Genomic DNA, 56,668 nt, shown 5'->3' on the forward strand with positions numbered 1-56,668 from the left:
CCTGCTGCACCAGCTCAAATATCAGGGCCAGCGTGAAGTGGGACAGGTGCTGGGCCGCTGGTATGGCACTGAGCTTACCCAACAGGGAATCAACCAGGATTTCGACCTGATTGTGCCCGTGCCGCTGCACCCGCGTAAGCTGGCCAAGCGCGGCTTCAACCAGTCCGACTCCTTCGCCGAAGGTTTGGCGGCCGGCCTAAGCGTGCCCTGGAGCCCCACCGCGTTGCGTCGCACCGAGCACACCGATTCCCAAACCCAGAAAAACCGCACCCAGCGCTGGCACAATGTAGCCACCGTGTTTGAAGTAGCCGACTCGGCCGCCGTGGCTGGCAAGCGTGTACTCGTAGTCGATGATGTACTGACCACCGGTGCCACGCTCGAAGCCTGTGTCGCCGCGCTAATAGCGGCTGGTTGCCCCCAGGTGAGCATTGCCACCATTGCCTGCGCCGAGCAGTAGGCCTGAACTACTGATTGAGGTAGATTTTCGAACTCCCTGGGTGTCGTGGCTGGTGTCGGTCAACCTGCATAAAAGAAAAAAGGCCACCCGGTTGGGTAGCCTTTTTTCTTTTATCGATCCACAAAATCTGCGGAATCGATAGGGTTACTTGTTCGAACCAGCGTTGATCATGGCGCAACGGAAGCCGATAGCAGCCGTAGCCGAATCTTCAGCCATGAAACGGCGCGTACCGGGCGACAGCCAGTAGGCTACGTCTTTCCACGAGCCACCTTTGTAGACGCGTACGTGGTCATCGATGAGCGACTGGTAGTTCTTCTTGTCGTACTTCTCCGAAGGGTCAAGGAAGCCGTTGCGACGGAAGGGGTTCAGATCTTCCACGTCTTCAAACGACAGGGGACGGTATATGTCCTGTACCCACTCGTTTACGTTGCCCGACATGTTATACAGGCCGTAGTCATTTGGTGGATAGGCGTATACGTACTCCGTAATCATAGCGCCGTCGTTCAGGCTGCCGGCAATACCGGCATAGTCACCGCGGCCACGCTTGAAGTTGGCCAAGAAAGAGCCCATGCTCTTGCCATACGGGTTCCGCACCTGACGACCATCCCAAGGATAGATGCGCTTGTTTTCCTGGTTCTCGTTACCTACTTCCTGGGTACCGATCAAAGCCTGAGCGGCGTATTCCCATTCAGCCTCGGTGGGCAGACGGTAGTTGGGCAGCGTGTTGCCGTTTTCGATGGAGATTTTTACGCCGCTGGCGGTTTCAGTGCCTTCGGCTGCGTCGCCGGCGCCGGCATCCTTGTTTTTGCGGCCAAACAGACCACCTTTTTTCTTCGGAGCGCTTTCGCCTTCGTCACCCTCGCCTGCCAGACGCTCGTTCACCTTGGCAGTACGCCAAGTGCAGTAGTCGTTGGCCTGTAGCCAGCTTACGCCCACTACAGGGAAGTAGCGGAAGCCGGGGTAGCGGAGATAGTAGTCAACGTAAGGGTCGTTAAACGACAGCTCGCGGGCCCACACGGTCGTGTCGGGCAGGGCGCGCTGATAGATTTCCTCCGACGAGTCCTTACGTACGAAGTGCAGATACTCAAGCCAGTGAATGTTAGCTACTTCGGCTTCATCCATGTAGAAAGAGGCGATGGTAACGGTACGCTCGATGTTATCGTGCGACATGGTTACGTCCTCTTCCTGCGAGCCAAGCACCGTACGGCCGCCCTCAATGAAGACCAGACCGGGGCCTTCGGGAATGCCTTTATAATCGGCCACTCGCATGCCTTCCTCAGTGTTGTACTCAATGCCCGTGGTCGAGCTGTACTTACCGGGCTTGGTAGCAGTGGGCGGCCCACCCTTACAGGAAGCCAGCGCGCAGGCTCCTACGACCGCGAAACGCAGGTACTTAGAAAATTTCATGATCAAGTTGAAACTACCTGAGAGAAAATGATTTATGAAAGGCAATTTGGATGCAATAATACGAAAAATTAGAACGCCGGGCAAGGAATTGACGGGTAATTACGGCGTTTCAACCGGCGCCAGGCCGCTTCCAGCGAATCGAACTGCCGCAGGCTAAGCGAAATCTCGTGGGCGCCACCCAAGTCGGCACTCAGCGCGCTGAGGCTGGCATCGTAGCTATAACCGAGCCGAAATGCTCCTACACTCACCCCGGCAATGGCCGTCAGGAGCTGCTGGGGGCGCTGGGAGCCCGGCAACGGAACACCCCGGTAGACAATCCCCAGCGTAATGGGTGTGACTACCACGTAGAGTCCCGCCTCGGCCCGCTGGCTACCGCCCTGCCGGGTGTAGCTGAGGGTAGGTGACAGGCTGATTTCTCGGTACTGCTGCTTCACATTGGTGCGCACGAAGTAATGTTTGTAGCCCCCATTTAAGTTCAATCGGAGCGGGAGCTGGGTTTGGCTGCGGAAGCCCAGGTCGGGCTGGTTGAGGTGGTGCCCGGCCAGGCCAAACCAGAACCGGTCGGAATACACCAGAATGCCGGTCCCCAGCGTGAGGTAGCTGACGGGGTTGAAGTCGAGCGTTTCGCGGGTGCCACCCTGCACGCTGCCGTTGGCGTCGAGCTGGTCGCCAAACACCAGATTGCCGTAGCTGATGCGCTGGTTGCCATAGCTCACCTGCGCCCCACCGCTGAAGCTAAACTGGGGCGTAAGGCGGGCGTGGTAGGCGTAGGTGCCGCCCACTTCGATGCGGGTGTAGCCGATTTCGCCGGTCCGGTCCACGTTCAGCAGCAGCCCAACGGCGCTGGTCTGGTCCTTAAAGCGGTAATCGGCGGCCAGCTGGCTGGTTTGGAACGTGCCGGCCAGGGTGGGGAACTGGTTGCGGTAGTTGAGCGTGAGGCTATAGTCGTCGAGCAGGCCGGTGAAAGCCGGGTTGGTATGCAGGCGGGTGGCGTAGGGCTGGGCGAAGTACAAATCCTGCCCGTGCGCTACGCTGCTACCAGCCAGGCCCAGGCCGAAGGCCAGTGCTGCCCGGGCCGGCAACTGCCAGCGGGAACGGTAAGGCGTAGAAGAAACAAAGTCGCAGGTCCGCATAAGCAACTTCTCTAACGCACTCAGGATCTGCTTTGGTACGTGGCTTGCGTGGTGTTGCGGAACTAAAATGCCAAAATCATCCATCTTCTAGGCGTGGTAGCTGGTTCTGCCTTATTTAGGGCTCGCACTAGCGGCTTTTTCCAAATCAAATCTACTTTTACCCGGCGGCCCGTCCGCTCCGCCTTTCCCGGCCGCTGCACGGCTCCGGCTGGGCTGCTACTACTTCCCGACTCCTTACTCTTACTCGTATGCGCAAATTCTTTTTAGGCTTACTGATCTTTCTGGTGGTACTGGTGGCGGCTGTGGCCCTCACGCCCATCCTGTTTAAAGACAAAATCAAGCAGGCCCTCGACCAGCAGCTAGCCCAGCGCGTGAATGCCAAGGTAGAGTATGACCCGGGCAATGTGAGCCTGAGCTTGTTCCGGACTTTTCCCGACCTGGCCCTGAGCATCGACCAGCTGCGCGTGATTGGTAAAGACTCATTTGCCCGCGACACGCTGGCTTACCTGCCCGCGTTTCGAGTGGGTATGGATTTGATGAGCGTGGTGCGCGGGGAGCAAATTAAGATTAAATCCATTGAGCTCGACCAGCCCGATATCAGCGCCAAAGTACTGAAAAGCGGCCGGGCCAACTGGGACATTATGATTTCGGACTCGGCTGCCGCCGCCCAGGGCCAGGATACGAGCCAAGTGAGCCTCGCCATCAAAGGCTGGAAGGTGAACAACGGCCACCTGCGCTACGAGGATCGTACCATCCCGTTCAGCATGGAAATGCGCGGACTGAACCACTCGGGTTCGGGCGACTTTGCCCAGAACATCTTCGACATGGTGAGCCAAACCACGGCCGAGCAGATGTCGATGACCTACGCCGGCACTGAGTATATCTCGAAGAAGAAGCTGACGGCCGACGTGACCATGGCTATGGACCTAGACAAGATGCTGTTCACCTTCAAAGACAACAAGGTGCAGCTCAACGATTTCCCGGCTTCGTTCCAGGGCAGCATTGGGCTGCCCAACGCTACCGACATTACCTACGACCTGACCTTCAAGGCGCTGGAAACCGACTTCAAGAACATTCTGAGTCTGGTGCCGGGCGTATACACCGCGCAGTTTAAGGACGTGGAAGCCAGCGGCAAAGTGGCTTTCGACGGCTACTTCAAGGGTGTGCAGAATGAGGTGAAGATGCCCGGCTACGGTGTGAATCTGCAGATCAAGAACGGCATGTTTCACTACCCGCAGCTGCCCCAGGCGGCCCGCAATATCAACGTGGACATGAACGTGGACAACCCCTCGGGCTTCACCAACAACGTGAAAGTCAACGTGAAGCAGTTTCACCTGGACCTGGGTAAAAACCCAGTGGATGGCAACGTCATCGTGGACGGCCTGGAGCCGATGAAGATTGACGGCCGCGTGAAAGCCAACGTGGATCTGGCCGAGATGATGAAGGTGTACCCGGTGCAGGATTTGGTGCTGCGCGGGCAGCTGTTTGTGGACGCTACTGGTAAAGGCATCTATTCCAAAACCCAAATGCCGGTGGTGAATGCCAAGATGAATCTGACGAATGGCTACGTGAAGTCGAAGCAGTTTCCGGCCCCGATTGAAAACCTGACCCTGAACGGCACGGTGATGAACAGCACCGGGCAGGTAAACGACACGCGCATTGATATTCTCCGCTTCCGGATGCTGCTGGATGGGGAGCCGCTGGAAGGCCGCGTGGCCGCTCAGAATATCGACAAGCCCATTTTCGACGCCGACATTAAAGGCGTGGTAGACCTGACCAAGCTCACCAAGATTTTCCCTCTGGAAGGCATGACCGTGACGGGCCGCCTGAACGGCAACGTGGCCGCCAAGGGCAAAATGGCCGATATCGAAGCCGGCCGCTACCAGAGTGTGGTGGCCTCGGGCACGGTGAATGCCCAGAACGTGACGTATAAGAGCAAGGACCTGCCCCAGGGCGTAAAGGTGACCAAAGCCACGGCCACGTTCAACAACGACCAGATTGTGCTGCGCGATATGACGGGCTTCGTGGGCTCGTCGGACATTGCCGCTTCGGGCACGATTTCCAATTATATGGGCTACCTCTTCACGCCTGGCCAGAGCCTGCGCGGTACCCTGAACGTGGATTCGCGCCGCTTCAACGTGAACGAGTGGATGGTGGATAACGTGAGCGGCAAGCCCAGCGCCGGCGCCGCCACGGCTGCCAAAGCCCCGGCCACCGCCACTAAGGCCGACGGCGTGCTGGAAATTCCGCAGTTCTTCGACCTGACCCTGAACGCCAATGTAGGCCAAGTGGTGTACGACAACCTGAAGCTCGACAACATGAAAGGCGCGGTAGTGGTGCGCGACCAGGCCGTGAACCTCAACGGGCTGACCTTTAACACGCTCGGTGCCAACTTCGCCACCACCGGCGGCTACAATAGCAAGGATTTGGCGCACCCCAAATTCAACCTGGGCCTGAACATCAAGAACCTCGATTTCCAGAACGCCTTTGCTGCCTTCAACTCGGTGAAAAAGCTGGTGCCGCTGGCCTCACAGGTGGAAGGTATCTTCTCGACCAACTTCAACGTGAGCGGCGAAATGGGCCAGGATATGATGCCGGTATATAGCACGCTTACTGGCAAGGGCCTGTTTGAGATAATTCGGGCGGCGGTGGGCGCCTCGCCGGTACTCAGCAAAATCAGCTCCCTGACCCAGCTGCAAGAGCTCAAGAGCTTCGCGGTGAACAACAAGGACGTGGCCGCGGAGCTTATCAACGGCAATTTCATCGTGAAACCGTTCGACTTCACCGTCGGCCAGATTAAGAGCACCCTGGGCGGCTCGTCCAACATCGGCGGGGGGCTGGAGTACGTTATGGCCCTCGACGTGCCGACGGGTAAAGTTGGTAATGCCCTGAATGCCAAGCTCACGCAGCTTACGGGCGTGCAGGACATCAAAGGCACGGAGCGCGTGACGCTGGGCCTCAAGATAGGGGGTATGGTAACTTCCCCGCAGGTAGCCCTGACCACGGGCGGCGTGAAAAGCCAGGCCAAGGATGTGGCTAAAAACCTAGTGCAGAGTGTGGTGCAAAGCAAGGTAAACGACGCCAAGCTCAAGCTGGCGGCCAACACTCAAGTAGCTCAAGACAGTGCCCGCAAGGAACTGGACCGCAAGCGGGCCGAGTTGGAGGAAAAAGCCCGGCTGGAAATTGAGAAGAAGCGCCTCGAAGCCCAGGCTAAGCTCAAGAACCAGGCTACCCAGACACTGGGTAACCTATTTGGCAAGCCCAAAAAGCCGGCTCCCAAAAACCCTGACCCCACGCCAACTGATACCGCCAAGGCCAGCGGGCAATAGCAGGAAAGAAAGAGCGTTAGTGTAAAACCGGACTGATTATTGTCTGAAACGAAGAAACGGGTAATGCGTACAAGACCCGCACTACCCGCTCTTTTTCCCACCTCACCTCTTCCCGTATGAAGTTTTCAACCCTTTTCTCTCTCTCTCTCCTGGCCGGACTGGGCTTGGCTGGCTGCTCCAAAGACAACTCCTCCGATAACTCAGGCAATGCCAAACTCGAAGTGCGGCTGACCGATGCACCCGGCGACTTTAGTCGGGTAAGCCTGGATGTGCAGCAGATAGAAGTACACCTGAAGGACGCAAACGACCCCACGGGCTGGCAGTTCCTACCCTTCACGCCGCAGGCCATCAATGTGCTCGACTATGTGAATGGACGCTCGGCGCTGCTGGTTAGCACCGATTTCGCGGCCGGCGACTTAAAGGAGATTCGCCTGATTCTGGGCCCGAACAACACCGTAACAACCCGTGACGGCGAAGTCTATACGCTCAAAACGCCCAGCGGCCAAACCTCGGGCGTGAAGCTGAAACTAGACAAAGTGACCCTTCGGCAGGGGGAGGCGTTCCAACTGCTGCTCGACTTTGACGTAGCCAAATCTATTGTGGAACGTGGCAACTGGAAGGCCGGCAACGACAAGAAGGAGCGGTTTCTGCTGAAGCCCGTTATTCGTCTAGTAGCCCAGGATGTAGCTGGTGGCCTTTATGGGCAGGTTACTCCAGCGGCAGCACTTCCCCAGATTCTGGCTATCCGCTCGTCGCTCACCGTTGCCGATACTTTCAGCACTTCGGCCGATGCTACTGGTGCGTTTAAGCTGCAGGCCTTGCCCGCCGGCACCTACCGCGTCGAGCTGTATCCCACCACGACTGCCCCGGCCAACGAGTCGGCTTACAAGCCCGTGACGGTTAATGGAGTAGTAGTAACCAACAACCGGGCTACCGACTTAGGTGCACTTAAGCTTAATTAAGGCGGCTACCGTAGCTGCAAAAGCCCGGCTGCTTACAGCCGGGCTTTTTTGTGCCCGCATACGCACCCTAAAGGCAATAGCGTAGAAAAAGCACTGTCAATGAGCAACAGCGGAGAATAAAAAGCGCAATAAAACATAGTGAAAATTATATGTTTTTCTCAGTATGAGAAATGTACAGGTTGATATTCTGTTAGTGTTATAAGGTTAAGAAACAGGTCGATACAAAAATATTTATCTGCCTATATGGTTGGATATTGGAGGTGTTTTTCTACGTTTGATTCGGCAATTCTTCAGTCTTTCTGTTCCACCACCGTTTGTATGAAAACTCAACTACTTTTTTCCGGACTGCTCGCGGCCGGCTTTGCATTTACTAGCTGCGAAGATGCTCTCCAAGACGTAGCAACTCCCACGGCTGCCACTGCCACGCAGGCCGCCAAAAAAGAGAAAGAGCCTGTTGTATCGTATCAGGCCATCAACATCGACCTGCAGCGGGTAGAAGTTAGCCAGGATGCGGCTGAGAGCACTGGCAACTGGACTACGCTCACGGATGTGCAGCCGGGAAGCCGCAACCTGCTGAATGCCGCCACTGTGGCTGCACCGCTGTTTACCACCTCAGGCTTTCAGACGGGCACTGTAAAGCAGATTCGTTTGGTACTGGGTGCCAACAGCACCATTACTCTCAGCAACGGCCGCGTGGTGGCCCTGGATACTCCCAGCGGCCAGACTTCGGGCCTGAAGGTGAAAGTAGATGCCCGCGTGTCGGGCGGGCGGCCCTACGCCGTGCTCATCAGCATTGATCCAGACTGGCAGGTAGTGGCGAAGGGCAACGGCTCTTATGGCCTTAAGCCAGTGCTGCAAGGCTACGTAGCCCCGGCTAGCAGCGACAATGGCGGCGGTGGCGAGTCGGAAGCCCGCGCGCAACGCTAAGCAAAGCGCAGTAAATAGAAAAGCCTCTCTTCCGTCAGGAAGAGAGGCTTTTCTGCTTTTAGAAGTAGTCTATTGCAAGGTGTGCAGCAACTCAACTAGCTCTCGTTGTGTGCTCTGAGTTTTGTCTTTGGCATACCAGCCGTGCAGCTGGGTGCTGAATTCCTCAAATGGCAGGTTCTGGCTTTTCAGGTTCAGAAACATGGCTTGGGCCGGTGCCGGGCGCGGGCCCCACTGCGCTGCTTCCGCCAGGGTATCGACGGCCAGCACCACGAGTTTGGGAATGGAGCGGCCACCCGCCGTTAGGTACTGGTCTATCAAATCCAGGTTTTCGTCGCGCAGTACGTAGTGGGTCGTAATCTTGCCCGCCGAGGCTTTGGCCACGGCTTCCAGCACCGGCACAATCTGGGCCGCGTCGCCGCACCAGCCTTCGGTGATGATAAGCCAGATGTAGGGCTTGGTCAGCCGGGCCAGCGCCTCTTGCAGCTCGGGCAGCAGCTGCACCGTTTTGTCGAGCCGCTGCATGCGCTGCACGTTCAGGCGGGTGTAGTTGGTGAGCAGCTCCGACTGCTGCGGACCGGTGGTCTTGCCTTCGGCCTGCAAAGCGTCAATCAGCTGGCGGTAAGCGGCGTAGGAATAGCTGGCGGCCAGGCGCTCAGCACTCAGAACGGGAGTGGACATACAAGGAAAATCCGGGGATAGAGGATGCTTTATAACCAGCAAAAAGCCCTTCGGTTCAGAAACCAAAGGGCCATAGCAGTTGTGCCGCTAGTGATAGGCTACAGGCTCACCGTTTCCTTGCCCGCCGCCGACAGTTCGCGGCAGTAGGTAATGAAGTCGGTGTTGATGGGCTCGAGGCCATTCTCGCGCAGGCGGGTAGCCACCTGGGCGCGGTGGTAGTTGGCGTGCACCGGCACGTGGGTAAAGATATCCGACACCTGACTCGTGTAGGAATCACCCACGGAGTTGGTGTAGGAAATCTGGCGGTTCAGCTCGGCCTCATCGGCGCTAATGATGAGCTGGTGCAGGTGTTCGGAAGTTTGGTGGTGCAGCTGGTGCAAACCGGCCAGATCATGCTCCTGCCACACTTTTACCGGACTTTTGGTGCCGGAAAGGCGGGCAATCCAGATGGCTTGGGCATTGAGCACGTGGCTGAACAGGCGCAGGCACACGGCCGGTATTTCCTGGCCCGCAGCTACCAGGCCGTCGAGGTGGCGCAGCAGGGTTTCGTTGGCCCACACGTTGTAGGCCCCCAGCTTTTCGTTGGTGTTAATCATGGTCGTAAAAAAAGGAATGCAAAGGCGGAAGAAAGCGGGCCGCCGGCTGTCGTTGTTGCTTACCGCGGGTCCCGCCAAACCAGCATCTCGCCGGTTTTGTTTTTGTCGAAATCGGGGCATTGCCCGTCGCCCCGGCCGGTGAGGCCGCCTTCCGGGTGGCAGATGATATTGCCCTTGGCGTTGTAGAGGTTCGAGAACTGGTCGCAGCAGCCCACACTTTCGTAGTACACCGTCTGGCCTTTGTAGGTGTAGCGCGAAATCTGGACGATGGGGTTTTGCTTGGCCTCGGCCAGGTGCTTCTGAATTCGGTCTTCCAGCCAGCGGGGGCGGGCGGTGGTATCGAAAGCCGTGGCGCGGGCGGGGCGTAGGTCGGTGGTGTTGGCGCTGGTGGGATTAGGAGTGTCGGTACCATTCACGCTGCCCGATACTGGCGGGTCGGTGGGCGTGTTCACGGTTACGCCGCGCTGGCAGGCCACGGAGGAGGTCAGCACGGCAGCCAGAGAAGTAACCAAAAGCAGAGAAAGACGCATAGAAGTGGGCGGTTGATGATGATCCGCTCCTGCTGAGGTAAAAGAGGCGGCAAAGATGCACTATAAACACCTTCGTTACGCATTGCCGTTACTATATGTTGAGTAACATCCTGCTGGTGCCGCGCCCTGCCGGCTGGTTAGCGGGGAGCCGGAGCCGGCAGCTCCAGCAGCCGCAGCTGGTTATCTTCGTTGCTGACCACGTAGATCAGCTTGCCGCTCACGGCTAGGCCCTGCGGCTGGTCGCCGGCGGCTATGCTCCCGATGAGGCGCGGCGCGGCCGGGTTGCGCACGTCGAAGGCCTGCAGATTATCATCTCCCATATTGACTACGTAGAGCGTTTCGCCCTGCACTATTAGGCGCACTGGGTCGTCGTCGGTGGCCGCGGTGCCCAGCAGCCGGGGCCGGGCCGAGTCTTTAATATCGAATATCTGCACGGCATTGCTGCCCGTGCAGGCCACGTACGCCCGCCCGCCAGCCATGACTACGCCTAAGGGTTTGCTGCCCGTCTCACTTCGGCCCAACAGACGAGGATGGGCTGGGTCACGAACGTCAAATACCTGGAGCGTCCGGCTATTGTAATTGGCCACGCAGGCCAGCTGGCCCTCTACGGCTACTGCGTTGGGACCCGCATCGGTAGGGGCGGTGCCCAACCGGGCGGGCTTGGCGGGGTTGGTTACATCAATGATTTCGAGCAGGTTTTCCCGGTTGCTGACTACGTATGCCCGCCCGGCCTGCACGGCTAGTTCGGCGGGTTGCGCGGCGGTAGCAAAGCGGCTGCTGCGGATGGGCTTGGCCGGGTTGCGCGCATCAAAGATTTCCAGGGAATTCCCGTTGTAGTTCACTACATAGGCCGTGGTGCCGGCCACCGCCACCTGGCTGGTGCCGTGGCCCGTGCCAGCGTAGCCCAGCAGCACCAAGGCAGCCGGGTCGTGCACATCGAAGAGTTGCAGGCGGTGGTTGCCGTTGGTAACGTAGGCCACCGGGCCGCTCACGGCTACGTCGTTGGGCTCCCGGCTGGTACGGATACTGCCGCGCTGGGTGGGCGGCACGGGCGCTGGGGCCGGGGCTGGCTCCCACTCTGGACCAGCTTTCGGGGTAGCCTGCCACAGGCCCAGCCCGGCCGAATCGTGGTCCGTCACTAGCGTCAGCAGCTGCGGGCCCTGTGCCGCTACGGCCCGCAGAAAGCCCGGCAGCGGCTGGTACCCCAGGGCCCGGGGCTGCCGAGGATTTTGGATATCGAAAGCGTACAGCCCATCGTGGCCAAACCAAACGTAGGCCATACGATCAGCCAAAACCACGCCCTGGGCCGATTGGTTGAGGTCGATGCTGTGGAGCAGAACGGGTGCGGCCGGACTGCTTACATCAAAGAGCTGCAGTTGGTCATCATCGTCGAACACGACGGCTGCTACCGAGCCCCGCAGGGCCACCACGGTAGGCTGCAGGCCCGTCGAAATAGTGCCGACCTGCTTTGGGGCCGCCGGTTTTGTTACGTCGTACAGCTCCAGTGCATCGGCTTCGCGGATGGTAATGGCCAGCGTAGCGCCTGCCAGTGCCAGGCCCTGCGGGGCTCCTGCCGCGGGCCGGAACCGCTTCAGCTCGCGCGGTGCGGCCAGGTTGCGCAAGTCGATAATCTGCACCACGCTGTCTTCGGCGCAGGCCACGTAGGCCGTAGTTCCACTGATGACGGCGGCCGTGGGCGGGCCTACCGTGCTAAAGCGCCCCACGCGCCGGGGCGCGGCCGGATTGCGCGCATCTACTACTTGCACTTCGTTGGCCGAGCGGCCATACACCAGCACCGTAGCGCCGTCGAAAGCTATATGCTCCGGATAGCCTTCCACAGTGGCACCACCTAGGCGACGGGGCTTGGCGGGCACGCTCACGTCGAGCAGGTGCAGGGTTTGCTTCCAGTCGAGTAAGTAGGCCGTAGTGCCGTTCAGGGCCAGCATTTGGTAGTCCTGGTCGGCGGGCAGCAGGCCGCGGCGCACCAAGCCGGGCGTGGCAGCACGGCTGGGTGATTGAGCCATTGTGGAAGTCCACGTCAGCCAGAGGCTCAGCACTAAAAAAGCACGCATCATCACTGAGCAGCAGGTTGGGTAAGAGAAAGGAAAAATTTCCTGGTGCCAAACCAACAGCCGCTAATACGCGCTAAACTGAACGAGGCACCAAGTGCCAAAGGTGATGCTATTCTCCGGAACGCCGCTATTTCTCAGCTCAGGCAGTTTGTCGGTCGGGTGCTAGGCTCAGGTGGCAAACAAAGCCCACACCCGGGGGCCAAATACCAGCAAGCCCACGGCCAGGGCCGCAAACCCAGCCATCAGCACAGCCCCGGAAGCTACGTCCTTGGCCTTGCCCGCCAGCGGGTGGTAATCCGGCGACACTAGATTGACCACGACTTCTATAGCCGTATTCAGTAGCTCGGCCGTCCAAACGGTGCCCACGGCCAGCGCCACTAGGGCCCATTCGAGGCGGGAAATGCCAAAATAGAAGCCGAACCCAATGACGACCACCGTGGCCACGGCGTGAAAGCGCATGTGCACTTCGGAGCGCAGCGCCGATGCCACGCCCCGGAAAGCGTGGCCGAAGCTAGCCACGCGGCGGCGCAGCAAACTATCCTGGGAGGGTTCAGCCACGGGCGTCGAATTCGCGGAAAACGGTGAGGCGCAGCTGGTCCCACTCGGGCTTCAGAATGCTGAAATAAACCGAGTCGCGGCGCAGCCCGCCCTGCGTGAACATGTGGCTGCGCAGAATACCTTCCTCGGTAGCGCCCATGCGGCGCATAGCCTCGCGGGATTTCCAGTTGCGGGCGTCGGTTTTCAGCTCTACCCGCTCGCAGCCCAGCTCGCCAAACGCGTATTTAAGTAGCAAATGCTTCACGGCGCGGTTCAGGCCGGTGCGCTGGTAATCGGTGCCAATCCACGTCCAGCCGATTTCCAGCCGCTTTTCGGGCAATGCGAAGCTGCCGTAGCTGGTGCTGCCCACCACGCGGCCCGTCTGCCGGTCGACGATGGCAAAGGGGTAGCGCACGTGCTTTTCCCGATCCTGCAGAGCCTGGGTGAGGTAGGCGGCCAGTCCCACGGAGTCGCCGGGGTTGGGCGTGGTGGTGAAGCGCCAGATATCATCGTCGAAGATGACGGCTTTCAGGTCTTCGAAGTCCGACGTATCCAGCGGCCGAAGCCGGACGCGGGCATTTTCGAGCGTGATGCAGCGGGAACAGTCCATGAATGAGGTGGGAGGAGCAGGTGGGGTTTAGCGCAGCTAAAAATAGAACGTCATGCTGAGCTTGCCGAAGCATCTCTGCCGCAATGGTAAAATTAATTACTACTGCGGCAGAGATGCTTCAGCAAGCTCAGCATGACGTTCCTGAAGCTTATGGGGCTTACTTCTTAATCTCGCCTACCATGTCCTCGGGCTTCAGCCACTCGTTGAATTGCTCTTCGGTGAGGTAACCAAGCTGCAGCGCGGTTTCCTTTAGCGTCGAGCCGTTCTTGTGGGCCGTCTGGGCAATTTCGGCGGCTTTGTAGTACCCAATGTGCGGGTTCAGGGCCGTTACCAGCATCAACGACGAATCGACGTGCTTCTTGATGTTCTCCTCCAGCGGCCGAATGCCCTCGGCGCACCGGTCGTTGAACGACACGCACACGTCGCCAATGAGGCGGGCCGAGTGCAGGAAGTTGTAAATCATGACCGGCTTGAAGACGTTCAGCTCGAAGTGGCCGTTCATGCCGCCGATGTTGATGGCCACGTCGTTGCCCATTACCTGGGCCGCTACCATCGTCATGGCCTCGCACTGGGTGGGGTTCACCTTGCCGGGCATGATGCTGGAGCCGGGCTCGTTGTCGGGGATAAACAGCTCGCCGATGCCGGCGCGCGGGCCCGAGGCCAGCAGACGGATGTCGTTGGCAATCTTCATCAGCGAAGCGGCCACGGTTTTCAGCGCGCCGTGGGCTTCCACAATAGCGTCGTGGGCGGCTAGGGCCTCAAACTTGTTTTCGGCCGTAATGAAGGGCAGGCCGGTGAGGTCGGCAATGTGCTTGGCCACGGCCTCCGAGTAGCCGGGGGGCGTGTTGATGCCGGTGCCTACGGCCGTGCCGCCCAGAGCCAGCTCGCTCAGGTGAGCCAGGGTGTTATTGATGGCGCGCAGGCCGTGGTCGAGCTGCGACACGTAGCCCGAAAACTCCTGGCCCACGGTCAGGGGCGTGGCATCCATGAGGTGAGTACGGCCGATTTTGACGACGTGCATAAACTCCTCGCTCTTGCGCTTGAGCGTGTCGCGCAGCTTGGTGATGCCCGGAATCGTGACTTCGAGCAGCGTCTGGTAGGCGGCAATGTGCATGGCCGTCGGGAACGTGTCGTTCGAGCTCTGGCTCTTGTTCACGTCGTCGTTCGGGGCCAGGGCCTTCTTCTCGTCGGCGAGGCTGCCACCCTGCAATACGTGGCCACGGTAGGCAATTACCTCGTTCACATTCATATTGCTCTGCGTGCCCGAGCCGGTTTGCCACACCACCAGCGGGAAGGAGTCGGCTAGCTCGCCAGCCAGGATTTCGTCGCACACTTTGCCGATCAGCTCCGCTTTTTCGGCGGGCAATACGCCCGCGTCGCGGTTGGTGAGGGCCGCAGCCTTCTTCAGAATGGCAAAGGCCCGGATGATTTCCTTGGGCATACGGTTGATATCCTGCGCAATCTGGAAGTTCTCGATAGAGCGCTGGGTCTGGGCGCCCCAGTAGGCGTCGGCCGGCACCTGCACGGTGCCCATAGTGTCTTTCTCGGTGCGGAATTGCATGTAGCGGGAATGAAGTGACGAATCCGTTTTTGGTGGCGGTAAAAGTACACAACAACCCGAACTCAGGACACGAAAAGACACCTCAATACCTCTACCTGTCATCCTGAAGGCAGCGAAGCGGAATGAAAGGCCTTCCTCCTATACCCCACTACGGCACAGTACCAACGTGACAAAGCCCTTCACCACCATAGCAGTGAAGGGCTTTGTACATTTAATCAGCTTTGTCACTTAGGCGAGGAAGGTCCTTCGCAAGCCCAGGATGACAGACGGGGCAACTTCAGTGCGCTTAGAACGAGTAGTTCAGCGAGGCTTTAATCACGCGGTTCTGGGCGTCGAAGGTGTTGTTCTTATCCAGCGACGACAGGCCGAAATCGTAACCGGCGCTCAGGCCGAAGCCACTGTCGAACTGGTAGCCCAGGCCGCCCACCACGGCAAAATCGACGGGGCGGAACTGGTTCTTGACGTCAAAGTCGGTTTTGAAGGCACTGAACCCTAGGGCTCCGGCTTCCACGCGCACTTTGTTGCTGACCAGGAACGAGGCCTGCGGACCGCCGAAGAGGTAGAAGCCGGGCGTGAGGTAGCCCTTAAACAGCACCGGCACATCTACATAAGCCATGCGGGAAGTGGCCGTCACGCGGGCATTCAGGAAATCAAATTGCTCCCAGGGCAGCGTACCCACCAGCTTGGCGCCCTTCTCGGAGTAAGATATGCCGGGCTCGATGGCGAAGCCGGGGCCCAGCGGAATGGTGGCATAGAGGCCGGCGTGGAAGCCGGGCTTCATTTCCTTGGTTACGGCGCCATTGGTGTAGCCAGCCAGGTCCATCACGCTCTGCACGGCATCACCCGACCAGTCGGATACGTTGACGCCGGCCCGCACCCCAAACTGGATGCCCTGCGTGGCAGTGGAAGAGGAGCGCACCGGGGCCGAGTATACGGGCCGAGCCGGAGCGTTGGAATACACGGGGCGGCGCACTTGAGCCTGGGCCACCGAAAACGAAGATGAAAGCAACAGCGCGGCTACAGCCAAGCGCCCGAAAAGGCTTTTGGAGTTCATGGCAAAAAGGAAAGTCTGGAGGAGGTGAAAGAAAGAAGGCCGGCCGTGGTGGGGCGCGCATTGCCGTGGCGGGCGTTCTGAGAGGATACATTACAAAACCGTGCCAGTTGGCTCCATTGCAGCAGCAGCGGAGCTAGTCGATGCTTTATTGGTTCTGTAATTCAGAGTCTTAGAAAAAGCCGCATCGGCCAAATCGGCGAAAGTATCGACCAAAACTCAGGCGGCTTACCGGCCGCTAGCGGCGGCGGCCGTAGTATTTGGCACCTGTTTGCCCGGGGCTGCGTACACGCATCTTCCAACCACTCACCCCTACATCTTTCCGCGCTATGAGCACCATCAAAAAGGTAATCGAGGTCTTGGCCTCGTCCGAAAAGAGCTTCGAAGACGCCCTGCAGCGCGCCCTGGCCGAAGCCAGCACTACCGTTAAAGGCATCAAGTCCATCTACATCAAAGACCAGAGCTGCCGGGTGCGCGACAATAAAATCGTGGAATACCGCATCACGGCCAAAATCAGTTTCGAGGTGATGCACAAGTGGGACCCCACCAGCCACTCGGAAACTACTGCGGCCATCGATACCCCCACCCCGGCCGGCGACGGCAGCCCCGACTACAGCCAGGTTCAGATCAAAACCCAGCCTGACCTGCCCCGCGAGGTGCAGCCCGGCGGCAGCGCCACCGAAGCCCAGAGCGGCGGCGGCTACAGCGGGTAGATGCCTCGGGTTTCGCCAAAACAGCAACGCCGGCCCATACAGGTCGGCGTTGCTGTTTTAATAACTTCAGTGAGCGGCAAGCAGCTACTACTGGCCCTTGTGCAACTGGTCGGTGGTAATGCCCAAAAACTTGATGCCGGTTACATTGGGTAACTCAACCAACATACCATTGTCTACCACAAACCGCATCTGGCGGGCCCCTTTTATAATACGGGTGCCTTTGGTGGCAGTAAGTACCAAAGTATCTGAATGGAAGGCATACAGTCCTTTAGCAACAGCCCGAGTCCCCGACCAAGTAAATTCAAAGTGCTGGTCCTGGTACAATTTCAGCAAAATACTGCCCAAGGAGCCTTCCCGGTACGCTGAGAATATCACGTCAGTCGGGAAATGCTCGGGCCTGTCACGTACAGCGTCATTCGTAAGCAGTGACTTGCCCGCCAGAAATACCAGCCAAGTAGCCACGGCTAGCAGGAGCGCGGTTTTCCCTTTCATTAAAGCCCGCAATGCTAGAAACTGATGCTGATTTCCACGACTTGGTCGGCGCGGCGGCCGTTGGCGGCACCGGGCTGCCAAGTGGGGCCTTCGCAGAGCAGCCGGATGGCCTCTGAGTCGTAGTCGGCCCGCAGACTGCGCAGAATCTGGAAGTTTTCGAGCTTGCCGGCCGCCGTTACCGTGAATTTCACCCGCACGCTGCCCGAGAGCTGCCGGGCTGGGGGCTCGGGCACAAACAGGCCCTCCCGGCGCAGGTACTCGCGCAGACCGATGTAGCCCCCCACGGGCTGGGGGCTTATGGTGGGCACCGGGGGCAGGGCGGCTTTGCGGGCCGCGCCTTCTTCGGCCACCCGGGCTTGCTTACTTTTGGCCGGGGCCACCGCCAGCACGTGCAGGGTGTCGGCCGTGGCTTTGCTCTCATCCTTGGCTTTGCTTTCGGCGGCGGCAGGTGCAGCTTCCGACTTAGCCACTGGGGCAGCTGCCGGCGGGGTAGCCAGGGCTACCGCCGGAGCTTGATCAGCGGCGGCATCGGCCTGGGTTTGATTCATCGTTTCGGCTACTGGCTCGTTGGCGGCTATAAGCACCGGGGGCTTCCGCTTGGCGGCGCGGGCCGTGGCCGGGCGTCGGGCGGGGGCGGCCGCCACTACGGCCGCCGACTCTGAAGCCGCAGCGGGGGCCGCAGCTACGGCGGGAGCGGCTTTTTGAGCCAGCACGGGAGCTTGCTCCGTTTCAGCTTCAGCAGGAGCCCCGGCGGTTTCGGCGGGGGCGGCGGGCCGCTGCATGGCTACCGGGGCTGACTCTAAGTGCGTTGCGGGGCGGCGCAGGCCCCACCACACGGCCGTACTCATGAGCAGCAGCAGAAGCATGGCGGCGGCGGCCTGCCACAGGTGTAAGGTGCGGCGGGGGGCTTCGGCCTGGGCTACGCGCTGGTGCAGGCGCAGCTGTAGCTGGCGCAGGGCTGCATCGGTGGTGGCGGGGTCCGTCAGCTCCAGGCCTTCCAGAATTTCGGCGCAGCGGGCACAGCTCAGGGTGTGGGCCTCGATGCGGTGCTGCTCGGCGGCGGGCAGCGTGCCGGCCACATACTGCCGCAACAGCGGCAGCGCCAGGTGCCCGGCCGCGTCGGGGGCCGGGGGCAGCGGTGGTACGGGAGGCTGATTAACGGGCCGCATTGGGAGCTGAGTCGAGGTAGCGTTTGAGGTTGCGCTTGCCGTTTTGGAGGTGGCTTTTCACGAGGCCGAGGTCAAATCCGGTGAGGTCGGCAATGTCGCGGTAGCATTTCTTTTCGAGGTAAAACAGTTCGAGGCAGCGGCGTTGGCCCTCGGGCAAATCGGCCAGGGCGTGCTCCAAAGCCTGCAAGCGGGCTTCGGTGAGTTCTTCATCTTCGGTAGCATCACCTGCCTGATGCAAAACGCCCGACGATTCCATATCGGCCGCATCGGGAAAATGCAGCACCAGCGCCCCATCTGGGCCGGCCCGCTGCCGGGCCCGCAGTATCATCAGGCAATGGTTGCGGGCGGTGGCTTGCAGCCAGGCCGGAAAGTTGGCCACCTCGTGCCGCCGCAGCGTGTCGATGAGCTTCTCGAAGAGCTGCATCACGGCATCCTGGGCGTCTTCGTCGGGCCGCAGGTACTTGCGGCACACGGCAAACACCAGGGCCATGTGCCGCTCGTAGAGCACGCCCAGGTCGGCTACCACGCCTTCGAGGCGGTAGCGGACCAGCAGCTCCTCATCGGAAAGCTCGGTGGGCGACTTGGGGCGGCGTTTGAAAAACATAGCGGGCAGCATCGGCACAGCCGACCCGGGCAAGATACGGCATTGGGCCCGTTGTTGGGCGCTTTTGCGGTGTTGCACCGCGAAGTTGCGGTGCAACACCGCAAGGCCCCGGTGTGGAACCGCGAAGTTCCGATCAGCAACCGCAACCTCGCGGTGTGGCACCGCAAGGTTGCGGTTCTACACCGCGAAGTCCCGGTGCGAAACCGCAACCTCGCGGTGTGGCACCGCGAGGTTGCGGTAAAAAACCGCGCCCGCCCGGTACGGAACCGGTCGGGCACGGGTAAGGAGGGAAGCTGACAGATAGTAGCGCGAACTACAAAGTTCGCGCTACTGACGGGCAACCGACGCACTACTGGGCAGCGGGCTTGGGGGCTTTGTTCATTTTGCCCAGACGGTAGGAGTAGCGCTTCCGCATCTAGGCCAGGGGGGCCTGCACGGCGCTGTTTTCGCCGTTCAGCATAAGAATAGAGACGGCAACTGGCCTTAACGCCGCGCCGCCCAGTAAGATAGAGCCGCCCAGTAAGATAGAGTTTCGGGCGAACTAAGCGCGCCCAATTGCTCGGCGCGGCCCTTGTCCGGCCGAAAATTCATAGCCACCCGAATATATTTTCACAGGCCGGTGTGGAATCGGTGGGCCGGGCGCATCAGACAGGGGAAACCCTTTAGCCCCTGTCTGCTCCGATGAACAAGCTATTCGTAATGGGAATGAGCTGCCTGCTGGCGGCTCCCGCCCAGGCCCAGCCGCTGCAAGCCGCCCCCCCGGCCCGCACTACCCAAACCTCCAAGCCCGCGGCCACGCGGGTCGTGCAGGGTCGCATCCTTGACGGTCGTACCAGCCAGGGGGTGCCCGGCGCCGAGGTGCGGGTAAAAGGCACCAGTATTGTTACCACAAGCAACCCTACCGGCACTTATCGGCTCCTTGTACCGAAGGGCCCGGCCACACTTGTGGTCAGTGCCCTGGGCTACGGGCGGCAGGAGCGGCCCGTGCCTGCCGATGGCAAGCTGGATATAAAGCTGGCCCCCGACAGTAAGGAATTGAGTGAAGTAGTCGTTACGGCCACGGCCCCCGAGCCCAGTAAGCGGCAAGTGAGCGGCGCGGTGTCGGAAGTGAAGGCCGCCGCAGTAGCCGGCAAAGTGGCCGGCGTCCGGAGTAGCGGCCAGGTACCGGCGGGGAGGATGCAGAAGCGTAAATCCGAAAGGAATGCACCTGTTGCAGCAGATGTTTTGTACGATTCAGCTCCTCCCCGCCCTGTGCCGGGCGCGGGCGAGTCGTATGCCGCCATCAAGGAAAACGGCTTTCATACCGCCCAAAAGGAGCCGCTGAGCACGTTTTCGATTGACGTAGACGCGGCCAGCTATAGCAATGTGCGCCGCTTCCTCAACCAGGGCCAGCGCCCCCCGCAGGATGCCGTGCGGGTGGAGGAAATGCTCAACTACTTCCACTACGACTACCCCCAGCCCACCGGCTCCGACCCGTTTTCCGTTACTACCGAGCTGGCCGTGTGCCCCTGGAACGCGGAACACCAGCTGCTGCATGTGGCCCTGCAGGGCCGGCAGGTAAGCACCCGGAAACTGCCACCCGCCAACCTGGTTTTCCTCGTGGATGTGTCGGGTTCGATGAATGAGCCCGATAAGCTGCCGCTGGTGCAGGCCGGCCTCCGCCAGCTGGTGCAGGAGCTGCGCCCCCAGGATAAAGTAGCCATCGTAGTATATGCCGGCGCGGCCGGCCTAGTGCTGCCCGCCACCCCCGGCAACCAGAAAGCCGATATCCTGGCGGCCCTCGACCGGCTGAGTGCGGGCGGCTCCACGGCGGGCGGCGCGGGGCTGCGGCTGGCTTACCAGGTGGCCCGGGAGCAGTTTCAGAAGGAAGGCAACAACCGCGTGATATTGGCCACTGACGGCGACTTCAACGTGGGCGAAAGCAGCGACGACGCCATGGAGCGCCTCATTACCGAGGAGCGGGAGTCGGGCGTGTTTCTGACGGTGCTGGGCGTGGGCCAGGGCAACTTGCAGGACAGCAAGATGGAGCGCCTCGCCGACAAGGGCAACGGCAACTACGCTTACCTCGACAACCTCGACGAAGCCCGCCGGGTGTTGGTGCGGCAGTTTGGCGGCACTTTGTTTACGCTGGCTAAAGACGTGAAGCTCCAACTCGAATTCAACCCGGCCCGGGTGCAGCAGTACCGCCTGATCGGCTACGAAAACCGCGCCCTAGCCGACGAAGACTTCAACAACGACCGTAAAGACGCCGGCGAGCTGGGCGCGGGCCACACCGTTACGGCCCTCTACGAACTGATTCCGCCCGGTGCCCCCACCGGTATCGATGCGCTGAAGTACCAGCAGAACCCCGCGCCCCGGCAGCCCGCCCCAGCTTCGGCCGACGTGATGACGGTGAAGCTCCGCTACAAGGAGCCGCAGGGCCTTACCAGCCGCCTGCTGGAGCGCACCTTGCGCGGCCCCGCCAAGTCCGTGGCCCAGGCTTCCGACAACCTGCGCTTTGCCGCCGCCGTGGCCCAGTTCGGCATGCTCCTGCGCCAGTCCGACTACCGGGGCACAGCCACTTATGGCAGCACCGAGCAGCTAGCCCAGGCCGCCCGCGGCACCGACGCCGATGGCTACCGCGCCGAGTTTGTGCGGCTTGTGAAGCTGGCTGAGGGCCTGAGCCCCGTGGCCGGCACCGTGGGTGCCCGCTAAGCCGCTCCGCGTTTTCTATCCTCTATTGCTGAATCAATACCAGTCATTCAGATGCGTAAATCCCCGGTCACCCTCCGTATTGCCGAGCCCTGCGCCCAGTCTTGGGCTGATATGACGCCCCAGGGCGCGGGCCGGCACTGCGCCGCCTGCCAGAAAGTAGTTATCGACTTCACCCAGAAAACCGACGCCGAAATCCTGGCCGTGCTGGCCGCTGCCACGGGCCAGACGTGCGGGCGGTTCGGGGCCAGCCAGCTTGATCGGGCTTTGCAACTCCCACTTGCGCCCCGCGCCGCGTGGTGGCAAACTGCCGTGGCGGCTACCGTGGCGCTGCTGGGTTTTCGCACGCTGGTTCCGTCGGCCGCTCAGGCCCAGGCCCCGGTTAGCCAGTTGCCGGCCTATGGCACTCAGGCGGCCGGAGCAGGACTGCCGTTTCAGGCCAAGCCGGCGGAGGTGGAAAGGTTGAGTGGAGAAGGTGGTTTGGATATCGTGCTTACTGGGCGGGTAGTGGATAAGGAATCTGGCAAGGGGATTTCGCAAGTAGTGGTAATGCTCAAAGGCACCAATCATGGTGTCACTACTGACGAACAGGGACATTTCTCTCTTCCAGTAACAGCTCAGGAGCGTCACCTTACGCTGGTAGTTTTTTCTATTGGTTATAACCGCGTAGAAATGCCTCAGCCAAAACATCCTTCGGGGATGAAAGTGCAGCTAGTGCCGGATGCTCAGGTGCTGGGAGGTTTGGGAGTAATTAATTCAGGCCCGTCCAGCTGGTTATTTAATGACATTTGGCAGCGGCTGCGGGCTATTCCGGCACAACTAACGCAGCCTTTTCAGGGCAACCAGGCATGAGAAGTTCTGCCCTTCTCCTGCTAACTCACCGCCTGGCGCAGGCCGCCGGTGAGGCCACCGTTCGGGCCCACTGGCTGCTGCCCAACGGCACCAAATGGCCCGGGCACAGTCGCGGCCGGGCTCCGGCTTGTCGGGCGCCACCCCGGAGCCGCAGGTCCGGCGGGTGTTACCGCTTCCTGCTAGCGGACCAATAGGAAGAAACTCCTGACCGGTGGGCGACTGGTCAGGAGTTTTTCGTTTGGACGGGTTTGAACGGCGGGCTACAGCTTTCTATTGTGCAATTGATGCGTATTTAATTAGGCCCGAATTATGTTGGAAAAAAGCTGATGGTGGCGGGTTACGTATGGGGGGCTGCTGGTATAAACAACCACTAAGCGGCGCTGCTTTCGCATTGATACCCGAATAAGCTGCTCTCCCAGCAGAGCACTTTCGCCCCATTTTCAGGCCTGTTCGCACGCGACGACAGCTCCTGGCTACGCGCAGCTTTTCCTGGAAAAGTTCTGAATCCGTTCGGTCGGGCTCAGCGGCGGGAGCATGGCTTTTTTGGCAGTTTCTCATCCTTCCCTCTCCTTCCTCACTCCTATGAATATCATCCGCTTGCGGCCCTTGTGGCTGCTGGCCGGCGGCTTGCTGCTGCCCGCCTGTCACCAACAATACTCTTCAGAACAGGTAGAATCGGCCAGCGTCTACGAGATGCCCGCCGAAGCGCCGCGGGCCGATGCTGCCGCGCCACTGCCCACGCCACCAGCCACCACCGAAACCTACGCCCGGCTGCCCGAAAACCGCTTCGAAGACGTGCGCCAAACCCCGCTCAGCACCTTTGCCATCGACGTAGATCCGGCCAGCTACAGCAACGTGCGCCGCTTCCTGACCCAGAACCGCCAGCTGCCCCCGCCCGAAGCCGTGCGCATTGAGGAGCTCATCAACTACTTCCACTACGACTACCCCCAGCCCCGGCACTCCGAAACACCCGCCACGTTGAACGCTGAAGTAGCCCGCTGCCCCTGGAATACTGCTCACCAGCTCGTGTTGGTAGGTATGCAAGGCCGGGAAGTAGCCAACGAAGCCCTGCCGCCAGCCAACCTGGTATTTCTGCTCGACGTGTCGGGCTCGATGGCAGACGAGGACAAGCTGCCGCTGCTCAAGGCTAGTCTGCGCCAGCTGGTACACACGTTGCGCCCCCAGGATTACGCGTCGATAGTGGTGTATGCCGGGGCAGCGGGGCTGGTGCTGCCGCCTACTTCGGGCAGCCGGCCCGGGGAAATCCTGCGGGCCCTGGACAACCTGGAAGCCGGCGGCTCGACGGCCGGTGGCGAAGGGCTACGGCTGGCCTATCAGGTGGCCCGGCAGCAGGCCCGGCCCGGCGCCAATTCCCGCATCATTCTGGCTACCGATGGCGACTTCAACGTGGGCGAAAGTAGCGACGCGGCCATGGAGCAGCTCGTAACTCAGGAGCGGAAGTCGGGCGTGTTTCTGTCGGTGCTGGGCTTCGGGCAGGGTAACTTGCAGGACAGCAAGATGGAGGTGCTGGCCGACAAAGGCAACGGCAATTACGCCTATATCGACAACCTGAACGAAGCCCGGCGGGTGCTGGTGCAACAATTTGGCGGCACACTCTTTACCCTAGCCAAAGACGTAAAGGTGCAGGTGGAGTTTAACCCGGCCCAGGTGCGGCAATACCGCCTGATTGGCTACGAAAACCGTCTGCTGACCGCCGAAGACTTCAACGACGACACCAAAGACGCTGGCGAGCTGGGTGCGGGCCAGCAGGTCACGGCCCTCTACGAAATTGTGCCGGTCAATGCGTTGCCCGCCACCGACGGGCTACCGTACCAGGCCACCGAGCCCGATTATGCGGCCCGCCCGGCCGCTTCCAGCACCGAGCTAATGACCGTGAAGCTGCGCTACCAGGAGCCCCAGGGCAGCGCCAGCCGCCTGCTCACGCTCCCCGTGCCTGGTACCGATGCCCCCGTAGATCAGGCTTCTGACAACCTGCGCTTTGCCGCTGCCGTGGCCCAGTTCGGTATGCTGCTGCGCCAGTCGGAGCACCGGGGCACGGCCAGCTACGCCACCGCCCTGCAGCTCGCCGAATCGGTGCGGACGCGGGATACTGATGGGTCGCGCCGAGAGTTTGCCGAGCTAGTGCGGCGTGCGGCGGAGCTGAGTACGGAGTCGGCAGCACAGCAGCCGGCCGTGGATGAGCTGCGCTACCGGTAAGCGGCTAGGCTGTTAGAACGTCATGTCGACCAGTGGGAGACATGACGTTCTTCTTTCAGCAATGAAGCGGTAGAGATGCTTCGACAAGCGGACGGCAGATCAAGCATGACGTTCTTTTAGCCGATTTTCCCACTTCTGACGAACGTTTGTTCGTATTAGGCCGCGAAAAATTAATTTGGAATTATCAGAACCCGGCCCCACCTTGCCAGCCGAAAGCTCCTGATTCTCATGACCCAGCACACCGCCCGTTTCTTTTTTAGCTATTACTTCTATTACGCCAACGCGTAGTCGAGCGGTCTTCCTGTAGCTTTTCCAACCGAAATTCTCAGCGCCTCTCGACAACCTCGAGAGGCGCTTTTTTTTACGCTCACACACTGCTCTCAATGCTCTCTACGGCTTTCTTTTATTGCGGTCATTGCTACTGCTTCTTTCTGAAGGAGCCGGGCCTGATTTGCCGAAGCTGACCACCGCGCAGCACCAGAAGCAAAACCAAGGCCCCGCACTCCGGAGGCCTTTTTTAATGCCGTTTTCTTACCCAAGTACCATGCTCCCCACTGTTGCCATCCAGGGCTTTGAAGGTAGTTTTCACCAGATAGCCGCCCGCCACTATTTCGGCCCCACCGCCCTGACGACGCCCTGCGCCACGTTTGGGGAAGTAGTGCGCCAAGTGGGCAGCGGCACCAGCAGCCACGGGCTGATGGCCATTGAGAATTCCATTGCCGGCAGCATTCTGCCCAACTACAACTTGCTGCGCAAAGCCGACCTGCGCGTGACCGGGGAAGTGTACCTCCAGATCCGGCAGCACCTGATGGCGTTGCCCGGCCAGCAACTCGCCGATATTCAGGAAGTACATTCTCACCCGATGGCCCTGCTGCAGTGCGCCGACTTCCTCAACCAGCACGGGCACTGGCGCTTAGTCGAAACCGAAGACACTGCCCTGAGCGCCCAGCGCATCCGGGAAGGGCTGCGGGCGGGCACGGCGGCGGTGGCCGGCAAGCTGGCCGCCGAGCTGTTCGACCTCGAAATTCTGGGCAAAGACATTCACTCGGAAAAGAAAAACTACACCCGCTTCCTGGTAGTGGCCCGGCCCGAAAACGCCGCGGCCGTGGAGCAGCCCAACAAAGCCTCGCTCTACTTTCATACCACCCACGCCCAAGGCAGCCTGGCCCAGGTGCTCATCCGCATTGCCGACCAGGGCATCAACCTCTCCAAGCTCCAGTCGTTCCCGATTCCGGCCAAAACCTGGCACTACTACTTTCACGCCGACCTCGAATTCGACGACCCGGCCCAGCTGGCAGCCGCCCTGCGGGAAATGAAGCCCGTGACGGAAGGCCTGGAAGTGCTGGGCGTGTATCATAAAGGAGTGACCCATAAATAACCCGAATCTATTAATCCATCAGGCCGCAGAGCCGAAGCAAATCAGTCCATTTTACATATCCTCTAACATATTATGCATCAACCCCCAACTACTACCAACCTCATGCTAGTTTCCGTCGCCAGCCGCCTGCAGCACACTCAGGAATACTACTTCTCCCAGAAGCTGCGCGAAATTGACGGGATGAACAAAGCCGGCGCGCAGGTTATCAACCTGGGCATTGGCAGCCCCGATATGCCGCCTCACCCGCGCGTGGTAGCCGCCCTGACGCAGGCCGCCGAGCAGCCCAACACCCACGCCTACCAGAACTACAAAGGCGTACCGGTGCTGCGCCACGCCATTGCCGGCTGGTACGAGCGGTGGTACGACGTGGCCCTAAACCCTGAAACCGAAGTATTGCCGCTGCTGGGCTCCAAAGAAGGCATCATCCACATCAGCATGACGTTTCTGGAAGCCGGCGACGAAGTACTGATTCCTAACCCCGGCTACCCGGCCTACCGCGCCGCCGCCCACCTCAGCGGCGCCACGCCCATCGACTACGACCTGACGGCGGAAAACAACTGGCTGCCCGACCTTGACCTGCTGGCCCAGCGCGACCTGAGCCGCGTGAAGCTGATGTGGGTGAACTACCCGCACATGCCCACCGGCACGCCACCCGATGCCGCTTTCTTCGCCCGACTGGTGGCTTTTGCAACCGAGCACAACATCCTGCTGGTGCACGACAATCCCTACAGCTTCATTCTGAACCAGACTGCGCCCCAGAGTCTGCTGGCGGTGCCCGGTGCCCGGGAAGTGGTGCTGGAGCTGAACTCGCTGAGTAAGTCGCACAACATGGCGGGCTGGCGCGTGGGCATGTTGGTGGGCCGCGCCGATTTGCTGCAGGAGGTGCTGCGCTTCAAGAGCAACCTCGATTCGGGCATGTTCTTGCCGGTGCAGCTGGCCGCCGTGGAAGCCCTGCAACTCGACGAAACCTGGTATGCTGAGCTGAATGCCCACTACGCCGCCCGCCGCGAGCTGGTATTCGAGCTGCTCGATACCGTGGGCTGCACGTTTGCCCGCAACCAAGTGGGCTTGTTCGTGTGGGCTGCTATTCCGCCGGGCTATGCCGATGGCTATGCCTTGAGCGACGAGCTGCTGCACGCGGCCAAGGTGTTCATCACGCCCGGCGGCATCTTCGGCTCCAACGGCAATGGCTTCATCCGGGTGAGCTTGTGCCAGACCACGCAGGTGCTGGCAGCGGCTCTGGGCCGCATCAACGACAGCCGAAACTAATGCCACGACCTCTGCCTTCCTCTGCGCAACCCTCCGCGGACCCCCGCGGCAAATCCCTCAAGAACACATGATTGTCACCATAATAGGACTAGGCTTAATCGGCGGCTCTTTAGCCATCAGCCTCAAAGAAAAGGGGCTGGCCAACCATATTATCGGGCTGGACCGCAACCTGGAGAACCTGCTCAAAGCCCACGAGCTGGGCCTCATCGACGAAGGAACCAATGATTTGGCCGCCGCCGTGCGCCGCGCCGACCTGGTGGTAGTGGCCGTGCCGATGGATTCGATGCTCACCGTGTTGCCGCAGGTGCTGGACGGCGTCGAGCGGCAGGTGGTTATCGATGTGGGCTCCACTAAGTCGATGCTGCTGGCGGCCGTGGCCGGGCACCCGCAGCGGGGCCGCTTTGTGGCGGTGCACCCCATGGCCGGCACCGAATATTCGGGGCCCGAAGCGGCCGTGCCGGAGCTGTTTACCGACAAGACGCTGGTAATCTGCGACGCTGAGCAGAGCGACGCCGACGCGGTAAATCTGGTGCAGAATCTGTTTGAGCAGCTGCCCATGACCATCGAATACCTCGACGCGGCTGCCCATGACTTGCACACTGCCTACGTGTCGCATATTTCGCACATCACTTCTTTTGCCCTGGCTCTCACGGTGTTGGAGAAAGAGAAGGAAGAACAGCAGATATTTGCTCTGGCCAGCGGCGGCTTTGCCTCCACGGTGCGCCTGGCCAAAAGCTCGCCCGATATGTGGGTGCCGATTTTCCGCCAGAACCGCGTGAACGTGCTCGACGTGCTCGACGAGCACATCAAGCAGCTCCAGCACCTGCGCCACCTCATTGCCACGGAAGACTACCCGGCCGTGTACCAGCGGATTGAGCAGGCCAACCTCATCCGCAAGATTCTGAAATAGCCCATTACTCAATCAATTAAATCATTCACAATCAATCATCTTTCATTTTACTCATTCACAAAACCCAATTCTTATTTAGCATGGAAACCTCACTCGTCACCTCACAGACCGACATGAAATCTGCCCTTTTCAACCGCCAGCCCAACGACAAGCCCTACCTGATTTCGGGCCCGTGCTCGGCCGAAACCGAGGAGCAAGTCCTCGAAACCTGCCAGCGTCTGGCTGCTACCGGCAAGGTGCAGGCCCTGCGCGCCGGCATCTGGAAACCCCGCACCAAGCCCGGCGGCTTCGAGGGCGTGGGTACCAAAGGCCTGCCCTGGCTCAAGAAAGCCAGTGAGCTTACCGGTCTGCCCATTGCCGTGGAAGTAGCCACGGCCAAGCACGTCGAAGACTGTCTGGCTTTCGGCGTCGATATTCTGTGGGTGGGCGCGCGCACCACCGGCAACCCGTTTTCAGTGCAGGAAATTGCCAACGTGCTGCGCGGTGTGCAGGTGCCGGTGCTGGTCAAGAACCCCATTCACCCCGAGCTGGAGCTGTGGGTGGGCGCCGTGGAGCGCCTCAAAAAGGCCGGGTTGGAGCAGGTGGGCCTCATTCACCGGGGCTTTAGCAGCTACGGCAACACCGATTTCCGCAACGCTCCGATGTGGCACCTGCCCATCGAAATGAAGCGCCGCCACCCCGATATGCCCCTGCTCTGCGACCCAAGCCACATCTGCGGCCGCCGCGACACGCTCTTCACCGTAGCCCAGCAGGCCCTCAACCTGGGCTTCGACGGCAACATGATTGAAAGTCACATCGACCCCGACAACGCCTGGAGCGACGCCAAGCAGCAAATCACCCCCGAAGTGCTCCGCGACCTGATTCAGGACTTGGTGTGGCGCCACGAAACCACCGACCAGCGCGAGTTTCTGACGGCCCTCTCCAGCCTGCGCGAGCAAATCAACCAGCTCGACGCCGAAATCATCCAGCTGCTGGGCCGCCGCATGGGCGTGGCCGAGAAAATCGGGCAGTACAAGAAGGAAAACGACATTACCATTCTGCAAACCGGCCGCTGGAACGAGGTGCTGGAGCGGGCCCAGCGCCAGGGCTCCTCGGTGGGCCTCACGCCCGAGTTTATCGAGCAGTATTTTGCCGCCGTCCACCTGGAGTCCATCAACCACCAGAACAAGGTGATGGAAGGGTAGGAGCTTGTTTTACAAACGACAACGCCCCGCATCTGACCGATGCGGGGCGTTGTCGTTTCGGGTGGTTGCTGGGGCGTCCGGCAAGCCTTTAGGAGTCTTCGTCAGTCCTTCAGCGCCCATCGTCAACGCTTCTGGGGTCATCGTTAAGGCTTCAGTGCCCATCGTCAACGCTTCAGTGCCCATCGTCGGGTCTTCAAGGGCCATCGTCAAGCCTTCGGGACTCGTCGTCAAGGCTTCGGGAGTCATCGTTACCGTTTCGGTGCCCATCGTCAACGCTTCAGAGGCCTTCGTGAAGCTTGCAGGCGTGCCCGTTGTCGGTAAAAAGACAATTGGTTAGACATGTAAACTTCTCGCTATGCGTGTCAATAGCTGGGTTTAAACTTTGTCAAGGTTAGAATCAGCCTTTTTCAGTAGACTTTTCGCAAAACCTCTACTAACCCTGTTTATCCGGCAGCTACATTGTCCGGCTCCGCGAATTGGCCGTACTTAGCCCCATGCTCTTCTACACTGTTGTAAAGCCCGTGGTGCAGCTCGCCCTGCGCGTGTTTTTCCGCCGCCTCGAAATCCGCCACCATGAGCGGCTGGAGCAGCCGGGCCCCATGATGATTGTGTCCAACCACCCCAACACCCTCATGGACCCGCTGGTGGTGGCCGCCAACCGCCGCAAGCCCATTGCGTTTCTGGCCAAGAGCACCTTCTTCAAGAACCCGGTTTCGCGCGCCATCTTCCTGTCGGGCAACTGCATCCCGATTTACCGCCGCCAGGATGCCGACAGCGGCGACGCCGGCGTGACGCCCGAGGAGCTGGCCCAACGCAACGAAGCCGCCTTCGGCCAGTGCTACGACCATTTCGACCGGGGCGGCGTCATCCAGATATTTCCCGAGGGCACCAGCATCAGTGAGCGGCGGCTGCGGCCCCTGAAAACCGGCGCAGCCCGCATCTGCCTCGGCGCCGAAGCCCGCCACGACTTTAAGCTCGGCGTGAAGATCCTGCCCATCGGCATCAACTACTTCGACCCCAGTCGGTTCCGCTCCGACGTGTTCGTCAATATCGGCAAGCCCATCATCGTGGCCGACTACGCCGCCGCCTACCGCGCCGACCCCGAAGCCGCTGCTGATGCGCTGACTGAGGAAATCCGCCGGCGGCTGGAGCAGCGCCTGGTCATCACCCGCGACGCGGCCGAGGATGAGCTGGTGCTCCAGATTGAGCGCACCTTCGGTGAGCATCTGATTCCCGACGATGAGGAAACGCTCTACGACAACTTCCAGCTCAGCCGTGCCCTGCTGGAGGCCGTGCCCTACTTCGAAAAGCACGACCCAGCCCGCCTTACCGAGGTGCGCGAGAAGCTCGGCACCTACCTTCTCGACCTGGACCGCCTCCGCCTCACCGACGAAGCCCTCGAATCGAGCAAGGGCCGCAACCACCGCTGGACGCGCGCTACCATCTCGGGCATCAAGCTGGTGCTGGGCTTCCCGCTGTACCTGTACGGGCTCATCAACAACTACGTGCCCTACATTCTGCCCTCCATGATTGCCAAGCGGGCCACTAAAGACCTAGAGTTTGTGGCCCCGATTATGCTGGTTACGGGCATTCTGACCTTCGGCTTCGGCTACGCCCTGCAAATCGGGCTGGTGCATCATTTCACCCAAAGCTGGCTTTGGACGCTGCTCTACGGCTTGAGCCTGGCCCCCAGCGGCTTCTATGCCCTTAGCTACTGGAACAACCTGACGGCCCGCCTCCAGCGTCTGCGCGCCCTCAAGCTTTTCCGTACCAAGCGTCCGGTAATGGAAGGCCTGCTGCGCCAGCGCCAGGCCATCCAACAGCTGCTCAGCTCGGCTCGGGCCGCCTTTTTATCGGCTACTGCCAGCTCTGCCAATACGCCGCAGAAGCTGGGGTGAGAGGCCGTCGGAATAGCCTAAAAAAGCAGAACGTCATTCCGAGCGAAGCCGAGGAATGACGTTCTGCTTTTTTAGGCTATTAAAAATCGGCCTTTACTCCCAGGCCCAGCACCAGAATCTGCCCCAGGGTGAGGCCTTTGGTATTGGCAATGTAGCTCTGCAGGTACAGGTCGTTGGTGCTCAGGTCGTAGTAGAGCGACACGGTGCGCGGCCGGCCATTGGCCTTGGCGGGGCGCAGGTAGGTGATGCGGCCACCCGCCAACGGACCATAGCGCGTATCCGACGACCACCAGTAGTAGTCCTTGGTGTACTGCCCGCGCTCCTCATCGTTGAGTGTGCCGTGGGTGTAGCTGAAATACGCGCCCACCGATACCGGCTTCACCTGCCACGTATCAGAAATCTGGACCGTGAAAGGCGAATAGATAAGCTTGGCTGAGGCCAGCGTGAGCGTAGAGCCGGCAAACTTCTTGGGCACGTAGCCCAGTAGGATGTCGGTATCCACTTTGTCGTTGAAATACGAGTAGCCCGCCCCGGCCGATACCATGCCCAGCCCGCCGGCCGTTTGTAGCACAAGGTGGCGGGGTCGGTACCAGGGGTGCGGGTTTTCAGCGGGAGGAGTAGCTGCCGGGGTAGTTGGCTCGGTGGCCAGCGCGGCAGTGGGGGCAAGCAGAGTAGCGGCCAGCGCAACAACGGATGTAAGGCGCTGTGTCATTAGAAGTTGATCTGTTTAATCCGGAACTGCTTGTCGCCCCATACCGTGACGACCATGTAGCGGCGCTGGGAAAAGGCGTCGGAGTTGATGTACCACACGCCGTCGTTGAACGGCTGCCCGATGCTGGAGCTGTGGTTGTGCCCGTTCATTTCGAACACGAGGTTTTTGGCTTCCCGCAGCGCCTGGGCATAAGGGTCGCGCACGGCTGGGTCAAAGTCCACATCCTGGGGTGGCACGTGCGAAATCACAACTTGGCGGCGCGCTCCTTCCAGGTTGCTCACTTGCTGATTGAACCAGGGCATATTCGGAATGTGACCATCGAAGTTGTATTCGCGGCCGTTAGTGTCAACCAGAATGAACTTAGTGTCGCCATAAAGGAAGGAGTAGTTCAGCGGCCCGAATATCTCCTCGTAAGCCTTCCGGCCGTTGCCCACTGAGTCGTGGTTGCCGATGACGGTTACGTAGGGCACTTTCAGCTTGCGCAGCTTCTCGTTTACCCAGCGCATCTCGCGGGCCATGCCGAAGTCGGAAATATCGCCGGCTACCACCAGAAATTGGATGCCAGGCTGCTGATTGACACTGGCCACCAGGTCGTCGGCCTCGTCGTAGAAGCGCTGCGAGTCGCCGGTAAACACGAAGCGGAGCGTATCGCCGGCGGGTAGCGGCGCCTGGCGCAGGCGCTCCAGGTTCTTGGCCGTCAGGTTGCGTTCATCGGCAGCGGCGCGGTAGTCGTTAGGGCTAAACTCCAGCATATCGCAGCTACTCAGAGTAGCGGCAGTGGCAAGAAGCAACAAGAAGGATTGGGTTCGGAAGCGTAACGCTGGCAACATGACCTCAGCACTAGTAAAACGGCACAATAGGCTACCCGACTACGGGCAGCTTCGGCGCTATATACTGTGCGACCTAGCGGTGTGTTTCCAACCGAAAGCTGGGCCGTAGCCTCCGGGGGGAGGGTCGCAGCCCCGCGTTTCCGGTCAACGTCGATTTACACCCGGTGAAGACGGTTTTTAGAAGATGAAGAAAGCATGAAGATTTTCGGGTTTCCGCCGAAAAAGTCCCTTCCCGTCAGCTCAATCCTTCTCATTTGCTACTCGTCCAGATACTGGTGCACAAACTTGATGGCCATCGAGCCTTCGCCCACGGCCGAGGCCACGCGGGCCATAGCCCCGGCCCGACTGTCGCCGGCGGCAAAGATGCCGGGCACGCAGGTTTCGAGCAGGTACGGTTCCCGAGGGTGTTTCCAGCTGGTAGCGTAGCGCGGGTCGGCTACCAGGTCGCGGCCGGTGAGCAGGAATCCTTTCGTGTCGCAGAGGGCTAGGTCGCAGATCCACTCGGTGCTGGGCTTGGCCCCGATGAAGACGAACAAGGCCCGGGCTGGGCGAGCTTCCACCTGGCCCCGGCTTTCGAGCACTACTTCCTCCAGGTGGTCTTGGCCGCGCACCTCGCGCACCTGGGTAAAGGGCAGAATCTCGATGTTGGGCGTGTGGCCGATCTGCTCGATGAGATAGGCCGACATGGACGCGGCCAATGACTCGCCCCGGATAAGGATGAACACCCGGCGGGCGTAGGTGGCCAGGTACATAGCGGCCTGCCCGGCCGAGTTGCCGCCGCCTACTATATATACGTCCTGCTGGTCGCAGGAGCGGGCCTCGGTGCGGGCCGCGCCGTAGTACACGCCCGCGCCGGTGAGGTGGTCGATGCCGGGCACTTCCAGCGTGCGGTAGCTGACGCCCATCGTCAGCACCACGGCGCGGGTACGCACCTCGCTGCCGTTGCTGAGCGTGAGGACTTTATAGCCGTCCTGCACGCACATGCTCACCACTTCCTGGGGGGCCAGCAACTCGGCCCCGAGCCGGATGGCCTGGCTCCAGGCGCGGTGGGCCAGCTCGGCCCCGCTTAGGCCGGTGGGAAAGCCCAGGTAATTCTCGATGCGGGAGCTGGTGCCCGCCTGCCCGCCCGGCGACTGCCGCTCGATGATCAGGGTTTTGAGTCCTTCGGAAGCGCCGTACACGGCCGCGGCCAGCCCCGACGGTCCGGCCCCCACGACGACGACATCATACAGTTCTTGGGAGGCCGTGGCGGCCAGCCCCATGTGGCCGGCCACTTCGGCGCGGGCCGGGCGGGAGAGGGCCGTGCCGTCTTCGAAGACGACCACCGGCAAATCGGCGGCGGTGAAAGCGGTGGCGGCCAGCAGTACCGGGGCCTCAGGGTTGGTTTCGAAGTCGAGCCACTGGTAAGCGGCCATGTAACCGGCCAGGAAGTCCTTGAGCTCGTGGGAAAGCGGCGACCATTGGAACCCGATGAGGCGCAGGCCCTGGAAGCGGGGCTTGTATTGGGCCTGCCAGGCGGCCAGCAAGTCGTGGAGGGTAGGGTAGAGCAGCTCCTGGGGCGGGTCCCAGGGCTTCATCAGGTAGTGGTCAAGGCGGGCGTTGTTGATGGCCCGGATGGCGGCTTCGGTATCGGCGTAAGCCGTGAGCAGCACCCGCTTGGCATCGGGGTAAATGGTGCGCGCCTGCTCCAGAAACTCGACGCCTTCCATTTCGGGCATGCGCTGGTCGGCCAGAATGAGGGCCAGCGGCTCCTCGCGCGCCTTCAGCTCGCGCAGGGTAGCCAGGGCCTCGGCCCCGGAGGAAGCGCGCAGCACCCGGTAGTCGCGCCGGAACTCGGTGCGCAAGTCCCGGTCGATGGCACCTAGTACTTGCAAATCATCATCAACGGCAAGTAAAACGGGTTTCTTTTCCATGCTTCACTATTGGTTAAGCGGCCAGCGGCACACTTGGTTTAATACAAATTTCAGGAGTACACCAGAACGGCTAAAAGCACTTGTTTGGATATACCCACTATTTACCCACTCCGAACTCATTCCGAAAGCAGCACAACGGAATACTACCATAATCTGCTTCAGGCAAACGCAGAACATCAAGCTCCCTGTCCCTATCTCACCAGTTCACCTACCGGCAGCCAGGCGCAGAACTCGGTGTGGCCGGGCTGGGAGTGGACTTCGAGTCGGCCGCCGTGGTTGCGGATGATGCGCTGGGCAATATCGAGGCCGAGGCCGGTGCCCTCACCGGCCTGCTTGGTAGTGTAGAACGGCTCAAAGATGCGCGGTAGCACGTTAGGAGCAATGCCGGGGCCGTTATCAATGATGATTACCTGCACGAAATCACCCTCGCGGCGGGTGCGCAGCGTGATTTCGCCGCCCGGTGGCAGCGCGTCGATGGCGTTATCGAGTAGGTTGGTCCACACCTGGTTGAGGCTGCTGACCTGGCCTTGGATGCGGGGCAGGCCGGGGGCATAGTCGCGGGTGAGGCGGATGTTCTTTTCGCGCAGCTGGTAGCCGAGCATGTTTACGGTGCTGTCGAGGCCGGCTGTTACTTCCAGCGGGGCAAAGCTGCCGCCCCGGTCCATGTGGGAGTAGGTCTTCACGTTGCTCACCAGCAGGCTGATGCGGCCCCCGGCTTCCTGCACGTCCTTGATAAGGTGCATGGTAGTGAGCTGCCCTTCGAGCCAGGCAAAAGCGGCTGGCTTGGCAGCGGGTGGCAGCAGAGTGGCTACCGGCCCCAGCTCGCTAAGGGTGAGGCCGGCCTCCATAAGACCGGCGGCGAGGCGGTAGCCATCGGGCACGCCCTGGGCTTCGAGCCAGTCGGAAAGCTCGTCTTCCCGGTCGGCGCAGGCCAGGGCCGACATCGTGAGCTTCGGCGACTCGCCGGGCACAGCCAGGGCGGTGAGGGCCTGCATGGCTTCGGGCGAGGGGCAATGGCCTACCAGCTCGGCAAAGAGGGCGGGCTTGGCGGCGGCGCGCTCGGCCAGGGCTTCGGCAGCGCGGGCAATGGCGGCGGCGGGGTTGTTGAGCTCGTGGGCCAGGCCGGCCGAGAGCTTGCCCAGGGCCCGCAACTTCTCGTCGCGCTCCTGGGCCCGGGCTTCGTCGCGGGCCCGGTCGCTCATGAGGCCTACCAGGCGCTGCACCAGCTCGGGACTGTGCTGCTCCAGCGCCGGAAAATGGTCGCGGTGCAGCAGGTAAAGCACCGTGGCGCCACTGGCCATGCCCCAGCCCATGCTGACGCGCAGCCGGGAGTAGGGCAGTACGCCGCTGATGTGGCCGGCCTCGATGCGGAAGCGGGGCTCCCGGCTGCCATTCTGGACCGTGTAAAACTGAATACCACCCTGGACCACGCCTATCATGTACTCGGCCGCGTCGCCGGGCTGCATCACGGTGCCGCCATCGGGCAACTCGCGCCGCTCGCCGTGCTCCAGCAGCCAGGCCAGGGTTTCGGGCGGCAGGCCCTGGAAGGTTGGTATGGTCAGCAGGTCGTCGGGGGTGAGGGGGGCAGCAGGCATGGCAGCGGGGTTGTTAGGAAAGCGGAATATAGGGCAAACTGATTGGATAGGGCCAGGGTTTGCGGAGGGTTGGCGTAGCAGAACGGGCGACTTTTATCCGTAAATTTCGACCATTCCTCCTTATACCATCCATTGCGTATGCGCCCAACTCTTACTTTTAATCTATTAGCTATTCTGCTCGTGAGCTGGCTTGGTAGCTGCATTGCCGTCCGGGCCCAGTCCTTGGACCTGACGTTTAAGCCCACAGTACTCAAAACCCCGCTTGCGGTAGGCAATCAGCTGGCCGTGAATGCGCTAGCCGTGCAGGCCGACGGTAAAGTCTTAGTAGCCGGGGGCTTCGACTTTGTAAACGGTAACCTTACGGGTAAGCTCCTGCGCCTCAACCCGGATGGTACCCCCGACGCGACCTTTAACGCAGATGGTTTGGGGGCCAACGGGTTCGTGTCGGCGGTGTTGGTGCAGCCCGATGGTAGAATCCTGGTCGGCGGCGGTTTCACAACTTTCAATGGGCAGGCCCGCAGCATGGTGGTGCGCCTGCTGGCCGACGGCTCCCTCGACACCTCCTTTACGTTTGGCTCGGCCGCTTCTGTCCGCCAGATCAGCAGCCTGGCCCTGCAGCCCGACGGCAAGATTCTGGTGGGCAGTGGCCCGAGCCTGCAAAACGCGCCCCAGACCGGCGGCCTGGTGCGCCTGAACCCTAACGGCTCCCTGGACTCCTCGTTCAGCGTCGCGGGCACACTGGTGCAGGGCGAGCTGGTGTCGGCCATCCTGGTGCAGGCCGATGGCAAAGTGGTGGTCGGCGGCTCCTTCTCGAACTTCAACGGCCAGAACATGGGCTCCTTGGTGCGCCTGACCAGCACTGGTACCATTGACCCCACCTTTTACACCACCCCCTTTGCCACTGCCGGCGGCTCGGTGCTGACGCTGGTGCAGCAGCCCGACGGCAAGCTGCTGGCAGGTGGCAGCTTCACGAAGCTGGGCGGCCAAGCGGCCAACCGCATTGCCCGCCTGCTACCCGACGGTACCTACGACAGTTCCTTTCAGCCGGGCACTGGCCCCAACGCCGGCGTACGCACCCTGTATCTGGAACCCAGCGGCAGCATCCTGCTTACCGGGGCCTTCACGCAGGTAAACGGCGTGAGCCGGGGACGCGTAGCCCGCCTGTCGGCTACCGGTAGCCTAGATGCCAGCTTCGCAGCCGGCACCGGCGTGAATGCCACCACCAATGCTATGGCGGTGCTGCCCACCGGGCAACTGCTGCTGGCCGGGGGCTTTAACCAGTACGACGGCGCTAACTACAGCGGACTGGTGCGGCTCAATAGCACCACTGGGCAGGCCGACGCCTCCTTTGCCCCAGTTATTGAAGCCCGCGGCACGCTGAGCCAGCTGGTACCCTTGCCCAGCGGACAACTGCTGGTGAGCGGCAACTTCACCCAGCTCAACGGAGTAGCTGTGGGCGGAGCGGCCAACTCGGTGCGTCGCCTCAACCCCGATGGAAGCCTGGACGCTACCTTCACGACGATGCCCGTGGGAACGGTGCAGGCCGTGCAAGCCAACGGCAGCTTTTACGCTATAAGCGGCACTACGCTGCGCCGCTACCTGGCCGACGGCAGCCCCGACAACTCCTTCACCGCCCAGACGTTTGGCACGGGGCTGGTTATTCTGCAGGGCGTAACGGTGCTGCCCACCGGGCAACTGTTGGTCTACGGCTTGTTTACCGGCTACGGCAGCCGCACCGGCCTGAGCGGGCTGGTGCGCCTCAACGCCGACGGTACCGCTGATAATACCTTCCTACCGGCCAGTACCCCCACCGACCGGCGCGTGCTGCAAGTGCTGACGCAGCCCAGCGGCAAGCTGGTAGTAGTAGCTGATGTGCTGAACACCTTCGTAACCACCGTGACCCGCCTCAACGGCGACGGCAGCGCCGACAACGGCTTCTCGGTAGGCAGCGCCGCCGGCTCCGGGGCCACCTACCAAGTGGTGATGCAGTCCGACGGCAAGCTGCTGGTGGGCGGCACCTTTACCAGCTTCAACGGGCAGGCCGCGCCCTACGGCCTCGTGCGCCTGACAGCCGACGGCATCCCCGACCCCACCTACTCCGGCGTGGCAGGCTACTACTCCCCACGCCTAGTGCAGCCTGATGGCCGCCTGCTGGCCCTGCGGGGCAGCACATCTTCGCCTTCGCCCGACGCCAGCGCCGCACTGGTGCGCCTCACGGCCGACGGCAGCCTAGACGCCAGCTTCAGCCCGGTGGCCGTTCCGCACTCCATCTTTACCAATGATGACATCGTGGCGGGTATCAAGCTGCAGCCCGCCGACAGCAAAATCCTGCTCTACGGCTCGTTCCGCTACGTGGCCGGGCAGGTACGTATCGGCCTAGCCCGCCTTACTAATGTGGCCCTGGCTACTCGTGCGGCAGCGGCACTGCAACCCTTGGAAGTGTATCCTAACCCAACGCACGGCGCCATAACCCTGACTTTGCCCGCCGCCGGGCAGGCGCGTCCTGCCACGCTGCTCGACCTCACTGGCCGCCGTGTGCGCACCTGGTCGGTGCCGGCCCGGGAGGCGAATGCCACGCTGAGCCTGGAAGCCGTGCCGACCGGCGTGTACCTGCTGCGCGTGGATGGCGGCGCGGCCGCGTACCAGCAAAAGGTGGTAGTGACGCGGTAAGCCGTAGCCCGACAGTGCTCCTGCCCCAAGCCGGCCCGTCGAGTAGACGGGCCGGCTTTTTTAGGTGTGGTGTTTAGGCCCGCAAAAACTTGTTTCTTGCCAAACTTTTTAGCCGCGCCGCGCATTCTTTAGTTTCCTCTTCTGCTTCCTGTTCATGGCCAAACTCAAGACTCTCTATTTCTGCCAAACCTGCGGGGCCCAGTCGGCCAAGTGGATCGGGCGCTGCCCCAGCTGCGGCGAGTGGAACACTTACGTGGAGGAAGTTATCCAGAAGGAAGACACCCAGGTGGCCGGCTCCTGGAAGCCCCCAACGACGAGTCCTGGCGCCAAAACGACCAGCAAACCCCGCGTCATCGGCGAGATTCACTACGAGGAAGAGTCGCGCTTCGACACCAACGACTCGGAGCTGAACCGGGTGCTGGGCGGCGGCCTCGTGCCGGGCTCGTTGGTGCTCATCGGTGGTGAGCCCGGTATCGGCAAAAGCACGCTGATGCTCCAGATTGCCATGAGCTTGCAGCAGATGAAGGTGCTCTACATTTCGGGCGAGGAAAGTGAGCAGCAGATCAAGATGCGGGCCGAGCGGCTGGGCCCCCAGCATCCGCAATGTTACATCCTGACCGAGACCAACACCCAGAACATCTTCAAGCAGATCGACCAGCTGCAGCCCAACGTGGTCATCGTTGACTCCATCCAGACGTTACACTCGGGCCTGGTGGAGTCGGGGGCGGGCTCGGTGAGCCAGGTGCGTGAGTGCACGGCCGAGCTGCTCAAATACGCCAAGGAAACCGGGGTGCCGGTGCTGCTCATCGGCCACATCACCAAAGACGGGTCCATTGCCGGCCCCAAGATACTGGAGCACATGGTAGACACCGTGCTGCAGTTTGAGGGCGACCGGCACCTTTCGTACCGCATTCTGCGCACTACCAAGAACCGCTTCGGAAGCACTTCGGAGTTGGGTATCTACGAAATGCAAGGCACGGGTTTGCGGCAGGTGAGCAACCCGTCGGAAATTCTGCTCAGCCAGCGCACCGAAAGCCTGAGCGGCATGGCCATCGGGGCCACGCTGGAAGGCAACCGGCCGCTGCTGGTAGAAGTGCAGGCCCTCGTGACGCCGGCCACCTACGGCACGCCCCAGCGCTCGGCCACTGGCTTCGACGCCAAGCGCCTGAATATGCTGCTGGCCGTGCTCGAAAAGCGCAGCGGCCTGCGCCTGGGCCAGCACGACGTGTTCCTCAACATTGCCGGCGGCCTGCGCCTCGACGACCCGGCTCTGGACGTGGCCGTGTGCGCCGCCGTGGTATCGTCCCTGAACGACTTGCCGATTCCGGGCAACGTGTGTCTGGCGGCGGAAGTAGGGCTGAGCGGCGAAATCAGGGCGGTGAGCCGGCTGGATCAGCGGCTGAGCGAGGCCGAGAAGCTGGGCTTTCAGGAAATGTACATCTCCCAGTTCAACGCCCGCGGATTAGATTTGGCCCGCTACGGAATCAGAGCTCATCCGGTAGGGCGGCTCGACGAAGTGCTAAGCGGCTTGTTTGGGTAAAACCTTCAAAACCTTGGCCCTGAGAGGGGGTTACGAAAAAAGCCAAAATCTGGATTGGACTTTCTCAACCCGAATGCCGTATCTTCGGTATAAGAATTGGCTTTTCCCGCGAAATCCTATGTCTAGGCAGTTTTTAACGGCGTATACATAGGTAAAAGCTGATACTTCGATTGACTAGCGCTTGATACCACCCTACCGATGGCATATTCTTTTCGCTCCTGTATACCCCGCCTGCTCGTAGGCGCGCTCCTGGCCCTGCCCCTGCTGGGCAAGGCCCAGGGCACCGTTACGCTCACGGGCAAAATCAGCGGTAAAACGGTCGATACGGTGGCCGTATCGGTGCGCGAAAACCCGCTCGACCCCAAGGAGCAGATTACCTACGCGCGGGTCGATAACCGGGGCGAATTCAGGCTGGCTCTCACCGTAAACGGCCCCACCCGCGCCGACCTCGTGTACGGCGACGACGTGGCCGACCTCTACTTGGAGCCCGGCAATGCCATGGAAGTCCGGTTTAAGGGCAACGACCTCTCGTCGTCGGTGCGCTACAAGGGCAAAGGGGCGGAGGCCAATACCTACCTCTCGGAGCTGGATGAGCGGTTTATCGAAAACGACGGATTTCAGGTATTGCCCGACAACATCAATCTCTACGAAGCCCCGTTCCTGTCTTTTCTCGACTACCGGCGTAAAGAGGAAAAGAAGTTTCTCGAAAACTACGCCCAGGATAATCAGCTGACCCCGGCTTTCAAGCAATACGCCCAGGCCGAAATTGACTACAGCTACGCCAACGACCGGCTGACCTTCCAGGATTTGCGCGAGCAGGTGGTAGCCACCGAAAGCCGCCTGAAAATGTCGCCTACCTTCTACGATTTCCTCAGCGAGAAAAGCCTGATCAACAACCCGGCGGCCTTGCAGAACGAATCGTACCAAGAGTTTCTGGTGAATTACGTGCACCACTTGGCCATTGCCGGCAACCACCAGCGCACTGACCCCGACTTTTACCAGGTGTGCTATGACATGGCTAAAACCCAGCTGGCCGACCCGGTGCGGCCCATCATTATGGGGCGCATCCTGCAGGAGTCGTTCCGCTTCGGCCATGTGAAGCAGTCGGCCGCCATGCTCGAAAACTACCGCAGCATCGATACCAAAAATCAGTTTTACCCCGTGCTGCAGCACGACTTCGAAACGCATAAGGCGTTTGCCATTGGGGCTCCGGCCCCCAACTTCAAGCTCATTTCCTCCACCGGCGACAGTGTGACGCTCAAGCAATTTGCCGGCAAGCTGGTGTACATCAACTTCTGGCGTACCACCAGCGGCCTAAGCCTGCGCGACCTGCCCTACGCCGCCGACCTAGCCAAGAAGTTTGACGGTAAGAACATCGTATTTCTCAACATTGCTCTCGATGAGAACGAGCCCGCCTGGAAGCAGCTGGTGGTGGGCAAAAAACTGCCCGGCACCCACGTGCGGGCCACCGGCGGCATGCGCTCGGCCATTGCCCGGGCCTACGCCATTCAGGATGTGCCGGCTTATTTCCTGCTGGCCGAAGACGGAACTTTCCTCAACACCAAGCCCAAGCGCCTGAGTAGCCGGGCCGCGGTAGATGAAATCAAGCAGTCATTCGGTAAAGCTTCGACCTATAGCAGCACGCTACCTGCCTCGTCCGGCAAGTAAGCTGAATTGTTGATGATGTGATACTTAGCGCCTTTCGGACGAGTCTGAAAGGCGCTTTTTTGTGCGTTGTCGGGCGGCAAAAAACATGTAGCGGTAAACTCTTTGTCGGCGGCCGGGGTTACTTGCCGCACTTCGGCCCCCGTTGCCGACCTTTACGCGCTGATGGCATCTACCCTTACCGACGGTCTGAATTTCCTTTCCAAGCTCACGCCGCGCCGCGCCCTGAACACGGCGCAGGTGGTGGGTGGCTACGCCCTGAGCAAGCTTACGGGCAAGGCCCGGCACTGGGGTTTGCCGCTGGCCCTGAGCTTCGAGCCCACGACCAGCTGCAACCTGCGCTGCCCGGAGTGTCCCAGCGGCCTACGCAGCTTCACGCGGCCCACCGGCATGCTACCCGACGAGCTGTTTAAACGAACCATCGACGAGCTGCACAAGCGGCTGTGGTACCTGATTTTCTACTTTCAGGGTGAGCCGTATTTGCACCCGAACTTCCTGGACCTGGTGAAGTATGCCGCCGACAAGGGCATTTATACCGCTACCAGCACCAATGCTCACTACCTCAACGACACCAACGCCCGCCGCACAGTAGAGTCTGGCCTCGACCGGCTGATTATTTCCCTCGACGGCACCACCCAGGAAGTGTACCAGCAGTACCGGGTGGGCGGCAAGCTGGACAAAGTGCTGGAAGGCACCAAGAATATCGTGAAGTGGCGCAAGGAGCTGAAGTCCAGCACGCCGCGCATCATCTTTCAGTTTCTGGTGGTGCGGCCCAACGAGCACCAGATTGACGAAGCTAAGGAGCTGGCCAAAGAGCTGGGCGTGGATGACGTGTGGTTTAAAACCGCGCAGATTTACGATTACGCCCAAGGCTCGCCGCTCATTCCGACCATCGACTACTACTCGCGCTACGAAAACAACGTGGACGGCACCTGGAGCATCAAGAATAAGATGCTGAACCACTGCTGGAAGATGTGGCACAGCTGCGTCATCACCTGGGACGGGCTGGTGGTGCCCTGCTGCTTCGACAAAGACGCCGAATACCGCCAAGGCGACTTGAAAACCGAGACATTCCGCCAGCTCTGGCATGGCCCCAAGTACCAACAGTTCCGCGCCTCCCTGCTCAAAGGCCGCGACCAGATAGACATGTGCCGCAACTGCACCGAAGGCACCAAGGTGTGGGGGTAATGGTGAAATTGTGAGATGGTGAAATTGCGAGCTGTTCTGACTGCGCAAACTCACGCCATCGGCACGTAAGCTCACAACTTCACCTATTCCGTCCAGGGATACATGTCCGGCGGCACGTTTTCGGCGGGCTTGGTGGGCAGGGGGTGCAGGGCGTGGGTGTGGTCGAAGAAGAGGAAGGCGTCGTAGCGCTCGGCCATGAGGGAGGGCACGTAGTTGCCGAACTGCTCGAACTCGGGCCGATAGACTACGCCAATGGCCCGGTGGCCGAAGGTCTGTTTCAGGGCGGCGGTGCCTTTCAGCTCCGACGACAGCAGCAGGCCATTTTCGCCCTGGAGCTGCTGGTGCAGCTGCTCTTCCCAAGAGCCCCGAATGGCGGGCGGCACGGGCATTGTTTCAAAGGGCGCACCCCATTTCTTGCCGGCAATAACGCTGCCTTGGTACGAGCCGAAGCCCACGGCAAACACCGCGTTACGGCCGTACATCTGGCGAGCCAGCTGGCCTACATTCACCGTGTTGTCGCGGGCCATATCGGTGTAGCGAGCATCGCCAATGTGGGTATTGTGCTCCCACACAATGGCTTTGCTATTGGGGCCGTGCAGGTCGAGCAGGCGGCTCAGCGTTTCCATCATGTGGCCGTCGCGCACGTTCCAGGAAGCGGGTCCGCCCTGAATCATAGCCCGGTAGTAGCGCTCGGCATTTACGGTCACTAGGGCATTCTGCTCGGCAGCAAAGGCGGTTTCGCGCTCTAAGCCAGGCGGCAGGGGCGTGGCCCGCAATTGCCGGCGCAGGCTACGCAGCATCTGCGTTACCTCATCCTCACAGTCGCTCGAAACAAAGGCTACGGCCTGCGCATATTCCTGCGGGTCGTTGCCATAGGGCTCGAAGCACCGGAAGGCCTGCTGAGCCGCCGCCACCGCGCCGTCGCCCTGCTTGGTGACGTAGCGCAGAATTTCCTGCAGCGACTCCCAAAGGCTGTACACATCGAGACCATAGAAGCCAACCCGCTCGGGCAAAGCGCGTTGCCTGTTGTAAGTGTGTAGCCAATCGATGAGGGCGGCCACTTCCCAATTGCCCCACATCCAGGTCGGCCAACGGTCAAACGTGCAGAGCAACTGAGCAGCGCTGTCGTACTCATCCTTATCCTGCTTCAGGGCGCAGTTTACCTCGAAGCAGTCGGGCCAGTCGCCTTCGACGGCAATGAACTGGAAGCCTTTCTCCTGAATCAGCCGCCGCGACAGGGCCGCGCGCCACGTGTAGTACTCCGACGTACCGTGCGAGGCCTCCCCTAGCAGCACAATGCGGGCATCACCAATAGCCGCCAGCAGCGGGTCAAGGTCGGCGGCGGTGCCGAGCGGATGAGTGGGCAGAGGAGTCTTCACTGTTCAGTTTGGGAGTGGTGAAAACACAAAAACGCGCCTTGGCCGAGCCAAAGCGCGTTTTTGCTACGTACAGTCGGCCTACTTGTGGGCCTTCTTCAGATTCTTACCCAAGTCGTCTACTTTGCGCAGAAACTCGTCCGTATCCGCATCGGCATAGGTGCCAAAGGAATTAGAAATAGTACCCCGCACGCCGTCGGCGCACTCAATGGCGTAGAGAATCGACATATCATCCGGGTCACTTTCGCCCTCGAAGCGGTAGAAATCCACGATGGTTACTTCCTCGGGGCCGTAGCTTTTCTTGGAGTCGTTGCTGATTGTTTCCAGCCGCCCGTCGCACACGTTGAAATCCTGGGTAAAGCCGTCTTTGCTGAGCTTGTTTTCAACGTTGATCAGGGAGCGTTCTTCTTCTTTGTCTTGCATGGTAGTAGGGGTTCAGGTTGGCAGGGCAGTAGGAAAGGCGGTTGGACAGGGCGCCAAAAACAAAGCCCCCGTGCCCGCTATACGCAGCAGGCACGGGGGCAGGTTGCCCGAAGTTGAAATGGGGTAGCTGTCTACTGAGCCGCTGCCCGCGCCGCCGCCGTTTCGATGGTCTTCTGTAGCCGGTCGACATCAATGGTGCCGCACGCGCCACCGCAGCCTTTGGCGCAGCCCGTGGCCGTTTTGACGAAGAAAGCTCGCCAGAAAATGCGCCCGACGTAGAACGTAGCAGCCAGAAACAGCAGGGCAATGATGAGGTATTGCAGAATCATAACAGGCACAAAACTACGACGAAGCAGGAAAAGTTTAGGGCTAATGTGCTCAGGTGCTAATGTGTTGGAATGTGCTAGTGTGCTAATGTCCAGCGTGCCATTCTTCCTCGCAATGACACAAGTTCACAAACTCACAATTTTGCCTCTTTCCAGAACTCCCGAATCGTGGCTTGCATTTCCTCGTGGACGTGGCCGTTGCTGGCTACCACCTGGCGGCCGAAAAGCGGGTCACCGTCGGCGAGAAACTGCGTAACGCGGCCCCCAGCCTCGCGCACCAGCAGAATGCCGGCCGCTACGTCGTAGGAGTTCAGGTTGAATTCGAAGAAGCCCTCGAAACGGCCGGCGGCTACCCAGGCCAGGTCGGCGGCGGCCGAGCCTACGCGCCGCACGCCGTGGGTGCGCTGCATAAAGGCTCCCAGGATCTGCAGGTAGTCGTCGAGCTGGCCGAAGTGGGTGTAAGGAAAGCCGGTGGCAATGAGGGAGTTGGTGAGCTTGGGGGCGTCGGAAACGTGGATGGGCTGCTCGTTGCAGAAAGCCCCGCCGCCGCGCACGGCCCGGAAGGTTTCGTCGCGCGTTACCTCGTAGACCACGCCGGCCACCAGCTCGCCGTGGTGCAGCAGCCCCACGCTCACGCAGTAGCAGGGCAGACCGTGCACGAAGTTGGTGGTGCCGTCGAGCGGGTCAATAATCCAGGTGTAGTCGGTGCCGGCGCTGGTGGCCTGGCTGCTGCCGCCGGTGGTGCCTTCCTCCGTTATGAAGCCCGCTTCGGGCAGCAGCTCGCGCAGGCCGGCCACGAGCAGCCGCTCCGTTTCCTGATCCACGTAGGACACCAGGTCGTGAACACCTTTCATTTCGACGCGGCCCCGGTCGAAGGCGGCGGCTTCCTGGCGGATAAACTGGCCGGCGCGGCGGCACACCCCGGCAAGGTCGAGGCTGAGTTGAGTGAAGTCGGTCATGCAGATAAATACTCCGGCACGGCAGCCGGGTTACGGTGAGGCCTTACGAGCGGAGTTGCAACAGCAGCAGCGCCGAGTAGGCCGCCACAATGATAATAACGACCCGGCGTATGGTGCGGCCGGTGGTAGCGCGCCACTGGTCGTCTACGGTTGGGCGCAAATTACCCCACAGGTCCTTGCCTTCTCCCATGCGGTAAAACCAGAGCATGAGGGTGTAGAAAAACAGCGGCAGCAAGGATTCCATATAGGTATTTTATTCCGGGTAGAACTCTACCCACTGACCATTAACGCGCTTTTCAAGCTGGCCCCACTGCGCATTGCCTTCGGGCCGGCCTTTCACCCGCACCGGCGCAATCCAATCCTGCTGGCAATGCTCCAGAGGGTCCGAAATGAGTTGCCAGTCAGTGGCGGTAACGTTGTACTTCTGAGCCGCAGCGGCATCGGCATCGGCAACTGTTTCAAACCAGTCGTCTCCCAGACCTTCACTATCTTCCAGCTTATCGAACCCGAACAGGTAAACGCCATTGGCGCCGTCTTCGTGAATCATGAGCCGCACGACCTGTGTAGTTGGGCGTGCAACTAAGGCTACTTTTCTCATGCCGTGCGCACCACCTCCGGCTCCGGGGCCGCCGCTTTCGAGCCAAACCGCCGGTTCACAACCATTACTAGTAGCCCGAGAAGCAGCAGCACGGCCAGCACCTGCATAGCCGGCCCAATCAGCTCGCCGTGGCGCACGTAAAATGTCTGCTCGGTATTAAGGTGCACGGTGCCCCGGCTGGCGGTTGGAATCCAGGCGGTTTCGCGCTGGAAAACCTCGCCTTTCTGGTTGATAAAGCCCGTGAAGCCAGTGTTGGCCGAGCGGGCCAGGTCGCGGCGGGTTTCGATGCAGCGCAGGGCCCCGTAGCGCAACAGCTGACGGTAGCCGGGCGAGTCGTGCCACCAGGCATCGTTGGTAAACAACCCCAGCAGCGTAGCGCCGCGCTGCACGTATTCGGCCGTGAAGTCGCCGTAGATGGATTCGTAGCAGATGAGCGGACCCACGCGCAACGTCGGCGCGGCGGCCGAGGCCTGAAACACGGTGCGCTCGGCCTGGCTGCCGTAGCTGCCCACGGTACCGCCGAGGTCGATGTGGGAAATGAGCGACGTGAGCAGGGGCGGAATCTTCTCCACGCCGGGCACCAGCCGCGACTTATGGTAGAACTCGATGGGCGCGGCGGCATCGGCGAAGTAAGCGCCGCTGTTGAACACGTCGTAATAGCCCATGTCGTCGCGGTGCCGGGCCGTGACGCTGGCTGCCTCGGCATTGGGGTACATCACCACGCTGGTAATGCCCGTGAGCAGGGCCACGCCGGGGTGCTGCTTTAGCCACATCCGCACCCGCACAATTTTGGGGTTCGTCTCGATCTGCTGCTCGAAGTAGTACTCTTCCAACGCCGTTTCGGGCCAGATGACCAGCTTGGTATTCGGCGTGAGCTTCTGCTCGGTCAGCGTCAGCAGGCGGGTGAGCTGCTCGTCGTAGGGCACGAAGTTGGCCTTGCCCTGAAACTTCTCGGTGTAAGGGTCCACGTTGGGCTGCACCACTACTACTTCCAAGGCCACGCCCTGCTCCTGCACGCGGCTGCCAATAAACCAGGACACCAGCAGCGGCACCACAACGGCCAGCGCGGCCCCGGCCAGTAAGGGCTTGTGAACAGGCTGCTCATGGACGGCCGAACCGGCCGGCTGCGGGCGGAAAAGCGCCAGAAAGAGCAGAATATTGACCAGCCACACCCATACCGAGCCGCCCAGAAAGCCGGTGTACTCATACCACTGCACGAAGGCCGTGGCTTCGGCAAAGCCGTTGCCGAGCGTGAGCCAGGGCCAGGTCAGGTCCCAGTGTAGGTGGAGCTGCTCGAAGGCAATCCAGTAGATGGGCAGGGAAAGGTAGCCCAGCCGGGGGCCAAAGAGCCGCTTGGTATGGTAGAATGCCATAAGCGGGGCCGTCATCATCAGGGAGTTCAGCACCACGGCCGTGATGCCGCCGCCGAGCGTGCTGTAGCTTACCCACCACGTTACGAAGGCATTCCAGAGCAGCAGCGTGAGGTAGCTGTAGCGAAACACCTTCCAGCCGCTGCTGCCGCGCTGCACCAGCACTTGCTCCAGGCGCAGAAACGGCACCCAGGCTACCAGCAGCAACAACGCCAGCGGGGCCGGATGCACCGGCCAGCCAATCCAAAACAAAGACGCCGTGAGCAAAGCCAGCCCTGCCGGCCCCCACGGACTATTCCCGATTTCCTTGAACGACAACAACGATTTCGCCTTTAATAGAGGTACGTCCCGCAAACTCGGCGGCCAGCTCAGCCAGCGTCCCATTCACGGTTTCTTCGAATAACTTGGTCAGCTCCCGGCTCACCGAGGCCAGCCGCTCGGGCCCGAAGGCCTCGCTCAGCTGCTCCAGCGTCTTGACGATGCGGTGGGGCGACTCGTAAAAAATCATGGTGCGGGTTTCGGGCTGCAGCTCCCGGATGCGGGTCTGCCGGCCTTTCTTCACCGGCAGAAAGCCTTCGAAGGTAAACCGCTCGGCCCCGAAGCCCGACTTGAGCAAGGCCGGCACGAAAGCCGTAGCGCCGGGCAGGCACTCCACCTTCAGGCCCTTGGCCAGGCACTCGCGCACCAACAAAAAGCCGGGGTCAGAAATTCCGGGCGTGCCGGCATCCGATACCAGGGCCATTTTCTCGCCCTTTTCCAGCCGGTCCAGCACGCGCTGCACGGTCTGGTGTTCGTTGTGGAGGTGGTAGCTGAGCATGGGCTTTTTCAGGCCCAGGTGCTGCATCAGCCGGCCGCTGGTGCGGGTGTCTTCGGCCAGCACCACGTCCACCTCGCCCAGTATCCGGATGGCCCGCAGGGTAATATCCTCCAGGTTGCCGATGGGCGTAGGCACGAGGTACAGAACGGTAGGCGTTTCAGACGAGTCAGACATAAAGGCAAAGGTAGCAAGCCGGGACGCACCTAGCGGAAGTCTTGCAATTAGCTGACCTCGTACCGCGCCGCCACCACATCAATGGCGGCGGCCAACCGATGGTCGCGCTGGGTGATGGTATTGCCCGCGTCGTGGGTGCGCAGCCGGAATTCGACGCGGTTGTACTCGTTGGCCCACCACGGATGATGATCCAGCCGCTCGGCCTCGGCGGCAACTTCCGTCATGAAGGCAAAGGCCGCTTTGAAGTCCGCAAATTGAAAGCTGCGGGTCAGGCTGTTGTCGTGTTCGGTCCACATGGCTGCTCGTAAATTAGGTGGTTCATTTGAGTGGAGCTACACGAAAACGGACTTTATCGGTTTCCAGGCATCAAGTGGAACGCCAAAATGCTGTAAGGCCCGCTTCTGACATTTCTCGACAGAGTCTTCCAGGTAATCCTCCGTTATGGCTCCCTTGAATACATATAAGTAAGCTCCCACATCAGATTTATCAGCTTCAATGAGGAACTGGAAACCTTGATTTTGGGCTCTGAAGCGTTTGTATTCCATGTTGACTTTTGGCAAGTCAGGTGGTTAGCTCGTCGCGCACGGCCATCAGGGCGAAGCCCAGCAGGTTGAGGCCGCGCCACGTCTCGGGATTAGCCGCATCCGGATGGTCCTGGGCCAGCCCGATTCCCCAGATGGCGTCCACGGGGCTGGCTTCCACGAGCACGCGGCTGCCGGTGGCCAGCAGAAACTCCCGCAGCGCCGGGTGCTGCCCGAATTTGGCCGCGTTGCCCTGCACCACAATGGCGAAGCGGGCGGCCAGCCAGGCGGCTTCATCGAAGTTTTTGATCTGGCGACCCAGGCGCTTGGCATCGTTGGGGTGGCGGGCGGCAATAATGGCGGCGCGGGTGGCTTCGTCGCCGAAGAGGCGGGCTTTTTCGGCCATCATGTAGTGCTCGGCTGTGGCATAGGTGTGGCCGGCCAGCTCGAAAGCGGCCGGGTACCACTGGCTGAAGCACTCTTTGCCGAGGCTGCCAGGCTGGCCGGTGTGGCCCCAGAAGTAGAGGTAGTTAAAGGAGTGACCCGCGTCGAGGGCTGCCCGTAAGGTGGAAAGGTCGCGGATGGGAGCAGGGAAGGCAGAATTCGTCATAGCGGCCGCAGTTTACACCGATTGGCGCAAGCACAAAGCAAAACCCTATTCAAAAAAACCTAGTACACCTCTTACCCACTCGTATCAACCTCAACAACCGACTCCCAATCATGGCTATTGACCCCAACAACCGCCCCGTGCGGGTAATAAACGACGACACCACCGATGAGGAGCTGGCCGCCGGCCACATCATCCCCGGCGCTAATCCGCCCAAGAACGAAGCTGCCCGCGGTGGTTTTGGCAACCGTGAAGGCAAGGAAGGCTACGGTACCGACAGCGGCACGGGCAGCACGGCCGTATCGGTGAACGAAGACGCCGACCGCGCCGACCACCCCGCCGACAACATCCGCACCGCCGACGAAGGAGCTGACCAGCGCCCCAATCAGGATATGCCCTCCGACGAGGACATGGACGAGCGCCGCGTAACCCGCCGCGACGATGAGCTGGAAGCCGATGACCGCCGGGGCCGCGACGAAATGCAGAACCCCAACTCCCGCGTGGGCATGGGCCAGATGGAACAGCGCCAGCCCAACCCCGACGCGGTAGGCGCCAGCACCCGCACCAACGCCGAGCTGACCGACCCCAACGCCACCGACACCGCCATTGACCAATAAGCAGGGCAGGGCCGGCTGCTTAGTAGCCAGCCCCGGCTTGCCGTTGGTTTCTTTTTCTATTGCATTGTTTTTTCACCTAAAAACCGAAGAACGCCATGCCTTACAAAAGCAATAATACCAACCAGCAGTCCAAGGAAAATCACGGCAGCCCCAGCCAATCGGAGCAGCCCAAAGCCGCCGGTAACCTGCCCGTAAATGACCGGGACGAGGCTACCGAAAACCGGCTGGAGCAGGAAGCGCAGGATGCGCCCCAGCGCCACCCAAATCGGAACCTGGAAAAACCGGAACTGGACAAACCTCCGTATAGCTAGGTTTTTCTATATTACATAGATAAAGCACCTGTCTAGAGACAGGTGCTTTTTTATTTGGTACCAGTGCCGCTCCCGTTTCTTTTTTCCTCCTACCAACACCACTCATGGCTCGCTACGTTACCACCGATTTGCACGGCTGCCTGCGCACTTTCCAGCATCTGGTAGAAAACGTGCTGCGCCTGCGCCCCGATGATGAGCTGTATCTGCTGGGCGACTACGTCAACAAAGGCCCCGACAGCCGCGGCCTGCTCGATTACCTGATGCAGCTGCCCGAGCGTGGCTACCAGTTGCACTGCCTGCGCGGCAACCACGACCAGGAGCTACTCGATGCCGCCCGGGGCCGCCAGCACCTAGCTTGGGCCTCCCACGCCGACCGGACCCTCACCCTGCAAAGCTTCGGGGTGAAGGCCCCCACCGATATTCCCGAGCCTTACCTGCAGTGGCTCGATGCGCTGCCTTACCAGCTCGATATTCCCGGCTTCACGCTGGTACACGCCGGCTACAACTTTCGCCTACCGCCCGAGCAGATGCGCACCGACTGGCACACGATGCTCAACATCAAGCAGTTCACCTTCGACGCTTCTCGCATGCAGGGCCGCCGGCTACTACATGGCCACGTGCCCACGCCCACGGCCCAAGTAAAGCACAGCGTAGCAAAGAAGGAGGGCGCTATTGGCTTGGATACGGGTTGCGTATACCGTCTCAACCCCGAGCTTTCTCACCTGGCCGTGCTGGAGCTGGATTCTTTCGAGCTGACGCTGCAGCCTAATATTGAGGTGCCGTATCTTATTGCGCACCGCTAACGGAGGTTGAGTTTACTCTTCGCCCCGCAGCACTTCGGCTTTCAGTACTTTTTGGGCGGCCTGGCGGTAGGGGTTCAGCGAGTCGGTGGCTACTTCACGGAAGGCAGCGCGGGCCTCGGGCCACTGCCGGGCAGCCCAGTGAGCTACGGCCAGGTGGTAGCGCGCCTTGCGCGACAATGCCGAGCCCGGCTGCTGAATCACGCGGCGCAGGTAGGGGCGGGCGGCCCGGCCGTCGCCCTGGCTCAGCAGGAAAATGCCGTTGTAGTAAAGAAGCGTGTCGGGGCCGAGGTTGTCGGTGGGCACCCGGCGCAGGGCGTGTAGCGCGGCGGGGTAGTGGCCTTCACGGTACTGCTCCATGGCTTCGGCCAGCAGCGGGCGGTGCTCATCCAGCGTAGCCGACTGGGGTAGGCCGGGGTCGGCTACGTAGTAGTTAGCCCAGGAGTCGGCGGAGGGCCGGCCGGCGGGGCGCAGCAAAAACCAGAGCCCCAGCAGAGCCGCTACTACCACGGCGAAAATGGTGCCCCAGCGCGTCTGGGCCCGGCGCTGCCGCCGCTTAATGCGCACCAGGGCCGTCTGGCGCTGGTCGAGGCGCCGGTCGAGGGCCAGCAGGCGGTGGCGCAGGGTTTCGTGGCCGGCCACCCAGCGCAGGTCGGCCGTGAGTTGCTCGTATTGTTCGTAGGCTTCGCGCAGGGCAGGCTCGCGCAGCATCCGCTCCTCGAAGGCATCCTGCTCGATGGTCGTCATTTGCCCATCGGCAAAGCGTTCCAGCTCATCCAGAAACGGGCGTAGCTCAGCGGGCGACATCATGCAAGTAAGGGCGGCAACAACGAGGAAAAAAGAAAGGGGCACAGCCGTGCCGGCACTAAGCTACGCAGAATCAGCCGGCCACGGCCGAATCGGCGGCTTCACCCAGGGCCCGGGCCCGCAGTTCAATGAGCTTGCGCAGGCTATTGGTTTTTTGCAGCTTGGCTACCGTGGCATTGGCAAAGCCCATTTTGCCAGCTACTTTCTCAAAATTGTAGCCCCGGAAGTAGAAGTACATCAGCACCTGCTGGGAGTCGGTGCCGAGCTGGCTGAACACGCGCAACAGCTGCTGGCGGCGGCTGGCCTCCACTTTGGGCAGCTCGGCGGTGGTTTTCTGGGCCTGAATCTGCTCCTGGGCCATGCCGTAGAGGTAGTTGCGCAAGTCGGGCGGCAGCTTCGTGACGCGGCCATCGGCTACCTGGTCGTAGAAATCAACCAGCACGGCCCGCAGCAAATCGTGGGCGGCGGCCGGCTCCAACTGGTGCTGGCGGCGGGCCCAGCGGGCAAAATGGTCCCGCTGCTCCTCATAAAAGGTTATCAGGAACGACTGGTTGCCCATCCGCAGATGGGTCAGGGCTTCGGCCAGGGGCTGGTTCATGCTTCAAGTAACAACTAACTGGGGAGAATATGTGCCACCGGGCCGCAAAAGGCAAAGGCGGCTTTTCCCGGCGCGCACTCGTAAGTTCGCACCGGCGGCGGGCTTTCTACGCCGCCGCGCCGATTGTTGCCACCCCTTGTTCCCTCATAATCGATTCACCCGTACCTTTGAACCTATGGAAACTCGCACCGCCCCCATTGCCCAGGACACGGTCCTGTTCGACCTCATCCGCCAGGAAAAGGAACGTCAGACCCACGGTATTGAACTGATTGCCTCCGAAAACTACGTTTCGGAGCAGGTGATGCGGGCGCAGGGCTCCATCCTGACCAACAAGTACGCTGAGGGCCTGCCCGGCAAGCGCTACTACGGCGGCTGCGAAATCGTGGACCAGATTGAGCAGCTGGCCATCGACCGAGCCAAGGAATTGTTTGGCGTGGAGTGGGTGAACGTGCAGCCCCACTCCGGCGCCCAGGCCAACGCGGCCGTTATGCTGGCCATTCTGAACCCCGGCGACAAAATTCTGGGCTTCGATTTGAGCCACGGCGGCCACCTGACGCACGGCTCGCCCGTCAACTTTTCGGGCAAGCTCTACAAGCCCAGCTTTTATGGTGTGGAGCCCGAAACTGGCCTCATCGACTGGCAGAAAGTAAAGGAAACCGCCCGGCGCGAACAGCCCAAGCTCATCATCTGCGGAGCCTCGGCCTACTCCCGCGACTGGGACTACAAAGCCCTGCGCGAAGCCGCCGATGAGGTAGGCGCCCTGCTGCTGGCCGATATTTCCCATCCTTCCGGCCTCATTGTCAAGGGTTTGCTCAACAATCCGTTTGAGCACTGCCACATTGTAACCACCACTACCCACAAAACCCTGCGTGGCCCCCGCGGCGGCCTCATCATGCTGGGCAAGGACTTCGAAAATCCCTTCGGCCTGAAAACCCCGAAAGGCGAAATCCGGATGATGTCGGCCCTGCTCGACTCGGGCGTATTTCCCGGCACCCAGGGTGGCCCACTGGAGCACGTTATCGGGGCTAAAGCCGTGGCCTTCGGCGAGTGCCTGAGCGACGCTTATACCGACTACACTCACCAGGTGATTCGCAATGCCCAGGCGCTGGCCAAGGGCTTCGTGGACCGGGGCTACCAGATTATTTCGGGCGGCACCGACAACCACCTGATGCTCATCGATCTGCGCAGCAAGGGGCTGACCGGCAAGCTAGCCGAAAACACGCTCATCAAGGCCGACATCACCATCAACAAGAACATGGTGCCCTTCGACGATAAGTCGCCCTTCGTCACGTCGGGCATGCGCATCGGCTCGGCTGCCGTGACGACCCGGGGCCTGAAGGAAGCCGACATGGCCCGCATCGTGGACTTCATCGACGACGTGCTAATGCACCACTCCGACGAGGCCCACCTGCTGAAGGTGCGCAGCCAGATCAACGAATGGATGCAGCAGTACCCGCTTTTTGCTTAAAAGTGAAATGGTGAGATAGTGAAATGGTGAGTTGTATGATGCAAACCAGTCGGCCAGCATCCTGTTGACCGGATTTTTCGTTTGTCTTCCGCCAGAGTTGCTTGATTCGAACGTCAACTCACTATTTCACTATCTCACAGCTCACTATTTCACCTCTTCCTTTGAATACTGACCAACCCAATCTGGGCGAAGTACATGAAATGTCCTTCATCGACCATCTGGAGGCCTTGCGGTGGCATATCATCCGCTCGGCCATCTCGATAGTCGCTTTTGCTACCATAGCGTTTTTCAACAAAGAATTCCTCTTTCACGACCTGCTGCTGGGCCCTTCGCGCGCCGACTTCTGGACCTACCGCATGTTCTGCAAGTTTGGCAACTGGATTGGTACCCCGGACCTGTGCATGGACAAAGTCGGTTTCATCATCCAGAACCGGGAGATGAGCGGGCAGCTCACGATGCACATCAGCACCTCGTTTATGGTGGGCATCGTGCTGGCTTTTCCCTATACGTTCTGGGAAATCTGGCGCTTCATCAAGCCCGGCCTCTACCCGCACGAGCAGAAAAACTCCCAGGGCGCGGTTTTTTTCGTGTCGGTGCTGTTTGCCCTGGGTCTCATGTTCGGCTACTACATTGCCGCTCCGCTGAGCATCAACTTCCTGGCTTCGTACACCGTCGACCCGACCATCGAAAACCAGATTGACATGCAGAGCTACCTGAGCACGCTCACCACGATGTCTATTTCCACGGCCTTCGTCTTCGAGCTGCCCATGATAGTGTTTTTCCTGGCCAAAGCCGGCCTGATTACGCCCGAAATCATGCGCCTGTACCGCAAGCACGCCATTGTGGTCATCCTCATCATTGCCGCCGTCATCACGCCCCCCGATATTTCGGCCCAGATCATCGTTACCATCCCCATCCTGATTCTCTACGAGCTGAGCATCAACATTGCCCGCGTGGTAGCCCGCAACCGCACCGCCGCCCTGAACGCCCAACTCGCCGACAATAACGGAGTCAGTTAATGTGGTGTGGATGTGAGAAATGTGATTGAATGTGGAAAATGAATTTTAGCCCTTCTTTGGTCTGTATCCACATTCAACCGCATTTCCCCATTCTCCCCATTCAAAACACATTTCCCACATTTCCACATTTGAAACGCATTGGAAAATAAACTCGCCATCGGTTCCGACCACGCCGGCTTTGCTTACAAGGAAATGCTGGCTCACTGGCTACGCGACAACGGCTACGAGGTGAAAGACTTCGGGACCTACTCCGCTGATTCCGTGGATTATCCCGACTTCGTACATCCGCTGGCCAATGCCATTACGGCCGGCGAGTTTGAGCGGGGAATCCTGGTATGCGGCTCGGCTAACGGGGTGTGCATCACGGCCAACAAGCACCAGGGCATCCGGGCGGCTATTGCCTGGGCCCCCGAGCTGGCCGAGTTGGCCCGGCAGCACAACAACGCCAACATTATCTGCGTGCCGGAGCGTTTCGTAACCGAAGAAGCCGCCCGCGACATCGTCAGCAAGTTCCTGAACACTGGCTTTGAAGGTGGC

Annotated in this window: 53 protein-coding genes (2 of these 53 running past the window's edge); 23 read left to right on the forward strand and 30 right to left on the reverse strand. The window is 60.7% G+C overall.

Annotated features, from left to right (window positions below; all coding sequences use genetic code 11):
• A protein-coding gene (locus LGH74_RS00265) for a ComF family protein (RefSeq protein WP_226170179.1) crosses the window boundary here: on the forward strand, positions 1–457 show its 3' portion. It extends 251 nt beyond the left edge of the window; only the last 457 of its 708 coding nucleotides appear in the window; the start codon falls outside the window, past its left edge; its stop codon occupies positions 455–457.
• 144 nt (positions 458–601) lie between these two features.
• On the opposite strand, the gene LGH74_RS00270 is transcribed toward LGH74_RS00265, so the two are convergent.
• A complete protein-coding gene (locus tag LGH74_RS00270) occupies positions 602–1,864 on the reverse strand; it encodes an SUMF1/EgtB/PvdO family nonheme iron enzyme (protein ID WP_226170181.1) in 1,263 nt (420 codons plus the stop codon).
• Positions 1,865–1,932: 68 nt separating this feature from the next.
• Positions 1,933–2,997 (reverse strand): PorP/SprF family type IX secretion system membrane protein, encoded by a 1,065-nt coding sequence (locus LGH74_RS00275; RefSeq protein WP_226170183.1) that lies wholly within the window; start codon positions 2,995–2,997, stop codon positions 1,933–1,935.
• A gap of 248 nt (positions 2,998–3,245) precedes the next feature.
• Between LGH74_RS00275 and LGH74_RS00280 the strand changes: the two genes are divergently transcribed.
• The 3 genes from LGH74_RS00280 (at position 3,246) to LGH74_RS00290 (ending at position 8,215) form a co-directional block, all read left to right on the forward strand.
• Positions 3,246–6,326 carry an AsmA family protein gene (locus tag LGH74_RS00280; RefSeq protein ID WP_226170186.1) on the forward strand — a complete coding sequence of 1,027 codons (3,081 nt, stop codon included), beginning with the start codon at positions 3,246–3,248 and terminating at the stop codon, positions 6,324–6,326.
• 116 nt (positions 6,327–6,442) lie between these two features.
• A complete protein-coding gene (locus LGH74_RS00285; protein WP_226170189.1) occupies positions 6,443–7,288 on the forward strand; it encodes a DUF4382 domain-containing protein in 846 nt (281 codons plus the stop codon).
• A 318-nt stretch (positions 7,289–7,606) separates the two neighbouring features.
• Positions 7,607–8,215, forward strand: coding sequence for a DUF4382 domain-containing protein (locus LGH74_RS00290; protein WP_226170204.1), 609 nt, complete (start codon positions 7,607–7,609; stop codon positions 8,213–8,215).
• Positions 8,216–8,284: 69 nt separating this feature from the next.
• Here the strand turns inward: LGH74_RS00290 and LGH74_RS00295 are convergent, their stop codons facing one another.
• The 8 genes from LGH74_RS00295 to LGH74_RS00330 form a co-directional block, all read right to left on the reverse strand.
• Positions 8,285–8,893, reverse strand: coding sequence for a thioredoxin family protein (locus tag LGH74_RS00295; protein WP_226170206.1), 609 nt, complete (start codon positions 8,891–8,893; stop codon positions 8,285–8,287).
• 98 nt (positions 8,894–8,991) lie between these two features.
• Positions 8,992–9,489 carry a DinB family protein gene (locus tag LGH74_RS00300; RefSeq protein ID WP_226170209.1) on the reverse strand — a complete coding sequence of 166 codons (498 nt, stop codon included), beginning with the start codon at positions 9,487–9,489 and terminating at the stop codon, positions 8,992–8,994.
• Between the two features lie 59 nt (positions 9,490–9,548).
• Positions 9,549–10,019: a DUF6970 domain-containing protein gene (locus LGH74_RS00305; RefSeq protein ID WP_226170214.1), complete on the reverse strand. Its 471-nt coding sequence runs from the start codon at positions 10,017–10,019 to the stop codon at positions 9,549–9,551.
• Between the two features lie 137 nt (positions 10,020–10,156).
• Positions 10,157–12,043 carry an LVIVD repeat-containing protein gene (locus tag LGH74_RS00310; RefSeq protein ID WP_226170217.1) on the reverse strand — a complete coding sequence of 629 codons (1,887 nt, stop codon included), beginning with the start codon at positions 12,041–12,043 and terminating at the stop codon, positions 10,157–10,159.
• 216 nt (positions 12,044–12,259) lie between these two features.
• Positions 12,260–12,649 (reverse strand): diacylglycerol kinase family protein, encoded by a 390-nt coding sequence (locus LGH74_RS00315; protein WP_226170220.1) that lies wholly within the window; start codon positions 12,647–12,649, stop codon positions 12,260–12,262.
• Positions 12,642–13,238, reverse strand: a complete 597-nt coding sequence (locus tag LGH74_RS00320; RefSeq protein ID WP_226170223.1) for a GNAT family N-acetyltransferase — start codon at positions 13,236–13,238, stop codon at positions 12,642–12,644. The genes LGH74_RS00315 and LGH74_RS00320 overlap by 8 nt, the downstream gene beginning before the upstream one ends.
• Positions 13,239–13,395: 157 nt before the next feature.
• Complete coding sequence (gene fumC, locus LGH74_RS00325; RefSeq protein ID WP_226170225.1) at positions 13,396–14,799, reverse strand: class II fumarate hydratase; 1,404 nt, start codon at positions 14,797–14,799, stop codon at positions 13,396–13,398.
• 286 nt (positions 14,800–15,085) lie between these two features.
• Positions 15,086–15,853, reverse strand: coding sequence for a porin family protein (locus LGH74_RS00330; protein WP_226170227.1), 768 nt, complete (start codon positions 15,851–15,853; stop codon positions 15,086–15,088).
• 326 nt (positions 15,854–16,179) lie between these two features.
• On the opposite strand from LGH74_RS00330, the gene LGH74_RS00335 reads away from it, so the two are divergent.
• Positions 16,180–16,563, forward strand: a complete 384-nt coding sequence (locus LGH74_RS00335; protein ID WP_226170230.1) for a dodecin family protein — start codon at positions 16,180–16,182, stop codon at positions 16,561–16,563.
• A gap of 87 nt (positions 16,564–16,650) precedes the next feature.
• Here the strand turns inward: LGH74_RS00335 and LGH74_RS00340 are convergent, their stop codons facing one another.
• Genes LGH74_RS00340 through LGH74_RS00350 form a run of 3 tightly spaced genes read right to left on the reverse strand, consistent with a single transcriptional unit; the run spans position 16,651 to position 18,828 of the window.
• Positions 16,651–17,055 (reverse strand): hypothetical protein, encoded by a 405-nt coding sequence (locus LGH74_RS00340; protein ID WP_226170233.1) that lies wholly within the window; start codon positions 17,053–17,055, stop codon positions 16,651–16,653.
• A gap of 14 nt (positions 17,056–17,069) precedes the next feature.
• Positions 17,070–18,224, reverse strand: a complete 1,155-nt coding sequence (locus LGH74_RS00345; protein WP_226170236.1) for a TonB family protein — start codon at positions 18,222–18,224, stop codon at positions 17,070–17,072.
• On the reverse strand, positions 18,211–18,828 hold the full coding sequence (locus LGH74_RS00350; RefSeq protein ID WP_226170239.1) for an RNA polymerase sigma factor: 618 nt from the start codon (positions 18,826–18,828) through the stop codon (positions 18,211–18,213). Before LGH74_RS00350 ends, LGH74_RS00345 begins: the two co-directional genes overlap by 14 nt.
• A 681-nt stretch (positions 18,829–19,509) precedes the next feature.
• Here LGH74_RS00350 and LGH74_RS00355 point away from each other — a divergent pair.
• The 8 genes from LGH74_RS00355 (at position 19,510) to LGH74_RS00390 (ending at position 31,227) form a co-directional block, all read left to right on the forward strand.
• Positions 19,510–21,522 (forward strand): YfbK domain-containing protein, encoded by a 2,013-nt coding sequence (locus LGH74_RS00355; protein ID WP_226170241.1) that lies wholly within the window; start codon positions 19,510–19,512, stop codon positions 21,520–21,522.
• Positions 21,523–21,573: 51 nt separating this feature from the next.
• Positions 21,574–22,371 (forward strand): carboxypeptidase-like regulatory domain-containing protein, encoded by a 798-nt coding sequence (locus tag LGH74_RS00360; RefSeq protein WP_226170243.1) that lies wholly within the window; start codon positions 21,574–21,576, stop codon positions 22,369–22,371.
• A 582-nt stretch (positions 22,372–22,953) separates the two neighbouring features.
• Positions 22,954–24,588, forward strand: coding sequence for a vWA domain-containing protein (locus tag LGH74_RS00365; protein ID WP_226170245.1), 1,635 nt, complete (start codon positions 22,954–22,956; stop codon positions 24,586–24,588).
• Between the two features lie 544 nt (positions 24,589–25,132).
• Positions 25,133–25,966, forward strand: a complete 834-nt coding sequence (locus LGH74_RS00370; RefSeq protein WP_226170247.1) for a prephenate dehydratase — start codon at positions 25,133–25,135, stop codon at positions 25,964–25,966.
• 102 nt (positions 25,967–26,068) lie between these two features.
• Complete coding sequence (locus tag LGH74_RS00375; protein WP_226170249.1) at positions 26,069–27,235, forward strand: pyridoxal phosphate-dependent aminotransferase; 1,167 nt, start codon at positions 26,069–26,071, stop codon at positions 27,233–27,235.
• Between the two features lie 67 nt (positions 27,236–27,302).
• Positions 27,303–28,145: a prephenate dehydrogenase gene (locus LGH74_RS00380; protein ID WP_226170251.1), complete on the forward strand. Its 843-nt coding sequence runs from the start codon at positions 27,303–27,305 to the stop codon at positions 28,143–28,145.
• Between the two features lie 113 nt (positions 28,146–28,258).
• Positions 28,259–29,329, forward strand: coding sequence for a chorismate mutase (locus LGH74_RS00385; protein ID WP_226170253.1), 1,071 nt, complete (start codon positions 28,259–28,261; stop codon positions 29,327–29,329).
• 494 nt (positions 29,330–29,823) lie between these two features.
• Positions 29,824–31,227, forward strand: coding sequence for a lysophospholipid acyltransferase family protein (locus LGH74_RS00390; RefSeq protein ID WP_226170255.1), 1,404 nt, complete (start codon positions 29,824–29,826; stop codon positions 31,225–31,227).
• Positions 31,228–31,306: 79 nt separating this feature from the next.
• On the opposite strand, the gene LGH74_RS00395 is transcribed toward LGH74_RS00390, so the two are convergent.
• The 4 genes from LGH74_RS00395 to LGH74_RS00410 all read right to left on the reverse strand — a co-directional run bounded on the left by LGH74_RS00395 (position 31,307) and on the right by LGH74_RS00410 (position 36,277).
• Entirely contained in the window at positions 31,307–31,939 is a 633-nt protein-coding gene (locus LGH74_RS00395) for a hypothetical protein (protein ID WP_226170258.1), read from the reverse strand.
• A complete protein-coding gene (locus tag LGH74_RS00400; protein WP_226170261.1) occupies positions 31,939–32,730 on the reverse strand; it encodes a metallophosphoesterase family protein in 792 nt (263 codons plus the stop codon). Before LGH74_RS00400 ends, LGH74_RS00395 begins: the two co-directional genes overlap by 1 nt.
• A 296-nt stretch (positions 32,731–33,026) precedes the next feature.
• Complete coding sequence (locus tag LGH74_RS00405; protein WP_226170264.1) at positions 33,027–34,682, reverse strand: NAD(P)/FAD-dependent oxidoreductase; 1,656 nt, start codon at positions 34,680–34,682, stop codon at positions 33,027–33,029.
• A gap of 191 nt (positions 34,683–34,873) precedes the next feature.
• Positions 34,874–36,277, reverse strand: coding sequence for a sensor histidine kinase (locus LGH74_RS00410; protein WP_226170266.1), 1,404 nt, complete (start codon positions 36,275–36,277; stop codon positions 34,874–34,876).
• Positions 36,278–36,415: 138 nt separating this feature from the next.
• On the opposite strand from LGH74_RS00410, the gene LGH74_RS00415 reads away from it, so the two are divergent.
• The 4 genes from LGH74_RS00415 to LGH74_RS00430 all read left to right on the forward strand — a co-directional run bounded on the left by LGH74_RS00415 (position 36,416) and on the right by LGH74_RS00430 (position 43,340).
• The gene (locus LGH74_RS00415; RefSeq protein ID WP_226170268.1) at positions 36,416–38,947 is read left to right on the forward strand and encodes a T9SS type A sorting domain-containing protein; all 2,532 of its coding nucleotides are present in this window, start codon (positions 36,416–36,418) and stop codon (positions 38,945–38,947) included.
• 154 nt (positions 38,948–39,101) lie between these two features.
• A complete protein-coding gene (radA, locus tag LGH74_RS00420; RefSeq protein WP_226170270.1) occupies positions 39,102–40,487 on the forward strand; it encodes a DNA repair protein RadA in 1,386 nt (461 codons plus the stop codon).
• Between the two features lie 198 nt (positions 40,488–40,685).
• Positions 40,686–42,155: a TlpA family protein disulfide reductase gene (locus LGH74_RS00425; RefSeq protein ID WP_226170272.1), complete on the forward strand. Its 1,470-nt coding sequence runs from the start codon at positions 40,686–40,688 to the stop codon at positions 42,153–42,155.
• 162 nt (positions 42,156–42,317) lie between these two features.
• Positions 42,318–43,340, forward strand: coding sequence for an SPASM domain-containing protein (locus tag LGH74_RS00430; RefSeq protein ID WP_226170284.1), 1,023 nt, complete (start codon positions 42,318–42,320; stop codon positions 43,338–43,340).
• A gap of 83 nt (positions 43,341–43,423) precedes the next feature.
• Here LGH74_RS00430 and LGH74_RS00435 read toward each other — a convergent pair whose 3' ends face one another.
• From LGH74_RS00435 to ybiA, 11 genes are all read right to left on the reverse strand, one after another.
• Positions 43,424–44,719, reverse strand: a complete 1,296-nt coding sequence (locus tag LGH74_RS00435; protein WP_226170286.1) for an erythromycin esterase family protein — start codon at positions 44,717–44,719, stop codon at positions 43,424–43,426.
• Positions 44,720–44,797: 78 nt separating this feature from the next.
• Positions 44,798–45,139 (reverse strand): hypothetical protein, encoded by a 342-nt coding sequence (locus tag LGH74_RS00440; protein WP_226170288.1) that lies wholly within the window; start codon positions 45,137–45,139, stop codon positions 44,798–44,800.
• A 131-nt stretch (positions 45,140–45,270) separates the two neighbouring features.
• Entirely contained in the window at positions 45,271–45,468 is a 198-nt protein-coding gene (locus tag LGH74_RS00445) for a FeoB-associated Cys-rich membrane protein (protein WP_226170289.1), read from the reverse strand.
• 131 nt (positions 45,469–45,599) lie between these two features.
• Positions 45,600–46,424, reverse strand: a complete 825-nt coding sequence (locus LGH74_RS00450; RefSeq protein ID WP_226170291.1) for an inositol monophosphatase family protein — start codon at positions 46,422–46,424, stop codon at positions 45,600–45,602.
• A 43-nt stretch (positions 46,425–46,467) separates the two neighbouring features.
• Positions 46,468–46,668, reverse strand: a complete 201-nt coding sequence (locus LGH74_RS00455) for a hypothetical protein (protein ID WP_226170293.1) — start codon at positions 46,666–46,668, stop codon at positions 46,468–46,470.
• Between the two features lie 9 nt (positions 46,669–46,677).
• The gene (locus tag LGH74_RS00460; RefSeq protein WP_226170294.1) at positions 46,678–46,971 is read right to left on the reverse strand and encodes a hypothetical protein; all 294 of its coding nucleotides are present in this window, start codon (positions 46,969–46,971) and stop codon (positions 46,678–46,680) included.
• A 47-nt stretch (positions 46,972–47,018) separates the two neighbouring features.
• Positions 47,019–48,644, reverse strand: a complete 1,626-nt coding sequence (lnt, locus tag LGH74_RS00465) for an apolipoprotein N-acyltransferase (RefSeq protein ID WP_226170296.1) — start codon at positions 48,642–48,644, stop codon at positions 47,019–47,021.
• A 40-nt stretch (positions 48,645–48,684) separates the two neighbouring features.
• A complete protein-coding gene (rsmI, locus tag LGH74_RS00470; RefSeq protein WP_226170299.1) occupies positions 48,685–49,383 on the reverse strand; it encodes a 16S rRNA (cytidine(1402)-2'-O)-methyltransferase in 699 nt (232 codons plus the stop codon).
• Between the two features lie 47 nt (positions 49,384–49,430).
• Positions 49,431–49,679 carry a 4a-hydroxytetrahydrobiopterin dehydratase gene (locus LGH74_RS00475; protein ID WP_226170302.1) on the reverse strand — a complete coding sequence of 83 codons (249 nt, stop codon included), beginning with the start codon at positions 49,677–49,679 and terminating at the stop codon, positions 49,431–49,433.
• A 36-nt stretch (positions 49,680–49,715) separates the two neighbouring features.
• Positions 49,716–49,928: a hypothetical protein gene (locus LGH74_RS00480; protein ID WP_226170305.1), complete on the reverse strand. Its 213-nt coding sequence runs from the start codon at positions 49,926–49,928 to the stop codon at positions 49,716–49,718.
• 16 nt (positions 49,929–49,944) lie between these two features.
• Positions 49,945–50,514 carry a riboflavin biosynthesis intermediates N-glycosidase gene (gene ybiA, locus LGH74_RS00485; RefSeq protein ID WP_226170308.1) on the reverse strand — a complete coding sequence of 190 codons (570 nt, stop codon included), beginning with the start codon at positions 50,512–50,514 and terminating at the stop codon, positions 49,945–49,947.
• Between the two features lie 110 nt (positions 50,515–50,624).
• On the opposite strand from ybiA, the gene LGH74_RS00490 reads away from it, so the two are divergent.
• The 3 genes from LGH74_RS00490 to LGH74_RS00500 all read left to right on the forward strand — a co-directional run bounded on the left by LGH74_RS00490 (position 50,625) and on the right by LGH74_RS00500 (position 52,242).
• Positions 50,625–51,128: a hypothetical protein gene (locus tag LGH74_RS00490; RefSeq protein ID WP_226170310.1), complete on the forward strand. Its 504-nt coding sequence runs from the start codon at positions 50,625–50,627 to the stop codon at positions 51,126–51,128.
• Positions 51,129–51,223: 95 nt separating this feature from the next.
• Positions 51,224–51,439: a hypothetical protein gene (locus tag LGH74_RS00495; protein WP_226170313.1), complete on the forward strand. Its 216-nt coding sequence runs from the start codon at positions 51,224–51,226 to the stop codon at positions 51,437–51,439.
• Positions 51,440–51,543: 104 nt separating this feature from the next.
• Positions 51,544–52,242 (forward strand): metallophosphoesterase family protein, encoded by a 699-nt coding sequence (locus LGH74_RS00500; RefSeq protein ID WP_226170314.1) that lies wholly within the window; start codon positions 51,544–51,546, stop codon positions 52,240–52,242.
• Positions 52,243–52,254: 12 nt separating this feature from the next.
• Here LGH74_RS00500 and LGH74_RS00505 read toward each other — a convergent pair whose 3' ends face one another.
• Together LGH74_RS00505 and LGH74_RS00510 are read right to left on the reverse strand one after the other, a co-directional pair.
• Positions 52,255–53,049 carry a tetratricopeptide repeat protein gene (locus tag LGH74_RS00505; protein ID WP_226170317.1) on the reverse strand — a complete coding sequence of 265 codons (795 nt, stop codon included), beginning with the start codon at positions 53,047–53,049 and terminating at the stop codon, positions 52,255–52,257.
• A 70-nt stretch (positions 53,050–53,119) separates the two neighbouring features.
• Positions 53,120–53,644 (reverse strand): hypothetical protein, encoded by a 525-nt coding sequence (locus LGH74_RS00510; protein ID WP_226170319.1) that lies wholly within the window; start codon positions 53,642–53,644, stop codon positions 53,120–53,122.
• A gap of 175 nt (positions 53,645–53,819) precedes the next feature.
• Here LGH74_RS00510 and glyA point away from each other — a divergent pair, with 175 nt between their 5' ends.
• The 3 genes from glyA to rpiB form a co-directional block, all read left to right on the forward strand.
• Positions 53,820–55,112, forward strand: coding sequence for a serine hydroxymethyltransferase (glyA, locus tag LGH74_RS00515; protein WP_226170322.1), 1,293 nt, complete (start codon positions 53,820–53,822; stop codon positions 55,110–55,112).
• A gap of 161 nt (positions 55,113–55,273) precedes the next feature.
• Positions 55,274–56,131, forward strand: coding sequence for a twin-arginine translocase subunit TatC (gene tatC, locus LGH74_RS00520; RefSeq protein WP_226170325.1), 858 nt, complete (start codon positions 55,274–55,276; stop codon positions 56,129–56,131).
• 138 nt (positions 56,132–56,269) lie between these two features.
• Positions 56,270–56,668, forward strand: partial view of a ribose 5-phosphate isomerase B gene (gene rpiB / locus LGH74_RS00525; RefSeq protein ID WP_226170328.1) — the 5' portion only. The gene runs 36 nt beyond the window's last position; 399 of the gene's 435 nt are visible here — the first part of the coding sequence; the start codon lies at positions 56,270–56,272; its stop codon lies beyond the right edge, outside the window.

Source organism: Hymenobacter lucidus (assembly GCF_020447265.1).
Lineage (GTDB): Bacteria > Bacteroidota > Bacteroidia > Cytophagales > Hymenobacteraceae > Hymenobacter > Hymenobacter lucidus.

Bases quoted from the DNA above. Each gene is read 5' to 3' on its own strand.
- LGH74_RS00270 (WP_226170181.1), bottom strand. From the start codon at position 1,864: ATGAAATTTTCTAAGTACCTGCGTTTCGCGGTCGTAGGAGCCTGCGCG.
- LGH74_RS00275 (WP_226170183.1), bottom strand. From the start codon at position 2,997: ATGCGGACCTGCGACTTTGTTTCTTCTACGCCTTACCGTTCCCGCTGG.
- LGH74_RS00280 (WP_226170186.1), top strand. From the start codon at position 3,246: ATGCGCAAATTCTTTTTAGGCTTACTGATCTTTCTGGTGGTACTGGTG.
- LGH74_RS00285 (WP_226170189.1), top strand. From the start codon at position 6,443: ATGAAGTTTTCAACCCTTTTCTCTCTCTCTCTCCTGGCCGGACTGGGC.
- LGH74_RS00290 (WP_226170204.1), top strand. From the start codon at position 7,607: ATGAAAACTCAACTACTTTTTTCCGGACTGCTCGCGGCCGGCTTTGCA.
- LGH74_RS00295 (WP_226170206.1), bottom strand. From the start codon at position 8,893: ATGTCCACTCCCGTTCTGAGTGCTGAGCGCCTGGCCGCCAGCTATTCC.
- LGH74_RS00300 (WP_226170209.1), bottom strand. From the start codon at position 9,489: ATGATTAACACCAACGAAAAGCTGGGGGCCTACAACGTGTGGGCCAAC.
- LGH74_RS00305 (WP_226170214.1), bottom strand. From the start codon at position 10,019: ATGCGTCTTTCTCTGCTTTTGGTTACTTCTCTGGCTGCCGTGCTGACC.
- LGH74_RS00310 (WP_226170217.1), bottom strand. From the start codon at position 12,043: ATGGCTCAATCACCCAGCCGTGCTGCCACGCCCGGCTTGGTGCGCCGC.
- LGH74_RS00320 (WP_226170223.1), bottom strand. From the start codon at position 13,238: ATGGACTGTTCCCGCTGCATCACGCTCGAAAATGCCCGCGTCCGGCTT.
- fumC (WP_226170225.1), bottom strand. From the start codon at position 14,799: ATGCAATTCCGCACCGAGAAAGACACTATGGGCACCGTGCAGGTGCCG.
- LGH74_RS00330 (WP_226170227.1), bottom strand. From the start codon at position 15,853: ATGAACTCCAAAAGCCTTTTCGGGCGCTTGGCTGTAGCCGCGCTGTTG.
- LGH74_RS00335 (WP_226170230.1), top strand. From the start codon at position 16,180: ATGAGCACCATCAAAAAGGTAATCGAGGTCTTGGCCTCGTCCGAAAAG.
- LGH74_RS00340 (WP_226170233.1), bottom strand. From the start codon at position 17,055: ATGAAAGGGAAAACCGCGCTCCTGCTAGCCGTGGCTACTTGGCTGGTA.
- LGH74_RS00345 (WP_226170236.1), bottom strand. From the start codon at position 18,224: ATGCGGCCCGTTAATCAGCCTCCCGTACCACCGCTGCCCCCGGCCCCC.
- LGH74_RS00350 (WP_226170239.1), bottom strand. From the start codon at position 18,828: ATGTTTTTCAAACGCCGCCCCAAGTCGCCCACCGAGCTTTCCGATGAG.
- LGH74_RS00355 (WP_226170241.1), top strand. From the start codon at position 19,510: ATGAACAAGCTATTCGTAATGGGAATGAGCTGCCTGCTGGCGGCTCCC.
- LGH74_RS00360 (WP_226170243.1), top strand. From the start codon at position 21,574: ATGCGTAAATCCCCGGTCACCCTCCGTATTGCCGAGCCCTGCGCCCAG.
- LGH74_RS00365 (WP_226170245.1), top strand. From the start codon at position 22,954: ATGAATATCATCCGCTTGCGGCCCTTGTGGCTGCTGGCCGGCGGCTTG.
- LGH74_RS00370 (WP_226170247.1), top strand. From the start codon at position 25,133: ATGCTCCCCACTGTTGCCATCCAGGGCTTTGAAGGTAGTTTTCACCAG.
- LGH74_RS00375 (WP_226170249.1), top strand. From the start codon at position 26,069: ATGCTAGTTTCCGTCGCCAGCCGCCTGCAGCACACTCAGGAATACTAC.
- LGH74_RS00380 (WP_226170251.1), top strand. From the start codon at position 27,303: ATGATTGTCACCATAATAGGACTAGGCTTAATCGGCGGCTCTTTAGCC.
- LGH74_RS00385 (WP_226170253.1), top strand. From the start codon at position 28,259: ATGAAATCTGCCCTTTTCAACCGCCAGCCCAACGACAAGCCCTACCTG.
- LGH74_RS00390 (WP_226170255.1), top strand. From the start codon at position 29,824: ATGCTCTTCTACACTGTTGTAAAGCCCGTGGTGCAGCTCGCCCTGCGC.
- LGH74_RS00395 (WP_226170258.1), bottom strand. From the start codon at position 31,939: ATGACACAGCGCCTTACATCCGTTGTTGCGCTGGCCGCTACTCTGCTT.
- LGH74_RS00405 (WP_226170264.1), bottom strand. From the start codon at position 34,682: ATGGAAAAGAAACCCGTTTTACTTGCCGTTGATGATGATTTGCAAGTA.
- LGH74_RS00410 (WP_226170266.1), bottom strand. From the start codon at position 36,277: ATGCCTGCTGCCCCCCTCACCCCCGACGACCTGCTGACCATACCAACC.
- LGH74_RS00415 (WP_226170268.1), top strand. From the start codon at position 36,416: ATGCGCCCAACTCTTACTTTTAATCTATTAGCTATTCTGCTCGTGAGC.
- radA (WP_226170270.1), top strand. From the start codon at position 39,102: ATGGCCAAACTCAAGACTCTCTATTTCTGCCAAACCTGCGGGGCCCAG.
- LGH74_RS00425 (WP_226170272.1), top strand. From the start codon at position 40,686: ATGGCATATTCTTTTCGCTCCTGTATACCCCGCCTGCTCGTAGGCGCG.
- LGH74_RS00430 (WP_226170284.1), top strand. From the start codon at position 42,318: ATGGCATCTACCCTTACCGACGGTCTGAATTTCCTTTCCAAGCTCACG.
- LGH74_RS00440 (WP_226170288.1), bottom strand. From the start codon at position 45,139: ATGCAAGACAAAGAAGAAGAACGCTCCCTGATCAACGTTGAAAACAAG.
- LGH74_RS00445 (WP_226170289.1), bottom strand. From the start codon at position 45,468: ATGATTCTGCAATACCTCATCATTGCCCTGCTGTTTCTGGCTGCTACG.
- LGH74_RS00450 (WP_226170291.1), bottom strand. From the start codon at position 46,424: ATGACCGACTTCACTCAACTCAGCCTCGACCTTGCCGGGGTGTGCCGC.
- LGH74_RS00455 (WP_226170293.1), bottom strand. From the start codon at position 46,668: ATGGAATCCTTGCTGCCGCTGTTTTTCTACACCCTCATGCTCTGGTTT.
- LGH74_RS00460 (WP_226170294.1), bottom strand. From the start codon at position 46,971: ATGATTCACGAAGACGGCGCCAATGGCGTTTACCTGTTCGGGTTCGAT.
- rsmI (WP_226170299.1), bottom strand. From the start codon at position 49,383: ATGTCTGACTCGTCTGAAACGCCTACCGTTCTGTACCTCGTGCCTACG.
- LGH74_RS00475 (WP_226170302.1), bottom strand. From the start codon at position 49,679: ATGTGGACCGAACACGACAACAGCCTGACCCGCAGCTTTCAATTTGCG.
- LGH74_RS00480 (WP_226170305.1), bottom strand. From the start codon at position 49,928: ATGGAATACAAACGCTTCAGAGCCCAAAATCAAGGTTTCCAGTTCCTC.
- ybiA (WP_226170308.1), bottom strand. From the start codon at position 50,514: ATGACGAATTCTGCCTTCCCTGCTCCCATCCGCGACCTTTCCACCTTA.
- LGH74_RS00490 (WP_226170310.1), top strand. From the start codon at position 50,625: ATGGCTATTGACCCCAACAACCGCCCCGTGCGGGTAATAAACGACGAC.
- LGH74_RS00495 (WP_226170313.1), top strand. From the start codon at position 51,224: ATGCCTTACAAAAGCAATAATACCAACCAGCAGTCCAAGGAAAATCAC.
- LGH74_RS00500 (WP_226170314.1), top strand. From the start codon at position 51,544: ATGGCTCGCTACGTTACCACCGATTTGCACGGCTGCCTGCGCACTTTC.
- LGH74_RS00505 (WP_226170317.1), bottom strand. From the start codon at position 53,049: ATGATGTCGCCCGCTGAGCTACGCCCGTTTCTGGATGAGCTGGAACGC.
- LGH74_RS00510 (WP_226170319.1), bottom strand. From the start codon at position 53,644: ATGAACCAGCCCCTGGCCGAAGCCCTGACCCATCTGCGGATGGGCAAC.
- glyA (WP_226170322.1), top strand. From the start codon at position 53,820: ATGGAAACTCGCACCGCCCCCATTGCCCAGGACACGGTCCTGTTCGAC.